Genomic DNA, 57,671 nt, shown 5'->3' on the forward strand with positions numbered 1-57,671 from the left:
CTGGAGCTGTATATTTAGTTCTGGGCATACAAAAAATCCCTCCGTAACTGTCAGATGAATTATATTATTTCATCTGACAACCACAGAGGGATTATCGCACGATTTCAAATCTGGAATCATCAGTACACCTTTTTAATAACAATGATTATGCTGCGTTTGGTTAATTATGACTTACGGTTGTTGTGGACTTCTGGCTTAGTTAACTCCGCCAAATGTTCAGCTTCAACTTTTTCTTCGGTTTTCTCTGCGGCTTGTTTTTGTTGATATTCTTCATAGAGCTTGTGGTTTGGATCCACATAGTGGAAGGACGGATCAATTTCTTTATCCAGAGCATCAAAGGCGGCTTGCATTTGTTGATCAATTTGTTGTTGGCCGGCATCATCTGTTTTGAATTTACGGTCGATATAAATCGGTTCACCGAAACTGATTTTGACACGCTTGCGACTGAATAATCCCATAAATGTCAATGGCCCTTGATAAACAGTGGGAACCAAAGGAACACCAGCAAGTTTAGCGATGACTGTGGCGCCACCTTTCATTTCACTGGAATGACGAGTGCCAGAAGGAAAGATGATTGTCGATAGCTCACCTTGTTTTAGAATCTTGACGGGGGTCTTGATGGCTGAAGGACCTGGGTGATCCCGGTCTACCGGATAGGCATTGGCATGGTTGAGCACAAAGCGGATGATTGGATTTTTGAAGAGTTCCTTTTTGGTCATGAACGAGAATTTTCGAGGTGATGCGGCTAGAGCGTAATAAATCGGATCAAACCAAGTTCGGTGCGGCCCCACAAGAATGTAGGTTCCTTCTGGCAAGCGGTCTTTATGTGTGATTTTTGGTCGTCCGTTAACGATTAGCAGGATAATGCGGGCGACAACACGAATAAATGAATAGAACAAGGCGGTGCCTCCAAGTCTTAAATGTTTTTAAAAATAGGTAATCTAAAAAGCTGATAATTTAATGTGATTGACGTTTCCCGAATGTCGAAACATTGGCCTTAGTTTAAAAAATAAGTTGAAATTCGTCAACCACGTTGATTACTGACATAAACAAAGCTGGTCGCCATGGTATTTGGAAATCTACTTGCATTTGCTAGGCTAGACCATAATAATTCTGATAAGAGTATGACGAAGATGACCTTAGAATGCAAGGTTGAAACAGTCTGTGAAAGAAGTGAACGCATTAATGGAACCTAACTTACTGCCAGATGAACGAATTGACCAGTTATATGGGGCCGATATTAAAATTATTCAAAGCAAAACCGTTTTTTCATTTTCACTAGATGCGGTTCTATTAGCTGATTTTGCCAATCCCGACAGAACCAGACGAGGATTAACCGTCGATTTATGTGCGGGCAACGGGGCGGTTGGTTTGTTTTTCAGTCCTAAAACAAAAGGGCCAATAAAAATGGTTGAGATTCAACCACGTCTAGCCGATATGGCTCGGCGCTCAATTAGTCTTAATGGTTTGACTACACGGGCGGAAGTTCTGACAATGGATCTTAAAGATGTGACGACGGTTATTCGTCCTGATTCGGTTGCGGTTGTGACTTGTAATCCACCTTATTTCGTCGATGCACCAACGTCTCAAAAAAATCCCAATGAACATTACGCCATTGCAAGGCATGAGCTGACGACAACGTTAGCGGATGTGATTAACGCGGCCTCAGGATTGCTGAAAATGACCGGTCACGCGTATTTTGTGTTCCGACCAGATCGTTTTTTGGAAATGATGACGTTGTTACAGGCGGCTCGTTTGGCACCCAAACGGTTGCAGTTTGTGTACCCAAAACCAGGGCGTGAAGCCAATATGTTCCTAGTGGACGCTATCAAAGACGGCAAAACAAATGGTTTAAAAGTGTTACCACCATTGACTGTTGCAGACAACGAAGGTAAGTATGTTGGTCATGTTCGTGAATTGCTTTACGGAAACGAGGCGCAATAACAGTGTCGAAGCCTTATTATTTTTATGTGTTACTTTGTGCCGATAACACCCTTTACGGTGGCTTTACAGACGATGTTGGCCGACGCTTTGCAACTCATCAGGCTGGCAAGGGAGCCAAGTACACACGACCAGCATTTCGTCATCCGTTAAAAATGATTTATGCACAAGCGTTCGAAGATAAATCTAGCGCGCTAAAGGCTGAGTATGCATTTAAACATCAATCACGATCCAAAAAAATTGCTTTCCTTCAGGATCATCATGCCAACCCATTTGAAAATAATGATTAGTAATTAGCGAGACTGGGCCAGTTGTGTCATTAAACGGCGGTGATCGTGTGCCATTCTTTTAGAGAAGACGGGGCTAGTTTTGTGCTAAGCTAAATTGGTATTCAAAAATTGAAATAGTTGTCAACTTTACTTGGAGGAATAAACGTTATGAAAATTCTAGCTTATGGCGTGCGAGACGACGAAAAGCCTTACTTTAAAACTTGGCAGGCAGCACATCCAGAAGTAACTGTTTCGTTGACACCGGCTATTTTAGATGAACATTCCGTTGATGAGGCAGCTGGTTGTGATGGGATTAGCATTTTACAAACGGATCCAGTAGGGCCAGCGGTATTTGAACGACTGGTCAAAGAAAATGTGCGAGCAGTGTCGTCGCGAATCGTGGGTACGGACGCCATGGCGCTCGATACTGCAAAAAAATTAGGTATTAAGGTGACTAATGTGCCTGCCTATTCCCCAGCGGCAATTGCGGAATTCACAGTTAGCCAGTTATTGCAGTTGTTGCGCAACACGCGTCGTTTTGAAGCTAAAATTCACGCTCAGGATTTTCGCTGGGCACCAGATGTCTCACAGGAGTTGAATCAGCAAACGGTCGGTGTGATCGGCACTGGCAGAATTGGGCGTGCGGCAATTAAAATATACCGTGGCTTTGGCGCGAAAGTTGTTGCCTACGATGTTTACCATAATGCCGAATTGGAAAAAGAGGGTCTCTATGTCGACACATTGGCCGATTTATATCAGGCCAGCACTGTGATTACATTACATGCGCCAGCAACCAAAGATGATTTTCATATGCTGGATCAGGATGCTTTTGCCCAGATGAATGACGGTGTTTGGATCGTTAACGCAGGACGCGGCACGTTGATTGACAGTCAGGCGCTGATTACGGCGTTGGATAGTGGAAAGGTTGCAGGCGCCGCCTTAGATACTTATGAAAAGGAACTGCCCATTTTTAACCACGATTTAAGAGGTCAACAAATTGATGATCCAACCTTTAACAATTTGTTTGCTCGCGAGAACGTTTTAATGACGCCTCACATTGCTTTTTATACAAATGTGGCCGTAAAAAACATGGTGACCGTTTCTCTCGATCACAACTTGAGTTTGATTCAAACCGGTGCCTCTGAAGATCAGGTGATTTAATGCTTGTCACAGCACTTGGCGTTTGGTATACTAATTGTCGGTTCAAAACCAATTCACACCTAGCGTGATGCGCAAATCGGTGCTCAGGGATGAGTGATCTGTGTAAATGAGCGTTGGGGAGGAAAAACATTATATTTTGGAGGATTTAACACATGGCTGTTATTTCTATGAAGCAATTGCTTGAAGCTGGTGTCCACTTCGGTCACCAAACACGTCGTTGGAACCCAAAGATGAAGCGTTACATCTTTACTGAACGTAACGGTATCTACATCATTGACTTGCAAAAGACGGTTAAGATGGCTGACGTTGCCTACAACTTTGTTAAGGATGAAGCTGCTAAGGGTTCAAACATTTTATTTGTTGGAACTAAGAAGCAAGCTCAAGACTCAATCAAAGAAGAAGCAACTCGTGCCGGTATGTACTACGTTAACCACCGTTGGCTTGGTGGTACGTTGACTAACTGGAACACCATTCAAACACGGATCAAGCGTTTGAAGGACTTAAAGAAGATGGACGAAGACGGTACTTTTGATCGTCTGCCAAAGAAGGAAGTTGCTTTGTTGACTAAGCAACGTGAAAAGCTTGAAAAGTTCCTTGGCGGTATCGAAGATATGCCTGGTATTCCTGATGTTATGTTCATCGTTGACCCTCGTAAGGAACAAATCGCTGTTCAAGAAGCACACAAATTGAACATTCCGATTGTTGCCATGGTTGACACGAACACTGACCCAGACGACATTGACTACATCATTCCTTCAAACGATGATGCTATTCGTGCCATCCGTTTGATCTCTTCGAAGATGGCTGATGCTGTTATCGAAGGCCGCCAAGGTGAAGACCAAGGCGCTGACGATCAACAACAAGCCGCTGCTAAGGGCGATTCGATGGAAGATATCGTTGATGCTGTTGAAGGCGACAACAAGCAAAAAAACAACTAAGCGATAAAACCTTAGGCTGTCTATCAGTTGAGACCGTTGTGGCCTGAGATTGATAGGCAGTCTTTTTCTCAAATTACTATGTTTATTAAAAATTATGAGGAGGCCATACTAAGATGGCAGTTACAGCAGCTCAAGTTAAAGCATTACGTGAAAAAACCGGTGTTGGTATCATGGACGCTAAGAAGGCATTAGTTGCCACTGATGGTGATGAAGCCAAGGCCTTAGACTTCCTACGTGAAAAGGGTATCGCCAAGGCAGAAAAGAAGAGTGACCGCATTGCTGCTGAAGGATTAACCGAAGTTGCTATCCACGGTAACAAGGCAGCAATTGTTGAATTAAACTCAGAAACGGACTTTGTTGCTTCAAACGACACGTTCAAAGATTTGTTACAAACAGTTAGCGACCAAATTGCTTTGGAAGAACCTGCTACTGTTGAAGACGCTTTGAAGTTGAAAGCTAATGACAGCGAAACGTTAAGCGATGCAATCATCTCTGCTACACAAGTAACAGGTGAAAAGATTAGTTTGCGTCGGTTCCAGGTCGTTGATAAGACTGATGACCAAGTATTTGGTTCATACCTCCACATGGGTGGTTCAATTGCTTCTTTGGTTGTTCTTGAAGGTGGCGACGCCGAAACGGCTAAGGATGTTGCGATGCACGTCGCTGCAATCAACCCAGAGTATGTTGACCGGACTGATGTACCGGCTGACCGTTTGAACCATGAAAAGGATGTTCTTTCTAAAGAAGACGACCTTGCTGGTAAGCCAGACAACATCAAAGAAAAAATGATCGATGGTCGTTTGAACAAGTGGTTGGCTGAAATTTCATTGAATGATCAACCATTCGTTAAGGATGGAGATCAAACTGTTGACCAGTACGTTTCCTCGAAGAACGCCAAGGTTGTTTCATTCGTTCGTTACCAAGTCGGTGAAGGCATGGAAAAGAAGAGCGATGACTTCGTTGACGAAGTTATGGGTCAAATCAAGTAATTAAACCAGGGCGTACGTTATGTGCGCCTTTTTTGTAGAATGAGACGCCCACACGGGATCTGACAAGGAGGATGTTGGTCTAATGGCTGATGTAAAATACAAACGTGTAATGTTAAAGTTGAGCGGTGAAGCACTGGCCGGTGAACAAGGATTCGGAATCTATCCGCCAAAGATTAAAACCGTTGCTGAAGAACTAAGAGAGGTTTATGCCCTTGGTGTGCAGATTGCAATTGTTGTCGGTGGCGGTAACATTTGGCGAGGTGAAGCGGGATCTGAAATGGGCATGGAACGTGCCCAAGCTGATTACGTCGGTATGCTGGCAACTATTATGAACGCCTTGGCTTTACAAGACAGTTTGGAAAGCTTAGATGTACCAACACGTGTCCAGACTTCTATTGAAATGCGCCAGATTGCAGAACCTTACATTCGTCGGAAGGCTGTTCGTCATTTAGAAAAGGATCGGGTCGTGATTTTTGCCGGTGGGACTGGTTCACCATACTTCTCAACGGATACGACTGCTGCTTTACGAGCAGCTGAAATCAATGCGGATGCTATTCTCATGGCTAAAAATGGTACGGATGGTATTTATTCGGCCGATCCGAATGTAGATCCTGATGCCGTTAAGTATGATTCTTTGACTCACTTGGACATTATTAACAAGGGTCTCCATGTCATGGATACAACAGCAACGTCGTTGTCAATGGATAATAATATTCCACTGGTCGTCTTTAACTTTAACGAACCTGGCAATGTTTTAAAGGTTGTTAAGGGTGAAAATATTGGGACAACTGTTAGGGGGAAATAAAATGGCTGTTAATGAACCAATTTTAAAAGATGCACAAGAACGGATGAGTAAGGCTGGTGATGCGCTGTCACGTGAGCTTGGCAATATTCGTGCAGGCCGTGCAAACGCAGGCTTACTGGCTGATATTAAGGCGGATTATTATGGCGCGCCAACACCGATTAATCAAATGGCTTCCATCACGATTCCGGAAGCACGTGTCTTATTAATAACACCATTTGATAAAAGTAGTTTGGATGCCATTGAACACGCAATTTTGACTTCTGATTTAGGAATTAATCCAGCTAACGATGGTAACGCTATTCGGCTGGTTATTCCGCAATTGACGGAAGAAAGCCGGAAAGACTTGGTTAAACAAGTTCATGGTAAGGCTGAAGAAGCTAAAGTTGCCGTCCGTAATGTTCGTCGAGATGCAATGGATTCATTAAAAAAAGGTCACAAAAATGGTGACTTTACTGATGACCAGTTGCACGATCTTGAAGAACAGGCTCAAAAAATTACGGATGCTGGCATTAAGAATGTTGAAAATATCGCCAGTGACAAAGAGAAAGAATTAATGACTATCTAGTTACGGCTCTGTATATTTTTTATCATATGGTAGATTGCAAATTTGATCCGAATTTTTTGACAAATTAGTCAGCATCACTTGGTAAGGTGTTTGCCAGTTAAGTACTTTAAGGGGGCGTTGGTTAGATATCCTTTTTTTCGTGTCAACATACATAGATTACAGAAAGAAAAATCTGTTGTCGATCATGTCTTGTGACATGACCAACAACAGATATGATAGAACCTTTTAAAGGAAGCTGATCTTTTTTGTCCGAACAGCGTTCGGATTAATTTTACAATCTACCATATAAGCGATTGTGGTTGGAAAATTGTTTTTCCAGTCACAGTCGTTTTTTTTATTTAAGGTGATAATTTACCAATGAGTGATGGCTGTGGCCAGTTTTACCAGTTACGTTAAAGTGATACAATGCCGAGGTAGATATTTAAGACAACGATTATTGTTTGGCGACCATACATAATGGTTGTCTGTTCCTTCAACCGGGCACGTTTCGTCATTTTTTAAAGGGTCACTGCGTTTATTTCGCTGTGTTTTAATGTAATGACTGGGTGTTTTTGTTAAACTAGAAAGACGTAGAATTGAAAGGTGGACGTTGTTTTGTTTGGACGAAAAAAGACTGTGGCACCTGAAACTTCGCCAAGTGATCTCGATGAGACACGCATTCCTAAGCACGTTGCCATCATCATGGATGGTAACGGACGATGGGCTCAGAAGCGGCATTTGCCACGTGTGGCAGGCCACAAGGAAGGCATGAATACTGTTAAAAAGGTGACCATTGCGGCTAGTCATTTAGGTATTAAGGTGCTAACACTGTATGCTTTTTCAACAGAAAATTGGAAACGTTCAGAGAACGAAGTTAACTATCTTATGCAACTGCCAGTCGATTTTTTTGACACTTTTGTACCCGACTTGGTTAAAGAAAATGTGCGGGTTAATGTTATGGGATATACGGATCAGCTTCCGAAAAAAACCCAAACAGCTGTTAACAATGCGATTGCGGATACCGAGCACTGTACCGGCATGATTTTAAATTTTGCACTTAACTACGGCGGACAAGCGGAAATCGTGACGGCTATCCAAAAAATTGCGCAAAGAGTTGCTGATGGCGACCAACAGGTTGCGGACATTACTACGGAAACTGTTGATCGGGCCTTAATGACGGCTCCACTTGCGCCATACAATAACCCTGATTTGTTAATTCGAACTAGTGGAGAGGAACGAATTTCGAATTTTTTGCTTTGGCAAATTGCTTATAGCGAATTGGTATTTACAGAAGGGTATTGGCCTGATTTTGACGACACAGAATTGCGTCGCTGTATTGGGCAATTTCAACAACGTGACCGTCGCTTCGGTGGCGTCAAACAACCAAAAAATAAATAAGAGTTTGTGACGGGCTAATGCTTGTCCAGAAGTGAGGAGTTTCATATGCGTACTCGTGTCATTACCGCCGTTGTGGCGTTATTGATTTTTATTCCAGTGATTGTCTATGGTGGTTGGCTAATTCAATTGGCAGCCATTGTCCTTGGCGCCGTGGCGTTAGGCGAAGTGCTGGTCATGAAAAAGAAGTTGGTCGTGTCTGCGGAAGCGATTATTAGTTTTCTGGGGCTACTCGTGCTACTGGCCCCACAGAGTTGGTTGGCGTTTTTGCCTGCTAACGTCAATCGTGAATTTTTATTCTTTATTTTCGTGATGCTGTTGCTGTTACATACTGTATTCACTCGCAACCATTTTTCGTTTGATGACGCTGGTGTATTGACGCTTGCAATGTTGTACATTGGCATGGGCTTTTACTACTTTGTTGCTGCTAGAAATACAGGTCTGTCCACACTGTTTTACATTTTGTTTGTTATCTGGACAACAGATTCTGGTGCTTATATGATTGGGCGTAAATTAGGCCGGCACAAATTGGCTCCCCAAATATCGCCCAACAAAACATGGGAAGGTTCCATTGGTGGCACGATTGTGGCCGTTATTGTTGGTAGCGTTTGGGTTGTCTTTTTCCCACAACACTTTAGTTTGCCGATAATGGTTGTTTTGACACTGATTTACAGTGTTTGTGGTCAATTAGGTGATTTAGTTGAATCGTCTCTTAAACGTTTTTATGGTGTGAAGGATTCTGGCAAAATCTTACCAGGTCATGGTGGTATTTTAGACCGCTTTGACAGTTTGTTGTTTGTGTTACCTATTCTACATTTAACGGGGTTGATTTAGGCACAGGCATTTGATCCAGAAAAATAGATGTTCAAACTTCTGGCTGTTCATTTTTTAGAAACGCTAGTCAGGTCAAGTGAAAGGATCCTATGTGAATGGTAAAAACAATTGTTGCCTTTATTATTGTTTTTGGAATTTTAGTGGTCGTACATGAGTTTGGCCACTTTTATTTTGCCAAACGGTCAGGTATTCTTGTACGTGAATTTTCAATTGGAATGGGGCCCAAAATTTTTTGGACGCGCAAAAATGGCACATTGTATACCATTCGAATTTTGCCCTTAGGGGGTTACGTTCGAATGGCCGGTGCCGCCGAGGATGAGGATGACCAACTTCAACCGGGAACGCCAATCAGCATCATGATGGGCGATTCAGGTAAAGTCACCAGAATTAATGCTAGTGATCAAACGACACTGTTTAATGGCATTCCTGTCATTGTGACAGAGTCTGATTTAGTGGATCAACTTGTCATTAAAGGTTATGAAAATGGTGACGAAAGTGTCGTTAAAACGTATGCAGTAGACCATGATGCGACCATTATTGAAAAAGATGGCACAGAGGTGTTGATTGCACCCCGTGACGTCCAATTTCAGTCTGCTACGTTGTGGCATCGCATTTTAACTAACTTTGCGGGGCCACTGAATAATTTTATTTTGGCGTGGCTGGTCTTTGCCATTATGGGATTCGCCATGGGCGGTGTTGCTAGTAATAGCAATGCAATTTCAGGGGTGTTAGCAAACACGCCGGCTCAATCGGCTGGCCTAAAATCGGGTGACCGAATCGTTAGCGTTAACGATAAAGACACTAATAGCTGGACGGCTGTGACAAGCGCTATTACTAGTGATACCCACGGTGACATCACACTTGGGATTAAGCGTGGTCAAAAGACGGTTAAGCATGTCAAAATAACGCCGCAGGTAAAAAATGTGTCCGGCAGTAAAACGCGGACTGTTGGTATTAAACGTGGAATCGATACTGGCTTTTTTGCCAAGTTATTTGGTGGGTTTTGGAACACGACTGTGCTGTTATTTGCGGCGCTCGGTCATTTGTTCACGCATTTCAGTCTCAACGACCTTGGCGGACCAGTGGCGATTTATGCGAATACGGCTACAGCTACACAGGCTGGTTGGAGTGGCATTCTCTACTGGCTCGGTTTCTTATCGTTAAATTTGGGAATCGTCAACTTGTTGCCAATTCCCGCGCTAGACGGTGGTAAACTGGTTTTAAACGTAATTGAAGCAATTCGACGTAAACCATTGTCACAACAAACTGAAGGTGTCGTCACAATCATCGGATTTGGTTTTGTTTTGTTCCTGATGATTCTAGTCACATGGAATGACATCATGCGCTATTTTGTTCACTAAAACGACTGACAATGGTCGTTAACTTTTGGAAGATTGAGGAGAATTAATCGATGAAACAAAGTAAAATGCTAATTCCGACGTTGAAAGAAACGCCGAGTGATGCGGAGGCCTTGAGCCATCAAATGATGTTACGGGCGGGGTATATTCGACCAGTTGTTGCTGGTGTTTATGCTTACCTGCCACTGGCTTTCCAAGTGTTAACAAACGTGGAAACAATCGTTCGTGAAGAAATGGCTAAGATTGATGCCGTTGAAATGCTAGCGCCAGCGTTACTACCGGCGGATCTCTGGAAACAGTCGGGCCGTTATGACACGTACGGTCAGACGATGTATAAGTTGAAGGATCGTCATGAACGTGATTTGATCCTTGGTCCAACCCATGAAGAAACTTTTACAAGCTTTATTCGGGATGAAGTGAAGTCGTACAAGCGGCTACCATTGGTTATGTACCAAATTCAGCAAAAGTATCGTGATGAGGATCGTCCTCGTTATGGACTGCTACGGGGTCGTGAATTCCTGATGTTGGATGTTTATTCATTCCATAGCGATGCTGAAAGCTTGGACCGTGTTTTCAAACAGATGGAAGTTGCCTTTCGAAATGTCTTTAACCGTTGCGGTCTGAACTACCGTGAAATTCTGGCGGATTCTGGTGCGATGGGTGGTAAGGAGTCGCGCGAATTTAACGCCATCGCGCCAGTTGGTGAAGATACGATTGCTTATTCCGACAGTAGTGATTACGCTGCTAACTTGGAAACGGCAACGAGTCTTTATGTGCCGAAAAAGTCACATGAAGAGCCCCGCGAGTTAGAAAAAATCGCCACTCCCGGTGAAAAAACCATCGATGCGATTGCTAAACGTCTTGATATCGACACAACTAAGACATTGAAAACCATGTTGTACATGGCTGATGGCGAGCCATTAGTTGCCTTGATTCGTGGTGATCATGAAGTTAATGACACTAAGCTAAAAAATGTTGCCGATGCAACTGACTTAGAAATGGCAACTACGGAACAAGCTGAGCAGTACTTGGGGGCAGATTTTGGTTCCCTAGGTCCCGTTGGTGTCAGTGAAGACATTAAAATTATTGCTGACCAGGATGTTGCTGATCTTATGAACATGCCGGTTGGTGCCAATGAAAATGGCTTCCACTATCTGAATGCAAACTTGAACCGTGACTTCCGTGTTGATCAGTTTGCAGACATTCGCTTGGTTCAGGAAGGCGATGTTTCTCCTGATGGCGAGGGTGTCTTGAAGTTTAACCGTGGTATTGAAATTGGTCACGTGTTTAAATTAGGAACCCGTTATTCTGAGTCACTTGGTGCTCAGGTTCTTGACGAAAACGGTCGTCAAAAAGATGTGATCATGGGTTCCTACGGGATTGGTGTAAGTCGGTTACTGTCTGCAATTGCTGAACAGACGGCTGATGAAAATGGTCTTGCATGGCCTAAAGCCATTGCGCCATTTGACATTCACTTGATTCCCGTTAACATCAAAAATGATGAACAACGTGAATTGACTGATGAACTTGAAACCTCCTTAACCGATGCCGGTTACAAAGTATTGGTGGATGATCGAACTGAACGTGCCGGTGTTAAATTCGCTGATTCCGATTTAATCGGTTTGCCATTGCGAGTTACTGTTGGGAAAAAGGCGGCGGACGGTATTGTAGAAATCAAACTGCGTAAGACTGGTGAAACGGTTGAAGTCCGCAAAGAAGAGTTAACCGAAACTGTAGCCATTCTTTTCAAGGGCATTGACTAACGCTGTTCTTTTGAAATTAAAACGTTACTGATAACAAGTCGAACCTTTAGGGTATTTTCCCATCAGGGTTCGACTTGTGTGTATTGTACTGAAAAACGATTATTTTATAATTGGCTACTTAAGAACATTCATGTGGGGAGGCCGCATTTTCGTGGCGTTAAATCAACACGAGCTTTTTATTAAATTACTAGACCAACTGAATCTCGAGTCCCAGGCGAACGACGCAGCATTTGCGAACGCGCAGATTACAGATATGGTTGTTCATGAACAGAGTCGGACTTGGAGTTTTGGCTTTCATTTTGATCACATTCTGCCGTTTGAAACATTTATGAACTTTTCACAGCGCCTTACCCAAGCGTTTGATGAGATTGCGACGGTAAACTTTCATATCGCCTCAAATGACACACAGGCTGAAATTGAAACGATTGCACGGTACTGGACATGGGCTGTTAGTCACAGCGGATTGAATGAGCAGTTTGCACGACAATTGTGTGAAGGAACTGCGCCAACTATGGACGGCGAACGGGTGATTATTACGGCGCCCAATCAAGTTGTTTCAGATTTTCTTAGCGGTGATACATTGACTGCTTTAGTCGCAACGTATCAGCGCTTAGGTTTTCCTGAATTGTCGTTTGCAACGACAGTTGATGAAGCTGCATCAGCACAACAGCTTGCTGATTTTCAAGCGGCTAAGGAAAAACGAGATGAAGAAATGGTCACCAAGGCGGCCGCTGTCATCGCCAAAAACAAGGCTGAACATTCATCTGCGCCAACGGTAAACGGCCCGGTTAGTATGGGTCGAAAAATTAAAGATGATGAACCAGTTCGCCGAATGGATGAAATTACTGAAGAAGAACGTAGTGTGACCGTTGAAGGGTACGTGTTCGCAAAAGAGATTCGAGTGCTTCGGTCGGGCCGGCAATTATTGACAATAAAGATCACGGATTATACTTCTTCTTTCATCGTGAAGAAGTTTTCACGAAATGAAGATGACGAAGCTAATTTTGCGGCCATTCCTGAAAAGGCGTGGGTTAAAGTTCGCGGTTCTGTTCAGGAAGATAACTTCTCACGAGACTTAGCCATTATTGCCAACGATTTGCAGGTGGTTTCTCATACCGAACGAGAAGACACCGCGCCTGAAGATGGTAAACGGGTAGAGTTGCACCTCCATACTCAAATGAGCACGATGGATGCTACGAATAACATTGCTGATTTTGTCAGCCGAGCCGCAAAATGGGGGCACAAGGCGATTGCAATCACGGATCACGCTGGTGTTCAAGGCTTCCCTGCAGCTTTTAAGGCCGCTGAAAAGGCAGGCATTAAGATGCTGTATGGCGTGGAGGTTAACCTGGTTGACGATGGTGAACCAATTGGCATCAATGACGCGCATGAGGTGCTAAAAGGTCACGAATACGTGGTGTTTGACGTTGAAACGACTGGTCTTTCAGCCATTTACGATAAAGTTATCGAACTTTCTGCCGTTAAGATGCAGGATGGCAACGTCATTGATCAGTTCGAGGAATTCATTGACCCTGGTTTTCACTTGTCTGATACGACCACTAACTTAACGAGTATTACGGATGATATGGTGGCTGGATCAAAGAGCGAAGAAGAAGTCTTCAAAATGTTCCGCGATTGGTATGGCGACGATATTTTGGTCGGTCATAACGTGACATTTGATGTCGGTTTTATGAATACCGGTTATGTGCGCCATAATATGCCAGAAATTGATAACCCGATTATTGATACCTTGACGCTGGCACGGTTTTTATACCCGACGTTAAAAGGTTATCGTCTGAATACACTGGCAAAAAAATTTAATGTTTCATTGGAACATCATCACCGTGCCATCTTTGATGCTGAGTCAACTGGTCATTTAGCAATGATTTTCTTGAAAGACGCAGAAGAACGCTACGACATTGTTTATCATGATCAGTTGAATGAACACATGAGTGACAATGACGCCTACAAACATGCGCGACCGTTTCACGCAACTGTGATAGCAAAAACGCAGGCTGGTCTGAAGAACTTATTTGAACTTGTTTCGCTGTCGAATGTGAAATATTTCTACCGGGTACCCCGTGTTCCGCGGAGTGAACTAAACCGTTTACGCGAAGGGCTTATTGTTGGCTCAGCGTGTTCCTCTGGTGAAGTATTCGAAGCGGCCATGCAAAAAGGGAAAGCTGAAGCACTCAAACGAGCAAAATATTACGATTATTTGGAAGTTCAACCCAAACCGGTTTACAAACCCTTAATCGAGGGTGAGTTAATTCACGACAATGCAAAACTTGAGGCGATCATTAAGTCATTGGTTGAGATCGCTCATGAATTGGATAAACCGATTGCCGCGACTGGCGATGTTCATTACTTGGATCCTCACGATGCCATTTATCGGAAAATCCTCATTAGTTCGCAGGGTGGCGCTAATCCGCTTAATCGTCATTCATTACCAGATGTTCATTTTCGTTCTACTGACGAAATGTTGTCAGAATTTAGTTTCTTGGGGGACGATTTGGCACAGGAATTGGTTGTTACCAATCCGAATAAAATCGTTGATATGGTCGAAGACGTACACCCGCTGAAAGATAAGTTATACACGCCAAGAATGGCCGGTGCGGAGGATGAAATCCGTGAACGGACAATGGACACAGCTCATGAACTATACGGGGATCCATTGCCAGATATCGTGCAAAAACGTGTCGACCGAGAGCTAAAGTCGATTATTGGAAACGGGTTCTCTGTTATTTATCTAATTGCACAACGGTTAGTGCATAAATCTAACAAAGACGGGTACTTGGTTGGTTCCCGTGGGTCGGTTGGCTCTTCCGTTGTAGCGACGTTTGCCGGTATTACCGAAGTCAATCCACTGGCACCTCATTATCTGTGTCCCAACCCAGAATGTAAGTACAGTGAGTTCTTTACGCATGGTGAATACAGTTCTGGCTATGATTTACCCGATAAGAACTGTCCTAAATGTGGCACGCTGCTTAAGAAAAACGGCCAGAACATTCCGTTTGAAACATTCCTTGGCTTTAAAGGAAACAAGGTTCCAGATATTGATTTGAACTTCTCCGGAGACTACCAACCCATTGCGCATAACTATACTAAAGTCATGTTCGGTGAGGACAATGTATATCGCGCGGGGACGATTGGAACGGTTGCTGATAAGACAGCGTACGGTTACGTTAAAGCTTATGAACGTGATCACGACGTTACTTTCCGTCAGGCTGAAATTGACCGTTTGTCGAGCGGCGCCACGGGTGTCAAACGAACGACGGGTCAGCATCCGGCCGGGATTATCATCGTGCCGGACTACATGGATATTTACGATTTCACGCCGATCCAATACCCTGCCGATGATCAAGATGCTGCTTGGCAGACAACTCACTTCGATTTCCATTCGATTCATGACAATATTTTGAAAATGGATATTCTGGGGCATGATGATCCAACGATGATCCGGACATTACAAGATTTGTCAGGTATCGATCCAAAAACGATTCCTACAGACGATCCTGGTGTGATGGGGTTATTCTCTGGCACAGAGGTGCTAGGTGTTACAGAAGAACAAATCTTCAGTAAAACGGGGACACTGGGCATTCCTGAATTCGGAACTCGCTTTGTTCGTGGAATGCTTGAGGAAACACATCCGAAGAACTATTCTGAATTGCTGCAAATTTCAGGCCTGTCACATGGGACTGACGTTTGGTTGGGTAATGCGGAAGAGTTGATTAAAGATGGCACGGCTACAATTGCTAACGTGATTGGTTGTCGTGATAACATCATGACCGACTTGATCAACTACGGGTTGGATTCAGAAATGTCATTTCAAATCATGGAATCTGTGCGTCACGGTCGCGGGATTCCTGATGAATGGCAAGCAGCTATGCGAGAGTCGAATGTGCCACAGTGGTATATTGATTCCTGTCTAAAAATCAAGTACATGTTCCCAAGGGCGCATGCTTCTGCCTATATTTTGATGGCGTTACGGGTGGCTTACTTTAAGGTTTACTTCCCGATGTTGTATTACGCTGCTTACTTCTCTGTTCGTGCTGATGATTTTGATTTAGTTGCCATGTCACGTGGTAAAAATGCGGTTAAGGCATCGATGAAAACTATTATGGACAAAGGCAACGATGCATCGACTAAGGAAAAGAGTCTGTTAACGGTGCTTGAATTGGCTAACGAAATGATGGAGCGTGGCTTTAAGTTCAAGATGATCGATGTTGAACGTTCGGATGCACAGAGCTGGTTGATTGACGGAGACTCATTGATTGCTCCGTTCAATGCAGTTCCCGGTTTGGGCGATAACGTTGCTAAACAGATTGTGGCGGCCCGTGAAGAAAAGCCATTCCTGTCCAAGGAAGATCTAAGCAAACGTGGTAAAGTTTCTGCCACGATTATTGACTTTCTGACTGAGAATCACGTGTTAGATGATTTGCCAGACGAAAATCAGCTGAGCCTATTTTAATGTCTGAACGGACTAGTCAGTGTTTCATCTGTCAAAATGAACTGAGTGTGACTGTGACAGTTGCTTATTTAGAGTAAATGATGCAGATGTCATCTTGTTCCTAAAATTTTGAAAAGCTTCATGCTTAATCCAAATATGCCCTATTCCTGAACTTGAGGAATAGGGCATATTTACGACTAGACGTGTTCAAAGTGAACGCATATCGGATCTTGTTTCATGTTTTTGATTTTCAGTTCAGTAATGATTATCGTAGATTGCTCGTCAGCAGTTTGCTTTGGTTAAGGGTGGCCTTATTTTCAAAACGTTCTGCTTCGTCGAACTTTACATTGTGTTTATCATACCAACGCCTGACAGTGTCTGTTTGGTCAGCAAAAAGAGGCGGTAGCGAGAGTTGTTGACCCATAGTCGAGGCTGGTTCTTCCAATGCAAAACCAGGTGCAGTAGTTGCTAATTCGATGCGGTTATCGGAGGGGTCACGAACATAAATACTTTGAAACCAGCCCCGATCACGATAAAGTTCAATATCCAAACCGAGTGATTGTGCCCGCCTGTAATAATGGAACAGTGTTGATTGATCTGGAACTTGTAATGCGATGTGATCAACGCTACCGCGGCCCATTCGTGACCGATGATTTGAATCAGGCGCTGATGTTAGGGTGATGGCTGCGCCGCTCGATGGAAGGGGGATTTGATGATTAAAGTTGTTGAGCCCCAGCCAATCCTGATAGAAGGTGACTGTTTCTGAATAATTAACATAGTCAATATTGGTTCCAAGCAGACCTACTATTTGATTCTTCACGGGAACGTCATTTGGCACATGTTGGCGATCCGTTAGTTGGCGATCCACTTCGACGAAGGTTAACAAAACACCATCCGGATCTGTAATTATTAACCCGCTAGCGATGAGCTGTGGATGATAGCCGGCCGCCTCAAGCCGCTTTTGCCAGTAGGATGTCGTGTTTCGAGGGATGCCGATCCGAATGCCTGTTAGTCCGTGGTTTGCTTCCTGACGTTGGCCTAAGCGATCTAAAACAAAAAAAGTGATAACGCTGCCAGGCTCGCCCAAATTATTACCGTAATACAGGTGTCTAATGTGAACGGCTTCTTGATTGACGGAATTTTTAACGAGTCTAAGACCGAGTACTTGAATGTAAAATTGTGCATTAACGGAAGCGTTACCGGTCAGCAATGAAATATGATGTGGCGAAAAAAGCATGATACCCCTCCTCAATATCAGTTGAACTTGATCATATTTTATACCGAACACGCTCAAAATGCTTGGATTGGTGCCGTTGGTTGTGTTTTTGGCGCTGGGATGCTATACTATGACATGTAATTTAAGACTCTTAATCTAAGAGTGAGCCATTCGTGGCTCGCTCTTTTTTCAGGGCTAAATGAGGAGGTGGAAAACTTGAGCAGTGTGACAGAAACGGTTACCCAGATGGTTCAACCCATCGTTGACGAACATCATTTTCAGCTTGTGGATGTTGAATTTGTCAAGGAGGGTAAAAGCTGGTATTTGCGCGTCTACGTGGACAAACAAGGCGGTATTACCATTGATGACTGTGTCATCGTGAATGATGCTCTGAGTGCAGAGCTTGATGCCGCTGACCCAGATCCCATTCCCCAAGCTTACTATTTAGAAGTTTCCTCGCCAGGCGCGGAACGGCCACTTAAAAAAGAGGCCGATTTTGAAAGTGCAGTTAACCAGTACATTCACATTTCGCTGTATCAACCGATTAACAAAGTGAAGGTGTTTGAAGGTACTTTGGCTGAACTTACGCCGGAAACATTAACGTTGAATTATAAAGTCAAAGGGGTTGCTAAAACAGTGACGATTGAACGTAAAGCCATTGCAAGTGCCCGTTTGGCGATTGATTTTAGTGGTATTTAAAACACAACTGACACAGCGATCGTGGCTAAAGTCGCGAATCGTTATCCTGACGGTTCATGTAAGGAGTACTAGGAAATGAGTAAAGAATTGGTTGGGGCGCTAGACGCTCTTGAACAAGAAAAAGGGATCAAAAAGCAAGTCGTTATCGAAGCGTTGGAAGCCGCGTTAGTTTCTGCTTACAAACGGAATTATAATCAGGCTGCTAACGTTGACGTTGAATTTAATGAACGTAAAGGCGACATCAAGGTCTACGCAGTTAAAACTGTGGTTGAAGATGTCGAAAACGACCAGTTGCAGGTAAGTCTACAAGATGCCGTTGCCATTAACCGTGCCTATGAAATTGGTGATGAAATCAAGTTTGAAGTCACACCGAAGAACTTTGGTCGGATTGCCGCTCAGACTGCTAAGCAAGTCATTATGCAACGAGTTCGTGAAGCTGAACGTGGTTTGGTTTACGATGAATATAGTCAGTACATGGATGAAGTCGTTACTGGTGAAGTTGAACGCCAGGACACGCGTTACTTGTACGTCACGTTAGGCAGTGGTTCTAATACGGTAGAGGCCGTTATGGCTAGTTCAGACCAGATGCCAAACGAGACTTACAAAATGCACGATAAGATCAAGGTTTATGTTTCACGGGTTGAAAATAACCCTAAGGGACCACAAGTGTTCGTTAGCCGGACACACCCTGAGTTACTAAAACGGTTATTTGAAGAAGAAGTGCCAGAAATTTATGATGGGACTGTTGAAATCGTTTCGATCGCCCGTGAGGCTGGTGATCGTGCTAAGATTGCCGTAAAGTCTAACGATCCTAACTTGGATCCTGTTGGTACCTGTGTTGGTCCTCGTGGTCAGCGTGTCCAATCTATTGTTAACGAATTATCCGGTGAAAACATGGATATCGTTGAATGGGTGGACGACGAAGCACAATACGTTGCAAACTCATTAAACCCGGCTGAAGTCGTTGATGTTGTGTTTGATTCTGAAAATGAGCGGGCCTGCACAGTCGTTGTTCCAGATTATCAATTATCATTAGCCATTGGTAAACGTGGACAAAATGCCCGTTTAGCTGCTAAGCTGACCGGTTTCAAGATTGACATTAAGTCAGAAACTGAAGCTGCCAACTTGTTTGAAGATGCAGATGATCAGGAGTATGTTGAAGCTGGATCAGACGTTGAGGTCGACAAGCCCGATTTTGAAAAGGGCGAAGACGACGATCAGTCCGAAAAGTAGACTGGCACTAGTTTTTAACCTTAAGGGGGAATTGTGATGCATCAGCGTAAAGTACCCATGCGTAAAGACATCGTCAGTGGCGACATGTTTCCGAAAAAAGACTTGATTCGTGTGGTCAAGAATAAGGAAAATGAAGTCACAATCGATCCAACGGGTAAGCAAAATGGTCGTGGCGCCTATGTGACCATTGATACAGCGACGGCTAAAAAGGCACAACATGAGCATAGCTTGGACAAGGCGTTTGGGATGAAAGTTGACGACGCCTTCTATGAAGAGTTAATTGCTTACGTCGATCACCAGCAAGCCCGGCGCGAGTTGTTCGGGGACGATCACAAATGACCCCAGAACAGCAGCTATTAAACCTTCTTGGCCTGGCACAACGGGCGGGCCAGTTGGTTACAGGCGAACCCATGGTATTAGCAGCGATTAAAGCAGGAAATATTCGTTTTCTGTGGGTTGCAAATGACATGGGTGCAAGCTCAAAAAAGAAGTTAACTGATAAAGCAAGTTTTTACCATGTACCGGTCAGCACCGCATTTAGTGTTGCGGAACTGAGTCAGGCTACAGGACGACAACGTTCAGCATTAGGCGTCAGCAACGCTGGCTTCGCAAAAAAAATGCAAACGTTATTGGATAAAATGAAATGAGGAGAGTGAAAGGATGGCCAATAAGCGAATCTATGAACTCGCGAAGGAACTTAATGTTTCCAGCAAGGAGCTCCTAACGAAAGCAAGCGCCAAGGGGATGAGTTTTAATAATCACATGGCGACCATTAGTGATGCTCAAGAAAAGACGTTACGTGGGATTATTAAACCGACTGTTCAAGCGAAGGCTGCCAATGCCGCGGCAAATGAAAAGTCTGGTGATACCGCACCTAAACGCAAAGTCGTTCACCATTTGATCAACAATAATAAGAAATCGGACCGTCGCCATACTAATTTTGGCCGAAACGGGGCCAACTTACACGGCGAAGGGCGGATCATGAATTTGAGTAATCCACGGACGAATAATCGTCAAACAAAGCGTCAACAAGAACAGCAGTCAACTGCGCCACGTTCTCAAGCATCTGCTTCACAAACTGCAACGAGTACTGCGGCTAAAGCGACATCACAAGCTGTTCAGTCCACTGCAACTTCAGTGACTGCTTCGTCAGCTGTTAAGTCAACGACGCCACGTTCGCAGGCGGCTGCTAAGACAACTGCTACAAGTCATGCACCGCGTTCTGCTGCTGCTCATACGACGAGTCGACCAACTCAGTCTCGACCGGCTGCTAGAAACACTGATCAACGTAATGGCGGTAATAATAGTTCACGCAATAACAATAACAATCACACAACGGCTAACCGAAATGGTAGTACCAACAGTTCGCATTCAAACGGACGTAGTGGTGGTTATAACAGTAACAACAACCGTAATGGTAGCAACACTAACAACGGTAGCCGTGACAATAACCGTAGTTATGGATCACGTAACAACAACGGTTCCAACAATTCTGGTAACTCAAACAACCGGAACAGCACCAACTCGCGCAACACGAGTTCGCACACTTCGAGCCGATCAACTGCTAACGCTGGTGCATCATCATCCAACACCAACAGCAATGGTAGTGGTCGTAATAACCGTTTCAGTAACAGTAGTAACGGTAATCGTTTTGGCAATAACAACCGTCGTGGTGGTCGTGGCCAACAGCAATATGGACAAAAACACCAGAAGCGTAATAAACGTAACCAACGGATCAAGCAGACTGCTCAAGCACAGCCAGCACCAACCCGTAAGGAACGTCCATTACCAGATGTATTGATGTATGACGTTGGCATGAACGCCCAGGACTTGAGTAAAATCTTGCACCGTGAGACCGCGGAAATCGTTAAGAAATTGTTCATGCTGGGTGTCATGGTTAACCAAAACCAAAGTTTGGATAAGGACACCATTGAAATTTTGGCAGCGGATTACGGTATTGAGGCTCAAGAAAAGCCTAAGGAAGATATTGCCGATATCGACAAATTCTTCGAAGAGCAATCGACAACTGATCCAACTAAGCTAGTACCACGTCCACCAGTTGTAACAATCATGGGCCACGTTGACCATGGTAAAACAACACTGTTGGATCAACTGCGTAATTCTCACATTACGGCTGGTGAAGCCGGTGGGATCACTCAGAAGATTGGTGCTTATCAAGTTGAATTAAAGGGTCGTAAGATTACCTTTATCGATACACCAGGACACGCGGCCTTTACCGCTATGCGTGCACGTGGTGCTGACATTACTGATATTACGATCTTGGTCGTTGCTGCTGATGATGGTGTTATGCCTCAAACAATTGAAGCTATCCACCATGCGCAGGCTGCTAAGACGCCAATTATCGTGGCCGTTAACAAGATTGATAAGCCAGGTGCCAACCCGAACCATGTTATTGAACAGTTGTCTGCTTACAATTTGATTCCTGAAGACTGGGGTGGCGATACCATCTTTGTCGAAATTTCAGCCAAGTACGATAAGAACCTGGATGAATTGTTGGACATGATTCTTTTGCAAGCTGACTTGATGGAACTCAAGGCAGATCCAGAACAGCGTGCTCTCGGTTCAGTTATTGAAGCACGTTTGGACAAGGGTCGTGGCCCTGTTGCCACTGTCTTGGTTCAAGAAGGTACGCTTGAAGTCGGTGATCCAATTGTTATTGGGAACACTTACGGACGGATCCGAACCATGAACAATGATCGTGGTCGGACTGTTAAAGAAGCTACACCTGCAACACCAGTGGAAATCACTGGGATGAACGATGTACCAGAAGCCGGCGACAAGTTTGTTGTCTTTGAAGATGAAAAATCCGCTCGGGCAGCTGGTGAGGAACGTGCTAAACGTGCCTTAGTTGAAGAACGCTCTCATGCTAACCACGTGACGTTGGACAATCTGTTCGACACCATGAAGGAAGGCGAAATGAAGGAAGTTGACGTTATCATCAAGGCCGATGTTCAAGGTTCTGTTGAAGCGTTAGCAACTTCATTCCAGAAGATTCAGGTTGATGGTGTTCGGGTTAACATTATTCATCAGGCCGTTGGTGCCATCAATGAAAGTGATGTTACTCTGGCCGAGGCTTCAAATGCGATCATTGTTGGCTTTAACGTTCGTCCGACCGCTCAGGCCAAGTCGCAAGCTGATAGCGATGGTGTGGACATTCGCTTGCACAACGTTATCTACAACGCTATTGATGAAATTGAATCAGCGATGAAGGGCATGCTTGAACCTGTCTACAAAGAAGAAGTTACTGGTCAGGTTGAGGTTCGTGAACTTTACAAAGTTTCTAAAGTCGGCACTGTTGTCGGTGGTATGGTTACGGAAGGCTACATCAGTAGCGATGCCGGTGTTCGTTTGATTCGTGATGGTGTCGTCGTTTACGAAGGTAAGCTGGGCTCTCTACAACGGTTCAAGGATCAGGTTAAGCAGGTTAAAGCCGGGTTTGATCTTGGTCTAACCATTGCTGGTTATAATGACATCAAGGTTGGCGACGTTATCGAAGCCTTCGTGATGAAGGAAGTTCCCGTCGAATAATCTCGATAGTCTAGTAAATTCAAGTAACGTTAGGAGTGAAAGACGATGCCAAATAAGCATTATCGTGTGGGTCGCCTGGAACAGGAGATTCAACGTGAAGTTGCTGATATTTTGCTTAAGCGGGTCCGTGATCCTCGTGTAGCCGGTGTCACTATTACCGGTGTTGAGGTAACGGGCGACTTGCAAGAGGCAACATTGTATTACAGTATCTTGTCCGATAAGGCGAGTGATAACGAAAAGGCTGCAGCTGGATTGAGTAAGGCCAGTGGTTTGATTCGTAGTGAACTTGGCAGTCGGTTAAGTATTTACAAGACACCAGAAATTACGTTTGAACAAGATAAATCCGTTCAGTATGGTAATCATATTGATGAATTAATTAATAAATTACATCAACAAGAACGTGACTAATCCTAAAAAGCGACTGCCAAGACTGGCAGTCGCTTTTTAGTTTTTGCTAGGTTATAATTGTGACCGTTATTAATTCAAATTGATGGACCGCTGTACGTTGGCCCATTTTTAAAAGATGAAGTGAGGTTACTGCTGCCATGGAAGGAATTTTGCCGATTAATAAGCCGCGTGGAATGACGAGTCATGACGTGGTCTTTAAACTGAGAAAAATATTGCACACAAAAAAGATTGGCCATTCTGGAACATTAGATCCAAATGTTGATGGTGTGTTGCCTATCTGTGTGGGACCGGCTACGAAGGTTGTGCCATATTTAATGGCTTCAGGAAAGGTTTACCGTGGCACAGTAACGTTGGGGTTTGCCACGGAAACTGAAGATTTAGATGGGGCGGAGATTGCACGAAAACCCTTAACGCAGCCATTTACCGACGCTCAAATTTTGCATGCCATGATGGGGTTAATTGGTGACATCGATCAAATTCCGCCGATGTATTCAGCAGTCAAAGTTAATGGGCGGAAGCTATACGAGTACGCTCGGGCTGGGGAAACAGTTGAACGTCCAGTACGTCATATTCATGTCGATCGTTTTGAACAAACGGGACCAACTAGTTTCGACAAAGAAAACGGAACTCAAGTGATCCCGTTTGAGATTGGCTGTGGTAAAGGGACTTATGTTCGAACTCTTTCCGTTCAATTGGGTGAAGCGTTGGGCGTCCCCGCTGTTATGAGTGATTTGACACGTTTGAAAAGTGGCGGTTTTGATCTGTCACAAACAGTCACTTTAGAACAGGTTGCCGACGCAATGACCGAGGGCAATATTAATCAGTATTTATTGCCAATCGATGTCGCGTTGGCCCACTATCCTGTGACAGAACTAACGTTAGCAGAGTGGCAGATTGTGACAAATGGCGGTTTTTTGTCACCTTCTGTATTAGTTGACCAAGGAGTCACTGCCCTTAAGTTTCAGAATCACATTAAGGCGCTTTACCAATTATCAACTGACGGTAAAGTAGCCAAACCACTGAAAATGTTTTCGAATCATCTGTAATGGGTGTAAATTAAAATTTTTGATATTGAAGGTGCGAAACATTGCAAGTTATTTATTTACGACATCCATACCGACCAGAACAAATTCCTGATGGACCGGTTGTTTTAGCAATGGGATTTTTCGATGGTGTGCATATTGGTCACCAGACGGTAATTGAGCGGGCACGCAAATTGGCCAATGAGCGGGGTGTCAAACTTGCGGTGTTGACTTACACACATCATCCTTCAATTGTTTACAAAACATCTGTTGACTCTTTTCGCTACTTATCAACGTTTGACCGTAAACTAGAATTATTAGATCAGCTAGGTGTTGATATTGTGTATGGAATTAGTTTTACCTCCCAGTTGTCGGCAGTTGTCCCACAGGAATTTGTTGACGATTACATGGTTGGCTTACATGCAGTAGCCGTGGTTGCCGGATTTGATCATACGTATGGCAAGAAAGCCATCGCCGGGATGGCACAATTACCCGCTTATGCTAAGGGGCGTTTTGATGTGGTTGAGGTCAAACAAGTGGCCATTGACCAAGCAAAGGATAGTTCGACTCGAATTCGTCAGTTAATTGATGACGGTCAACTGGCACAAGCCAACGAGTTGTTGGGATACACGTACCAAACTACCGGAATTATTGTTCACGGTGAGGCGCGTGGGCGGACATTAGGGTATCCAACGGCTAATGTTGATCCGACAGCGAGTGAACGGGTTCCAGGCATTGGGATTTACGCGGTGTGGCTCCAAATCGGTCAGCGATGGTATCCGGGCATGGCGTCAATAGGCCGCAACGAAACTTTTGGGGAGCATCGGCCTGTCACTATCGAGATTAATCTGCTTGATTTTAATCAGGAGGTTTACGGTGAAGAGGTTAAGGTCGCTTGGGGCGCATATCTGCGCGGTCAAGTTAAGTTTGACGGTGCTGATGCTTTGGTACGTCAACTAGATCAGGATGCTGCCGATACACGGGTGTTCATGGCGAAACACCTCGAAGGACCCGTTGAACAGTTATCGATGAAACAGTAACTTTTAACGAAAGAACGGTTTTTTCCACATTGGGAAAGAAGCCGTTCTTTTATTGTTTTTAGACGGAAGATACTGTTCAATTCCATCTATCATTTGACGGTTAAGTGCGTTGAAAAAAATAATTAACAAAAGATGTTTGAACTCGCCAAAATTGTTTGACTTTGTTTGACCAAGTTGTTATATTAGTAACTGTTCTTAGCACTCAAATAGCGTAAGTGCTAAAAGGGGTGATTAAGACGCTAACAGAACGACAAAAAGTGATTTTGCAAGCTATTGTGCGTGAGTATACGGAAACCGGTGCGGCAGTTGGGTCTAAGGCCCTCGCAGCCCGTTTGCCAATTCACGTTAGCTCTGCAACAATCCGCAATGAAATGGCATCGTTGGAAGAACAAGGTTATGTTCAAAAAGAGCATACGTCTTCGGGACGGATTCCGTCACTGGCAGGTTACCGTTATTATGTTGACCATCTGGTTAATAATGATGCAGTGGCACATGCCGATATTCAGTTAATTCAAAATGAATTGAGCGGTTCTTTCAATAAGATTGATGAAATCATTGAAGAGTCAGCCAATTTGTTATCTGAATTGACTTCATATACTGCGTTTACGCTCAAGCCTGAACAGGCGGATGCGAGACTAAGTGGATTTCGGTTGGTGCCTTTAGGTAATCGACAGGTGATGGCCATTTTGGTGATGGACAGCGGTGAAGTTGCTAACCAAACGTTCACGATTCCACGCTCAATGTCCAGCGATCAGCTGGAAACAGTAGTTCGTTTGATTAATGATCAGTTGGTTGGTTTGCCAATCACTGAGATTGTGGACAAACTACGTGTGGAAATCCCCGCGAAAGTTGGTCAGTACATGCAGACACCGGAAGGTTTTTTACAAATTTTCGGTCGTGTGCTGGATCAAGCAGCTACGGAACGTTTCTTCGTTGGTGGTCGCTTAAACTTGCTGAACTTTTCTGTTAACCACAATCCGCAGGACTTAAAATCGCTGTATCAATTGTTTGACACGTCAGATGATATTGCCAGCGTTTTAAGCCCACCGGATAATAAGGTGCAGGTGAAAATTGGTAATGAAATTACCAATGATTTGCTTAAGCACTATAGTTTGGTTACAGGAACTTACGATGTGGGTTCCCACGGAAGAGGTATGATTGCCGTGTTAGGTCCAACGCGGATGCCATATTCACGGATGATTGGTTTAGTTGGTGCATTCCGACAAGAACTGGCCGCTAAGCTTTTGGATTATTATCGAAACCTGGATGACTAATTTTTTTACCAGTCACCAGTGGTTTGACTATAAAATTAAATGGAGGTGGCAGTTTGTCAAATAAAAAAGAAGCCCAATCATCAGCAGCAAAAGATGATCAACAAGCTAAGGCAAACGCAGCTAAAGCGAAGGATCCAACGGCTAAGGACATTAAGAAAAAGGTTCAACAGCCAACGGAGAATGATACTGTTGATCAATCTGCTGAAATTGATAAGCTGAATGATAAGTTGGCAGAGAAGGATGATCAACTACTTCGAGCACAGGCAGAAATTGCCAACATTCAACAGCGGCAAAAGAAGGAAACTGCGCAGTTGATGAAGTACGATGGTCAACAGTTGGCGCACGACGTCGTTCCCGAGTTGGATAACCTTGAACGCGCATTGAATACAGACGTTCAGGATGAGGCTGCAAAGCAGTTGAAGCACGGTGTTGAAATGGTGTATAACCACCTTCAAAATGCTTTGAAGGAAAACAACGTGACGGAGATTGAAGCGCTCAACAAACCGTTTGATCCAACGTTGCACCAAGCAGTCCAGACCACACCGGTTGGTCCTGATCAGAAACCGGATACCGTTGTGGCAGTGCTTCAAAAGGGCTACATGCTTAAAGATCGCGTTTTACGTCCAGCAATGGTCGTTGTCGCGCAGTAAGCGATTAGATTAAATAATAAGGAAGTTTATAAAAATGGCTAAAATTATTGGAATTGACTTAGGTACTACGAACTCAGCGGTTGCTGTTCTTGAAGGCAGTCAACCAAAGATTATCGCTAATCCAGAAGGTAACCGGACAACGCCATCTGTTGTCTCATTCAAGAATGGTGAAACACAGGTCGGTGAAGTTGCCAAACGGCAAGCAATCACTAACCCTAACACCGTTCGTTCAATCAAGCGTCACATGGGTGAAGCAGGCTACACGGTTGATATTGAAGGTAAGAAATATACGCCTCAAGAAATTTCAGCAATGATCTTACAGTATATCAAGAGTTTTGCTGAAGATTACCTTGGTGAAAAGGTTGAACAAGCAGTTATTACTGTTCCTGCTTACTTTAACGATGCCCAACGCCAAGCAACCAAAGATGCTGGTAAAATTGCTGGTTTAAATGTTGAACGAATCATTAACGAACCAACGGCGTCTGCTTTAGCCTATGGTTTGGACAAAAAAGACAAAGATGAAAAAATTTTAGTCTACGACCTTGGTGGTGGGACATTTGATGTTTCTATCCTTGAATTAGGTGACGGTGTCTTTGATGTTCTGTCAACGAATGGTGACACGCATCTTGGTGGTGACGACTTTGACCAAAAGATCATTGACTGGTTAGTTGATGGTTTCAAGAAGACCAATGGTGTGGACTTATCTAAAGACACCATGGCTATGCAACGGTTGAAGGATGCTGCTGAAAAGGCCAAGAAGGATCTGTCAGGTGTTAATGAAGCGCAAATTAGTTTGCCATTTATTTCCAGTGGTGATAACGGCCCATTACATTTGGAAGAAACATTGTCACGTGCTCAATTCAACCAAATGACGGCTGACTTAATCGAACGGACTAAGACACCTGTTCAAAACGCTCTGCGTGATGCTGACTTGTCAATGGACGACATTGACGAAGTTATCTTAAACGGTGGTTCCACTCGGATTCCAGCTGTTCAAGAAGCTGTTAAGGACATGGCCGGCAAGGAACCTAACCACTCCATCAACCCTGATGAAGCCGTTGCTCTTGGTGCCGCTGTTCAAGGTGGTGTTATCACTGGTGATGTGAAGGATGTTGTTTTGCTTGATGTTACGCCATTGTCACTTGGTATCGAAACCATGGGCGGTGTCTTCACGAAGTTGATTGATCGTAACACAACAATTCCAACGTCTAAGAGTCAAACATTCTCAACCGCTGCCGATAATCAACCGGCTGTTGATATTCACGTGCTCCAAGGTGAACGACCAATGGCAGCTGATAACAAGACATTGGGTAACTTCCAATTAAGTGATATTCCTGCTGCACCTCGTGGTGTCCCACAAATTCAAGTTACGTTCGACATTGATAAGAACGGGATCGTTAACGTTTCCGCTAAGGATATGGGAACGAACAAGGAACAAAAGATTACCATTAAGAGTAACTCCGGTTTGTCTGACGATGAAATCGAACGGATGAAGAAGGAAGCCGAAGAAAACGCTGACGCCGACAAGAAGCGTAAGGAAGATGCTGACCTTAAGAACGAAGTCGACCAATTATTGTTCCAAGTTGACAAGACTTTGGAAGAACTTAAGGGCAAGGTCTCTGATGACGAAGTTAAGAAAGCAACCGATGCACGCGATGCATTGAAGAAGGCTCAATCTGACAACAACGTTGAAGAAATGAAGACCAAGAAGGATGAACTGAACAAGATCGTTCAAGACCTTACGGTTAAGTTGTATCAACAAAATGCTAGTTCCGGACAAGCTGCTGATGGTTCTGCTGCTGGTCAGGATGGCAGTCAAGCAGGTTCTGCTGACGGCGATGGCAAGACGGTTGATGGCGACTTTAAAGAGGTTAACCCTGACGACAAGAAGTAGTCTTTCGCATAAGAAATAGCGATACAAGAGTCAAAGGCGCATGCGCATCTTTGACTCTTTGTGTATGTGAAGACCATTTCTGTGGTAAACTTACGCAATACTAAACAAAAGGCAGAAGCTCATGGTATTCGGTACTAGGTTATCGACATGACAAGCTTTAATTGGGGGTTCACACATGTCTCAAGGAAGAGACCCGTATGACGTGCTCGGCGTGGGTCGAGATGCGTCTCAGGATGATATTAAAAAGGCGTTTCGTAAACTTTCCAAAAAGTATCACCCGGACTTGAATAAAGCCCCAGATGCTGAGGAGAAGTTTAAAGAAGTTGCTGACGCTTACGAAAAGATTGGCGATCCGCAAAAGCGCCAACAGTATGACCAATATGGTGATGCTGGGCAGCAGTTCGGCGGTGGCCAAGGTGGTTTCGGCGGTCAGGGCTTTGGTGGCTTTAGTGGTGGTCAAAGCTTTGGCGGTTTTGACGATATCTTTAGTCAAATGTTTGGGGGCGGTGGTGCATCTCGCCGCAATCCAAGCGCACCGCAACCTGGTCAGGACTTACAGTACTCGATGAGCTTAAAGTTCGAAGAAGCCATTTTCGGTAAAAAAACAACAATTAAATATGACCGTGAAGAAGTTTGCCACACTTGTGGCGGTAACGGGGCTAAGCCTGGTACTTCTCCGGTAACGTGTCATAAATGTGGTGGTACTGGCTACGTTGAAACAGTGCGTAACACACCACTGGGTCAGATGCGTTCACAACAAGTTTGTGACGTTTGTGGCGGTACTGGTAAAGAGATTAAAGAAAAGTGCCCAACCTGTCATGGTACAGGTCACAATACTGAAAACCACGAAATTGAAGTCACTGTTCCTGCAGGTGTCGACGATGGTCAGCAAATGCGCTTACAAGGTCAAGGTGAAGCCGGAACGAATGGCGGTCCTTACGGAGATCTGTACATTGTCTTTACGGTTCAACCAAGTAAAGATTTTCAGCGTGATGGCGCCGATATTTACTTCAGTCAACCGTTGACGTTTGCTCAAGCTGCGTTAGGTGACGAAATTGAAGTGAAAACCGTACATGGTAATGTTAACTTGAAGATTCCAGCTGGTACGCAGACCGGTACTAATTTTAGGTTGCGCGGCAAGGGTGCACCTCATTTGCGCGGCAATGGCAATGGTGATGAACGCGTTACAGTAACGGTTCAAACACCTAAAGGTCTTAATAAGGCTCAAAAGGATGCACTTAAAGCTTTTGCCAAGGCTAGCGGTGAAGATGTCCCAACTGGTCATGGCGGTCTATTTGGCCGACGTTAACAAGCAGTTGAATGGAAATGAATGATAAGGCGTATTCTGCGGTAAAATGACTGTAGAGTACGTCTTTATCTTTATACTAGCGAATTGAAGCTTGCCGATTGTTTGAGCACTAGTGGAAACTTTAGGCGACCATTTGTTTGATATAAATTGTCGCAGGCCAAGATCATTGGTATAATAAATGTTTAGAATTCAACGTTATCAAAAGGTAATGTGTGACAATACCGAAGATTAGCTTCGTGAGTTACAGGGAGGAAATGTGCATGGATCTAACGGAAATGCAGGAACGACAGCGACATATTCGGAATTTTTCGATTGTTGCCCATATCGATCACGGTAAATCAACCTTGGCTGATCGTATTCTAGAGCTGACCGATACTGTGTCCAAACGGGAAATGCAGAATCAAGTGCTGGATGACATGCCGCTGGAACGTGAACGTGGGATTACGATCAAATTAAATGCAGTGGAACTACACTATCACGCGAAGGATGGGGAAACCTATATCTTTCACCTAATTGATACACCTGGACACGTGGATTTTTCTTATGAAGTCTCACGCTCATTAGCGGCGTGTGAAGGGGCTTTACTGGTGGTAGATGCTGCTCAGGGTGTAGAAGCCCAGACATTAGCGAATACGTATTTAGCGTTAGATAATGATCTAGAGATTCTGCCGGTTATTAACAAAATTGACCTGCCATCTGCTCAGCCAGAAGTTGTTCGTCAAGAAATTGAAGAAGACATTGGCATTGATGCATCTAACGCCGTTTTAGCTAGTGCCAAAAGCGGGATCGGGATAACTGATATTCTTGAGCAAATTGTGCACCAGGTGCCCGCACCGACAGGTGATTTGGATAAGCCATTAAAAGCGTTGATTTTTGATTCAATCTATGATGATTACCGTGGTGTTGTTTTGAGCCTTCGGATTATGGAGGGAACGGTTAAGCCTGGTGACCACATTCGTTTGATGAATTCAGGAACAGAGTATGAAGTGACTGAAGTTGGTGTTAACTCACCTAAGCCAATCAAACGTGATGTGTTGATGGCCGGAGATGTTGGCTATATCACCGCATCCATTAAGGATATTGCAGATACGCGAGTGGGTGATACGGTCACAGACGCGGTTAATCCCACTGAAAAGGCCTTGCCGGGTTATCGTAAAATGAATCCAATGGTTTACGCAGGGCTATATCCAACCGATAATGGTAAGTACAACGATTTGCGTGACGCTTTGGAGAAGTTACAACTTAACGATGCGGCATTAGTCTTCGAACCGGAAAAATCGCAGGCATTGGGCTCAGGATTTCGTTGTGGATTCCTAGGAATGTTGCATATGGACGTGGTTCAGGAACGGTTGGAACGTGAGTTTGATCTGGATTTAATTACCACAGCACCTTCTGTTACGTACCATGTTGATATGACAGATGGTTCTCAAGTCATTGTGGAAAACCCGTCTGAAATGCCGGATCCATCCAACATTAAAACGATCAATGAGCCTTACGTTAAGGCAACCATCATGGTGCCAAACGATTATGTTGGTGCAGTGATGGAATTATGCCAGCGCAAACGCGGTGACTTTGATACAATGGCATATCTTGATGATCACCGGGTAAACGTGATATACTACATGCCATTATCTGAAATCATCTTTGACTTTTTTGACCGCCTTAAAAGTAGCACCCGTGGTTATGCATCCTTAGATTATGAGTTGGATGAATACCGCCCAGGTGACCTTGTTAAGATTGATATTTTACTGAACGGGGATAAAGTTGATGCGCTGAGTTTTATTGTTGCGCGTGAATTTGCAGCCAATCGTGGTCGTACCATCGTTGGGCGTTTGAAAACGATTATTCCTCGTCAAAACTTCGAAATCCCAGTTCAGGCAGCCATTGGCGCCAAGGTAGTGGCACGATCTGACATCAAGGCTTATCGGAAGGATGTGACGGCTCACTTGTATGGTGGTGACCGCACGCGGCGGATGAAGCTACTTGAAAAGCAAAAGGCCGGTAAGAAACGGATGAAAGCCGTCGGAATCGTCGATGTGCCACAAGAAGCATTTATGGCTGTCCTTCAGACTGACGAAGAAGAAAGCCATAAAACGAAATAATTGTTCATTTGACATTGACTATTGGTGAATTAATGAGCAAAATAAGAAAGACAAATTGGAGGTGAGCGTGTGTTAGCACGGACCAAAACGTTTTTGAAAGCAAGTCAGTTTAAATATGAGAAGACGTACATTCGGCCGATGATGGTGCCACAACACGTGTACGTCCTCCGCTTTGGTAAGAAGAAGCTCAATAACCGTTTGATTGCAAAGTACAGTCATAGTTGGACTGGTCGGTTAAAAATTGACGAGATTGATCTTCGTCTTCACGGACAACATAATCCACGGGTATTTCAAGATGAAAATGACTTATTGAAATACTTGGCCAGCCATATCTTGACAGATGATGGACGGGAACGATATGCAAAAGTTCGGAAAGCGGCTGAACGTGAAGAACACGTTGGTGAATAAACTCACGGTGTGAGCGCTTTCGGTGTTTTAAGCCACTGATAATAACTGATTAATATCTCTTTGTGTCGAGTAGTAGATTAATTCGGCGCAGGGAGATTTTTTGCTTCAAGGGCTGAGAATCGGCGCGCTGTATCCAATAGGTGCGACTGGTGTAATAGGTTGTTAATCTAACGGTTTCAACAGTTGGTTATAGAAATGATAAACTGACGGTACAAGCTCAGTGATGGTATTTTTAGTTAATTTTTGTGACAATAGAGTTCAGAAAAAAGGTTGGAGGTCAAGATCAATGAAGGTAATTGAATCATTTGGCACACAAAGTATTGATGAACGGGCTGCGATGATCGATGGCACTCGGCCAATGCCCAATGTTGGAGAGCATGATGTGCGCGTTAAGATTACGGCAGTATCAGTTAATCCTGTCGATACCAAGTTACGACAAGCACTAACAAGCCAGACAGTAGGCACAATTCTTGGTTATGACGCAGTGGGACAGATTGCTGAAATTGGCAGTGCTGTTGATCATTTTAAGATTGGTGATCGTGTTTTCTATGCAGGTAGTACTGCTCGTGATGGTGCCAATGCTGAAGAACAGGTAGTTGACGCCCGTTTGATCGCGCATGCCCCTGAGCACTTAACGGATGCCGAGGCAGCAGCGTTGCCACTAACGTCATTGACAGCTGGTGAGGTTCTCTTTACTAAAATGGGTTTTAAAATGGCTGCTGATGCCAATATCGGCCAACAATTGTTAATTATTAATGGTGCTGGTGGCGTAGGATCTGTCGCCATTCAACTGGCCAAGTGGGCAGGACTGACCGTTTCAGCAACAGCTTCACGCCCAGAAACTCGTGAATGGGTCAAAAAAATGGGCGCTACTCACATTTTTAATCATCGTGAAGCCTTGGCGCCTCAAGTGGCCGAAGCGGGAATCAATTTCTTTGATGGTATCTTAATTCTGCACTCAACCGATCAGTACTTTGAAACAGCAGCAAAATTAATCAAGCCGTTTGGTCATGTGGCATCCATCGTCGAGAATCGCGAGCCGCTGCCGATGGGACTATTGAAGAATAAGGCTGCTAGTTTTGATTGGGAATATATGTTTGCGAAAAGTGATTATGGTGTCGATCTCAACTCCCAAGGTCAATTGTTAGCAAAAATCGCCGAGTTAGCAGATCAACGAGTTCTGCACACAACGTTAACCACGACGATTGATTCAGGCATCAACGCTGACAATTTGCGGGCTGCGCATCAATTAGTCGAAGCCAACAAAATGGTCGGTAAAGTGGTTGTTACCGGACCGTTTAATGGCAGTGAAAAAGCCTAATTAACTTTTAAAAGTGAAAGGAAGAAAACTAAGGTGCAATGGACAGAAGTAAGCGTGACAACGACTAACGAAGCGGTAGAGGCTGTGAGCAACATTTTAATGGATGCTGGTGCATCCGGTACTAAAATTGACGACGCAGCGGATTTTGCTGCATTGCAACCAGAATTTCCTGGTGAACTACTGGATAAGCGAGATTTACCACATTTGATTCATGGTGCTGTGGTGACCGCATATTATCCTGAGACCATTGAACTCTCAACGATCATTCCGATAATTGAACAACGGATTAACGAGCTGGATAGTTTTGGCTTGGATGCCGGACCGGCAACTGTGTTGCAAAAACCAGTTGCAGAAGCCGACTGGGCTACCGTTTGGAAAAAATATTATCATCCAGTACGTGTTACTCGTTATTTGACGGTTGTTCCTAGTTGGGAGCATTATCAGCCGGCCGATAAAAACGAAAAAACGTTAATTCTAGATCCTGGCATGGCGTTTGGTACTGGTACTCATCCAACGACGGCATTGATGTTACAGGCGTTGGAATTAACCATTCGTGGCGGTGAAACGGTACTGGACGTTGGCACAGGATCTGGTGTGTTGTCTATTGCAGCAAAACAGCTTGGCGCTGGTGAAGTTTTTGCGTATGACGTTGATCAAATTGCTGTAGACTCGGCTAAAAGCAACTTGGATCTCAACCCAGTTGCTAAGGATGTCCATGTGAGTCCCAATGACCTGCTAAAGGGCGTTACACAAACAGCCGACATTATTGTTGCCAATATTTTAGCAGATATTATTGTGCCACTGATTCCGCAAACGTGGCCGTTGTTGCCAAAAGGCGGCCTGTTTTTAACTAGCGGCATTATTGCGGATAAATATCCGTTGGTCGTTGGCAAACTGAGGGAAAATGGTTATCAAGTTGTCGAAACCTTGCGGCGTGGCGACTGGTATGGCATTATCGCTAAAAAGCCGGAGGCAGACGACTGATGCAACACTATTTTTTGCCGCATGACTGGCAACAAACAACAGAATTTCAGTTGGACGCGGCGACATACAAACATTTTGTTCAGGTACTGCGTGCCACAGAGGGCACTGAAGCTGAGTTTGTCACACCGTTACACGAATTATTGATTGCACAACTAGTTAAGTTGGATAGTGATCACCGAAGCGCGACGATGCATGTGGAACGCAAGCAAACTGTTGACGTGGAATTACCAGTACACGCCCGCATTATTTGCGGGGTTCCTAAGGGTGACAAAGCCGAATTAATTACGCAAAAGGCAACCGAATTGGGCGTTCACGAAATTGTTTTTGTACCTACACAATGGTCAGTCGCTTCATGGAAACAAAAGGCTGCTAAAAAGTTGTCACGATTACAGGTGATTGCGACTAATGCTGCTCAGCAATCACACCGTCTTGTGATTCCTCAATTGAAATACGCGAGTTCTTTAAAGGAAGCGGCAGCAATGCCCGCCGATTTTAATCTGGTAGCCTGGGAAGAGTCGGCCAAAAAACAAGAGACTGGTCATTTAGTTCAGACGTTTGAAAAAATACGGATTGGTCAGACAATCAATGTCATTTTCGGACCGGAAGGTGGACTGACGGTTAAAGAAGTTGACGACCTGACCGCAAATGGTTACGTGGCCGCGGGATTGGGACCGCGAATTTTACGAACCGAAACGGCGCCGTTGTACTTTTTGAGTGCGCTATCCTATGCCGTTGAGCTGCGAAAAGATTCAGAAAATGTAAATTAATGAAAATTAATCGTGACGCTGTTCGTTAAATTGGCTATAATGTTCAACATAAATTAAAATTTGATGAAAAGCGTGGCGATTCAATGACAGGTCTGAGGGCACATAGTGGTTGGCAGTATTGGTTACTCGGTTTATTTTTTGGCGGTTTGTTACCATGGCTGGCTAATGCCAGTAGCATGACCGTTTACCATAAAGTAATGTGGGTGTTGCTCGGTATTAATGGTGTATATGCGCTGGTAAGTGGCTGGCAAATTGGTCGGTCACAGCATGACAGTTGGCGTGTTTTGATTTTCCCAGTGTTGTTTGCGCTGTTCACATATTTCTTGAAAGACAATGCTCATGAGTACGCCTATTACCTTGCAATTGGGTATGCGTGTGTTAGCTATTTTGTGAGTGGTTTCCACACGGGTTTTACCACTGACCACCGTTCGCTTTCGGTCCATGCGCATCAAGCGGAGACAGTTGCTGCCGGTAAATTAGCGGTTGGTCGTTAATGACTTAGATGATGTTGCTGCCAGTGTTAGGTGATTACCTAGGACTGGCATTTTTGCTATCAATGGCTTACTGTAAGCGGTAGATTTAAGCGTAGGCATTGTTTAATTTACCTTTTCGGGTAAAATTAGGACAACAATAAATGCATTTGGGGTGAAATAATGTCAAAAGAACATATTTGGACAGCTGATGAAGTTATGGCTCAGGTCAGTTCTTACATGAATACAGAGCACGTGGCCCAAGTGCGGGAAGCATACGAGTTTGCGGCTAGGGTTCACGCTGAACAAAAGCGCCAGTCGGGTGAGCCATATATTATGCATCCAATTCAGGTAGCGGCAATTTTAGCCGATCTGCGAATGGACCCAGAAACGGTCGAAGCCGGTTTTCTTCACGACGTGGTTGAGGACACGGTTGCAACACTCGATGACCTGCGTAATGAATTTGGCAATGATGTTGCTGAAATCGTCGATGGCGTCACCAAAATCGGTAAGATTAAATATCGCTCCAACAAAGAACAATTAGCAGAAAATCACCGTAAATTACTACTCGCGATGTCGCATGATATTCGCGTCATTATTGTGAAGTTGGCGGATCGGTTACACAATATGCGGACCTTACAGCATCTGCGCCCAGATAAACAGCGCAGAATTGCGAATGAAACGCTGGAAATTTATGCACCATTGGCGGATCGGTTAGGGATCAGCACCATTAAGTGGGAACTCGAAGACTTAAGCCTGCGGTACCTTAATCCAGAACAATATTATCGGATTGTTCACTTGATGAATTCCAAAAGGAATCAACGAATTGAGATTATCAATGAAGCGATTGGCGAACTTAAAGATGCCATTAGCGACTTACACATCAAAACGGAAGTTTATGGTCGTCCAAAACACATTTATTCCGTTTACCGCAAGATGGTTGACAAGCATAAGCAGTTTGATCAGATTTATGATTTGTTGGCCATTCGGGTTATTGTTCAATCAATTCGTGATTGTTATGCGGTTTTAGGTGCAATTCACACGCACTGGACGCCAATGCCAGGGCGGTTTAAGGATTACATTGCGATGCCTAAGGCAAATATGTATCAATCCCTTCACACGACCGTTATCGGCCCTGAAGGCAAGCCATTGGAAGTACAGATCCGAACGGAAGAAATGCATCGAGTGGCTGAATTTGGGGTTGCCGCGCATTGGGCTTATAAAGAAGGACAAACGGATGAAGTTCAAGAAACCAGTAACGGCGATCGGCTAAATTGGTTTAAACAAATCATTGAACTACAGAACAATGCCACTAACGCTGATGACTTTATGGAGGGCGTGAAGGGTGACTTGTTCACGGATTCCGTTTACGCGTTCACACCTAAGGGTGATGTACTAGAACTCCCAAAGGGCGCCGGACCGTTAGACATGGCTTACATTATCCATACGCAAGTCGGTAATCATACGACTGGGGCAAAAGTTAACGGTAAGATTGTGCCACTGGATTCTGAAATTAAAACGGGTGACATCGTTGATATCATGACGTCACAGAATTCTAGTGGACCGAGTCGTGACTGGGTCAATTTAGTCCACACACGACGCGCGCGTAATAAGATTAAACAGTATTTCCGCAAAATGGATCGTGAAGAAAATATTGATGCCGGTCGTGACATGATTACGCATGAATTGCGTGAGCTTAATTTTGATCCAAAAGAGATCATGACGGATACCAAACTGGAGAATGTAGCAGAACGGATGCATTATCGTTCAGCGGATGATCTGTTATCTGCCATTGGGTTCGGGGATGCTGCACCGCGCGGCGTTGCTAATCGTTTGACTTCGGACGAGCGGGCTAAAATTGCTGCTGACAAACAAGCTGAGACGGAACGGGAAATTCTCACCGATAGCAGTGAAAAGAGCGAAGAAACGCAGGAAACCACTGCTAAGGCAGATGCCAAACAATCGTCCTCTGATGGGGTCATCATTGAAGGCGTTGACAATCTTCTTGTTCGTTTGAGCCACTGTTGTTCACCAATTCCGGGTGACGCGATTGTCGGTTACATCACGAAGGGGCGTGGCGTTTCTGTCCATAGAGCTGATTGCCCTAACGTTAAATCGGCAGAAGAGCACGGTGAGCGAATTGTGGACGTCGAATGGGATGATCCGGAAAATAACCGGACTAACTACAATGCCGATATTGAAATCCGCGGTTATAACCGGAATGGTCTATTGAACGATGTTCTACGAATGATCAACAACACAACTAAGTTCTTGACCTCTGTGACCGGTAAAGTGGACCATAATAAGATGGTCGTTATTTCCGCAACGGTTGGTGTCCGCAATCTAGATGTTCTTAACCATATTATGGATAACGTGAAGAACGTCCCAGATGTGTACGAAGTGCTTCGGGCAACACACTAATCGGATTTTGGTTATTTCGTAGTCTGATTTTTGGAGGATATGGATTATGCGCGTACTATTTCAACGAGTAAGTCAGGCTAGGGTAGATATTAATCAGGTGACTGTTGGGCAAATAAAGCGTGGATTGCTACTACTGGTTGGCATTGCACCAACGGATACACAGGCTGAAGCGGATTACCTTGCTCACAAAATTTTAAATTGCCGTATTTTCAGTGACGAGAATGACAAGATGAATTTAAACATTCAGGATGTTGCCGGGCAGATTTTGTCCGTTTCTCAGTTCACGTTGTACGCTGATTTAGCAAAGGGTAATCGACCAGGATTCTCTAATGCTGGTCAACCGTCTATGGCAGAGCCATTATGGCAGTACTTTAACGAACAGCTTGCGGTGCAAGTACCGGTTGAAACGGGTAAATTTGGTGCTGATATGCAGGTGAGTTTGGTCAACGACGGCCCCGTAACCTTGCTGTATGAAAGAAATCATCAATAATAGTTTGAGACGATTAGCGGATTTATTGCGCTAATCGCCTTTTTAGTTCAACCTGAGTACTTCAGGGCAAATAAAAACCGTGATGACATTTCTGCTCACGGCTAAATTGATTTTATATAAATTTATTTATTTTACGGTGATTAATAATTATCGAGTATCTGATCGACCGCACCTGCATAGGTGAGGCCAAATAAGTTTAGATGCACTAAAAGATAGTAAAGACGGTAGAATGGCAACCGTTGATCAAACCCCTTAGCAAAGGGAAAGACACTTTGATAGCCATTGTAGAAATCTTCGTTGAACCCGCCAAAGACAGTAGTGACACCAATATCAAATTCGCGGTCACCGTAGTAAACATCTGGATCAATTAAGACGGCACCACCGTTGTCGTCAAACATGAAGTTGCCTGACCAAAAATCTCCGTGTAATAAAGACGGTAATGGTTGATAGTCAGCATATAAGTCTAGAAAGACTTGGCGTGCTTTTTGATAATGGGCTTCCCGACTTGGATTCCAATAATGATTGACCTTGGCTAAATCTACGACAGCGTCCAAACGTTGTGTCGTGAAAAAGGTGCCCCAGTCTGCTTGCCATTGATTATGCTTAGGAATTTTGCCGATGAGAAAATCATGATCAAAACCATATTGCTGATTAGGGCTCACTAGCTGGTGAACTTTGGCCAATGCTTCGCCAACCGCTCGTTGATTGCCTGCCGAACCTTCGTTGATCCAACTAAGCAGAAGAAAAGCGTCGCCGTCGATTTCTCCAGTCGCCAATACTTGTGGGACAGTCGCAGCTTGCCCTAATAGAGTCAACCCATCAATTTCATGCTGGAAAAAGGCTTGGGGATGGTTAGGCTGAACCTTCAAAAATTGAATGCCATCACTCGTGTCAAGACGATAGGCCTCGTTCACATCACCACCGTGAACGGCGGTCACCTGATTGATCTGATGAACTGGTAGTTGCTCAAACCATGTCTTTTTTCTCATCGTACTCATCCTTTCTTAAATAGTGAAATGTGTCATTCATTCAAAAAGATTAATTAGCATCGCTGAAATAATCGGTAAGACCCTTGGTAATAGAGTGGGCAACCCGATAAGGATACGTGACACCGGAAATGGTCTTAAAGTCGTCACGGTCATTGATGTAACCCATTTCTAGCAAAACGGCTGGTCGTTGATTGTCACGAATTACTTCAAAGTTGCCGAATTCAATGCCCTTATTTGACATTGGGTAATGATTCATCTGGCTATTCAACGCCTTCGCCAGTTTCATTGAAATGTTTTTGTGATAATAATAGGTTGTTAATCCTGATGATTGGTTTTCTTCTGGTGATGAATCGAAGTGAATGCTGATGAAGGCGTCAGCTTTTACCTCGTTAGCAATGGCCGGCCGTGGCGCCAACCCGACATACTTATCGCTGTCACGCGTCATAATGACGTGAGCGCCGTGACGGCGTAAATCAGCTGCCACTTCTTGAGCGACCTTTAGCGTGTACGTTTTTTCCATATACTTTGACGACGTCGCATCTAATGTATGAAGTGCGCCAGAATCGTTACCCCCGTGGCCAGGATCAATCACGATGGTAGCTTCAGACAGGTTAGTGGCCTCTTTCAAATTCGTTCTGCGGTTAACGAGCCAACTTGCCACCCAACCTGTATGACGGTCATCGTAGCGAACGTGGTACCACAGATTCTTTTCGCCAATCTTAACCAACCGCGAGTTTAGTTTGGCCTTATGAACCGTTTTATAATTGACGTTTGGTCCAGAGCGCACATTCAATTGATTAATGCTCACCGTCACCGTTTCTTCACGCGTCAGCAATACGAGTAAGACACCGAGCGTGACTGTTACGGCAATTGTTAGCAGTAATTGGAACCATCGTTGTTTCAAAAATTTCATTATCTCAATCCTTGTACAATAAAGTACATCAATTATAGCAAACTCACGCCAGAAAGGCGGGAAAAAACGTGATTCGACTTGACAGGAGGGCAAAACTAAACTAAGTTTTAAACACGTAGAAATAATATTAAAACCGTTAATGAAAGATTACTAGCAGTGGCGACCCACTCAGAGAGCAAGTGGTTGGTGGAAACTTGTCCGGTCAATGTTGCGAAGACACTTTTTAGGTGGATGAAAATCCCGTCGCAGCAGACGTTACCATGAGAACTTATAAAGGTGGTACCGTGCGTAAAGCGCCCTTGATGATGAACATTCAGGGGCGTTTTTTTATGCTCTGATAAATGGTTTATATTAAATTGCACTGGAGGCAAACACATGAAATATCAACGACCAAAAGGCACGGCCGATATTTTACCGGGAATGTCGGAAAAATGGAGTTATGTAGAAGATACAGCACGACTATTATTTAACGATTATCAATTTCATGAAATTCGCACGCCAATGTTTGAAAACTTTGAGGTATTTTCACGATCAGCTGGCGATACCAGTGACGTTGTCACAAAGGAAATGTATGATTTCCATGATAAGGGTGATCGTCACATTGCGTTGCGGCCAGAGGGAACGGCCGGCGTCGTTCGGGCCTACGTTGAAAATAAACTTTACGCACCCGAGCAAGAAAAGCCATACAAAGTTTTCTACATGGGGCCAATGTTCCGTTATGAACGTCCCCAAACGGGCCGTAGCCGTGAGTTCCATCAAATTGGGGTTGAATCATTTGGTAGCGATTCACCAGCAGTTGATGTTGAAATCATGGCAATGGCAATGGATTTCTTTAATCATCTTGGTTTGACGAATCTAAAACTGGCCGTGAACTCCTTGGGCGATAAAGAAACCCGCGAAGCGTACCATCAGGCATTAGTTGATTACCTTGAGCCCCATTTCAACGACCTCAGTGAAGATTCTCAGTCGCGTTTGCACAAGAATCCGTTGCGGGTGCTTGATAGTAAAGATAAAAAGGATCAGGAAATCGTTGCTAATGCACCGTCGATTCTCGATTTCATGACACCGGATGCACAAAAGCATTTGGATACAGTTAAGGAAATGCTTGAAGCATTAAAAATTCCGTTTGAAATTGACCCAACGATGGTTCGCGGACTTGATTATTACAACCACACCATCTTTGAAATTGAAACGAATTCGCCTGCGCTCGGTCATGGTTGGATGACCATTTGTGGTGGTGGTCGTTATAACGGGTTAGTCGAGGAACTCGGCGGACCGGAAACACCCGGATTTGGTTTCGGCATCGGGATGGAACGGTTGTTGCTCTTATTGGACAATTTAGACGTTACGGCGCCAATCAGCAATCCGCTAAATGCTTACGTTGTTGGCATTGGTGAAGAAACTAATGTTGAAACGTTAAAGCTGGTTCAAGCAATTCGGCAGGCAGGATTCAGCGCGGATCGTGATTACTTGAATCGCAAGCCAAAGGCGCAGTTTAAAACCGCCGATCGCCGTCAAGCAGAATTCACCATTACGGTTGGTGCCCAGGAATTGGAAAGCCAAACGGTTCATTTCAAGAGCATGCGAACAGGTGAAGAAACAACATTACCAATGGATGCCATTTATCAAGACTTCGCCAGCGTGTACGATAAGTATTCGGAAGAATAGAGTGGTGCCGAAGCTCGAGAGAAGTCGAGCAATCAGAAGGAGAGCGAGAGAATATGGAACGAACACAATACGCAGGTTTAATTGACGAAAGTTATGAAGGCCAGCAGGTTACCCTGTTTGGCTGGGTTCAAAAACGACGTGATTTAGGTAAGCTGATTTTTATCGACTTACGTGACCGTGAAGGACTAGTTCAGTTAGTATTCAGTGCCGCAAACAGCGAATCCGCTTTGAATTTAGCGGAACAGATGCGTAGTGAATATGTCATTAAGGTCAGCGGGGTTGTTAAGGCTCGCAGTGCCAAAGAAGTTAACCCAGACATGAAGACTGGGAAAGTTGAAATCGAAGTTAGCGATGCAACTATCTTGAATAAATCTAAGGTGCCTCCATTTGATATTGCGGATGGTGTTGAAGCTTCCGAAGATTTAAAGCTGAAGTATCGTTACCTAGATTTGCGTCGGCCAGAAATGCAACGTGGTTTAATTTTGCGAAGTAAGATCACGCAAGCAGTTCACAGTTACTTTGATGAAAATGGCTTCATTGACATTGAAACACCTGATTTAACAAAGTCAACGCCAGAAGGTGCACGTGACTATCTTGTGCCAAGCCGGATTTACCCTGGCCACTTTTACGCATTGCCACAGTCACCACAGTTGTTCAAACAGTTGTTGATGGGTGCCGGTTTTGATCGTTATTATCAATTGGCTCGTTGTTTCCGGGATGAAGATTTACGTGGTGACCGTCAACCTGAATTTACTCAGATTGATATGGAAACAAGTTTCATGAGCCAGCATGACATCATGGATATGACTGAAGGCTTAATTGCCCGCGTTATGAAGAATACGTTGAATTTAGACGTTAAGTTGCCATTTGATCGGATTACTTGGCAAGAATCCATGGACCGGTTTGGCACGGATCAGCCTGATTTACGGTTTGGTATGGAGTTAAAGGACATTTCTGACATCGTGAAGGACAGTTCTTTCAAGGTCTTCAGTGGTGCTGTTGAAAATGGCGGTCAGGTTAAGGGGATTGCGGTACCTGGTGGTGCAGATCATTATTCACGTAAGCAAATTGATGCCTTTACTGATTACATCAAACGTTTTGGTGCCAAAGGTTTGGCTTGGGCCAAGGTTGGCGCTGATGAATTTAGTGGTCCGGTGGCAAAGTTTGTTAATGACCAGTACAGTGAAATCACGACTGCGATGGACGCTCACGAAGGTGACTTATTGCTGTTTGTCGCTGATCGTAGCAAGGTCGTCGCTGATAGTTTGTCATATTTGCGAGTAACGATTGCTAAAGAATTAGACATGATCGATCCTAAAAAGTTCGCTTTCCTTTGGATCATCGACTGGCCGTTATTTGAATATGACGAAGGGGATCAACGTTGGGTACCAGCGCATCACCCATTCACCATGCCAAACGAAGGTGACGAGCACTTCTTAAATGAAGGTGAGAACCCATATGAAGCTCATGCTCAAAGTTACGATATCATTTTGAATGGTTTGGAACTTGGTGGCGGTTCAATCCGTATCCACACACGTGAATTACAAGAAAAGATGTTGAAGGCACTAGGATTTACGCCTGAACGTGCCAACGCTCAGTTTGGCTTCTTACTAACCGCGTTGGATTACGGTTTTCCACCGCATGGTGGTCTGGCTATCGGTCTTGACCGGTTTGCACGACTTTTGGCAGGTTCAGACAACATTCGTGAAGTGATTGCCTTCCCGAAGAACTCGAAGGCAACCGAACCAATGACCGAAGCCCCAAGTCCAGTTGCTGACAAACAATTGGAAGAATTGTACCTGAATGTTACAAAGAAGGACAAAGAGTAAACAATTTTGTGACTGCCAGATATTTGATGTCGCTTACGGTTGTCAACAGTGACACGCTCACCGTGGGACCGGTTCAAACCTCCTGAAAACCGGAGTTTCTCACCTCGTCGCACAGCCCCGTGGGACCCCGAGTCTGCGCGACCGTCCGTGTTGTAAATTCGACAGAACCATTCGAATTAACAACACTTTCACGGCTCGGTATCACTGTTGACGCCCTTCAGCTAGTTTGATTTATCGCAACTGGCAATAGTAGGTTGCTCAATATTTGACTACGACGGGCAGCATAAAGCTGTTTGTATTTCGACATTTTGTTCATATTTCAAGAAAACTTAGTGATGGCAATTTACTGCTTTCACTAAGTTTTTTTATATCCAGTACCACACATGACAAAAGATTAAAGACAACTGAATTTCATTATTTTGATTAATAAGCATTTGGTTTCACAATGCTAAATCTTGTTTCAGTAGGCTACAGCTGCGTGATTTTCATTTCGAAAGAAGTGGAGCTAGTGAGAGACATAGTTTCGTGTCGACAACACTTATGGCCTGAATTTTGGCCATGTAGTGTTGTGGGACGACTTCTGAGATGCGAACTTCAGCTCAGAATCGAGGATGAAAACCGCGGGTTGAGCGGGTTGAATCCGGTCCTCATGAAACGGCGTCTCTCACTGGCGGAACGGCAGTTGTTTTAAATTTAATTATTTAAACATCAACGTATTCAGCGAATTACAGGCATATCAACAAAATTCGCGGATTTATTAACACCGGATTATGTTGCTTGATTGTGTGAAATTATTTACAATAGTGGTGGCAGTCGTCATGAACGATATTGCACAATGACCATTAAGTTTACCGAAATAGAAGGGATCTTCAACATGAATAAATATATTGCTTTAGTTGGAACCAATTCGGATAAATCAACAAACCGTGAATTGCTCCAATTTATGAAGCGACACTATGCTGATCAGGCCGACATTGAAGTGGTAGAAATTAAAGGCTTACCCGTCTTTAATAAACCAGACAACATGAAAGTGCCTGATGCAGCCTTAGCCATCGCTGATAAGATTGATCAGTCAGATGGTGTCATTATCAGTACACCTGAATACGATCATTCTGTTCCAGCAGCTTTAATGAATGCACTTGAATGGTTATCTTACGGAATTCATCCGTTTGTAGACAAACCGGTGATGATTACCGGGTCCTCGTATGGGTCACTTGGTTCTTCACGGGCTCAAGGACACTTGCGCATCATTTTGGACTCACCGGAATTGCGGGCACGCATTATGCCAAGTTCAGAATTCTTGTTGGATCATTCCTTGCAAGCGTTCGATGACGATGGAAATTTGTTAGACCAAGAAAAGTTGAGCAAACTTGATGGGTTGTTTGCCGATTTCCAAACATTTGTTGGTTTGGCCAAACAGCTTAACCACGCAACAAGCATCAATCGCCAAGAAGCAAGCGACTATTCTTGGGACAAACAGTAACGTGACTCAAGCGAGTGATTAGGAGACGACAAATAATGAAACTTGTAGGAATTGCCGGTTCGGTAGCGGACCATTCTTATAACCGGATGTTGCTGAAGTTTATCGCAAACCACTTCAGTGACACGGTTGATTTAGAAATTTTAGATATTAATGATGTGCCAATGTTTAATCAAAGTGATGATCAAACGGACAGTGAACCAATTGCCTACCTAACCCGAAAAATTAGTCAGGCGGACGGGGTTATTATTGCGACACCAGAGCATAATCACACACTTACGGCTAGTTTGAAGAGTGTTATTGAATGGTTATCATTCAATGTTCACCCATTTTCAGACAAACCTGTGATGATTGTTGGTGCTTCATACTATGACCAAGGTTCTTCGCGGGCCCAGTTGATGCTTCGCCAGATTTTGGAATCACCTGGTGTTAACGCTATTGTTATGCCCGGTAATGAATTTCTGCTGGCAGATGTTAAACAGGCCTTTGATGAAAACGACAACTTGAAAGATGCCAACACCGTTAAGTTTCTTGGCAGTACATTAGATAAGTTTGTTAAGTTTGTAAGGGTGATTAATATGTTAAATGAACCACAACCAACTAGTGCTGAGGATGAAGACTTGACTGCTTCAAGCAAGATTGACACGACTATCGAAGGCGTTGATATGGGTGCTGATGACTGGGTCGAACAGGCTGCTAAAAAGGTCAATGCCGTTGACGGTGATACGTACGTTAAACTCGACCGCGGTCTTTTAACAGTTGATCAGCTGAACGCGTTCTTAAACTCAATGCCAATTGAATTGACGTATGCAGACAGTAACAATCAGTTCATTTACTACAACCACATGCTGCCTGCCGATAAAATGTTGGCACCGCGGACACCGGCCCAGGCAGGCGACCCAATGTCAATGGTTCACCCGGCTCGTGCCGTTAAACATGTTAAGGAAGTTATCCACATGTTACGGACTGGTCAAACGGATGAGGTGAAGATGCCTGTGCCGGGTAATGGTCCAGACAAGTACATTTTGCATTCCTATCGCGCAATGCGTGACAGCGAGAATAAATACTTGGGTATTAATGAATACGTTGAAGATCTAATGCCAATGATCAAATGGTACTTGGCTAAGACCGGTCAGAAGTTAGTTGACGATCCAGACGCTGTGACTGGCGCTTCTGTAAAGGGGGCTGATGCGTCGACTGGGGCTTCGTCAGCAGACGAACAAACTGTTGCTCCTGCAGCTGCCCCCGCAACGCCTGAAACTGATGCCAGCACTGGTGCATCCGAAGATGAGGAAGGACCAACGTCAGTAGCAAGTGCTGAACCAACATCAGCATCGACTGAAACAGCGGCTGATTCCGAACCTGATGATGTCACTGGCGCTTCAGAAGACGAATAGTTTGGTTTCATTTAAGCTATTCCAATCCGTTACACATCGCTAAACAATTTTATTAAGCACAAATAAATACCGTTCATTCGTTGCTACAGATCAAAGATGATGTGTAGGCGAATGAGCGGTATTTTTGACGAGACATATTAATTAAGGTTGATAACTGACTGTTTTAAGGATGTCAACGGAACGTTGCTTGTCAGTTTTGGTCACTTCATGGCCACGTAATTGTTGCCCTTGCGAGCCGACTTTTACGGTTTTGGGTTGTGTTGACCAGCCTTTTGAGGTGATATGAACTTTGTAGGTAGCTGGGGTAAGCGGTTGATTATTATGAGTCAAAGCATTTGTTGACCACGCTTGGGATTTGACCGTTACATCATCGCCGACAATTGTATCGCCGCGGCTAATAGTGACGTGTAGCTTTGTTTGATCCGGCAAATTAGTTGATCCTTTTAGCTGTACGCGACCCTTGTTATCCACATTAAAGTGAAGTTTGGTACTAACATTAATAGCCGATTTGTCTTTGCTTGTACTTAACCAAGTTTCGCCCACACCGGGATTTGAAGATGCAGGTGCCATGCCAGCAATCGTCCAAACAACGATGCAAACAAGGCTTAAGACAATCGCCAGAATGGTTTTAGTTCGTTTTTGCCAAGGACCGAAACGAAACATCACGTAAATTCCGGCCGGAAAGAAAATAATGGTTAGCACAATCCCAAACCACGGTTCTTTATAAAATTGATTTGCTTGCGTATTCATGAATACCTCCGGGTTAGTCAATCGTTTAAGTATACCATCAAACACCTGTGGAAACGGTTTCTGCTAAAAAAAGCGGCGATAAAAAAAGCGCCAGCGTGATGGGTTTGTTATAATTGGGGCACATTAAGACAAAGGACATTATTTTATGAATGATTTGCAGCAATTAATTGAACGGCACCAGTATACGGGTCGGGTTGGCACGGCATTTATTTATTCGATCTGTGTCTCAATCGCCCTAAATTTCTTTTGGAATCCTGGTCATATCTATTCTTCAGGAATTACAGGAGCGGCCCAGCTGGTTCACACGTTATCGACACGATATCTTGGCGTGAACCTTGGTATTGGCGAGCTACTGTTTTTGCTTAATATTCCACTATTCATTTTGGCATGGATCAAGATTAGTCATCGATTTACGATTTTTACAATCATTGCCGTCGGGATGTCAACAGTGATGATTCGGGTGCTGCACCCCGTGACCTTAACAACAGATCCGATTATTTGTGCGATTTTTGGTGGTGCCGTTAATGGCTTCGGTACCGGCTTAGCCTTGCGTTACGGAATCTCTACCGGTGGATTGGATATTTTAGGCATTGTGATTCGTCGGGCAACAGGTCGTAAAATGGGGACCATTAACATGACCTTTAATGCCTTCATCATTGTTGCTGCCGGGTTTGTGTTTGGTTGGCCATACGCTTTTTATTCAGCAATTGGTATTTTCGTGAACGCGCGTGTTATGGATATGGTGTATACCCGTCAACAGCGGATGCAGGTGATGATTATTACGGACCGGCCCAAAACGGTCGTGGATTCGGTCCAACATCACATTCGTCGTGGCATTACCATTGTGCATGGCGCCGAGGGAGCCTACAAACACAATAAGAAATCGATTTTATTTACAGTTATCTCTGGCTATGAAGTCGGCGAGCTGCAGGAGGCCATCAACGAATCAGACCCCAATTCATTTGTGTCACTGAGTAATATTGTCAGGATTCTGGGGAATTTTTATGAGCCAAGGCTGTAAAAATTAGATGTTCAAGTTTGGAGGGAGAAAATGATGTTAGTCGGATCACACGTAAGCATGAGCGGTAAAAAAATGCTGTTGGGTTCTGCTGAAGAAGCAGCAGGATATGGTGCCAATACATTTATGATTTATACAGGGGCACCACAAAACACGCGTCGCAAGCCAATTGAAGAATTAAATATTGAAGCTGGCCACACGTTTATGGCGGCACACGATTTGGATCACATTGTTGTCCATGCTCCCTATATTGTTAATCTTGGAAATACGTTTAAGCCAGAAAGCTTTGCGTTTGCCGTGGATTTTCTCAGGGAAGAGGTCAAACGTGCGGACGCACTAGGAGCGGAACAGATTGTCTTGCATCCAGGTGCTCACGTAGGTGCAGGTCCGCAAGCTGCCATTCAATCAATCATTAAAGGCTTAAATGAGATTCTGACGCCTGATCAGCATGCGCAGATTGCCATTGAAACCATGGCTGGCAAGGGTACCGAAGTTGGCATTACGTTTGATCAAATTGCTGAGATGATTGATGGCGTCACGCTAAATGATAAGCTGTCTGTCTGCTTTGACACTTGTCATACCAGCGATGCGGGCTATGATATTAAAGGTGATTTTGATGGTGTAATGAACGACTTTGATCAGATTATTGGTTTAGATCGATTAAAAGTTATTCACTTAAATGACTCGAAAAATCCTCAAGGGGCGCACAAGGATCGCCATACTAACTTAGGATATGGTACGATTGGTTTTGATCGGTTGAATCAGATTGCCCACGATGAACGATTTGTTAACGTGCCAAAAATTATGGAGACGCCATACGTTGCTGTAGATCCTGAGAACAAGCCAAAGGATAAACGGGCACCATATGGCTACGAAATTGCCGAATTACAGGCTGGCAAGTTTAATGATCATCTTGTTAGTGACATCGCACATGACCGTCCTTACGATGAATTTTTAAATTAATCGCATTTTTCTGAAATAAATCGGCTCGAATAATTGACGAAGGTCAAAGGTTTCTGTATACTTCTTTAAGGACAGTTAAGTGCAGAACGTACAAAACCGTTACTAAACGCTCGAAGGGAGGGGATTTCAAATGGCAAAGACAGTTGTTCGCAAGAACGAATCCTTAGATGATGCTCTCCGGCGTTTCAAACGGACCGTTTCGAAGAACGGGACCCTTCAAGAATACCGCAAACGGGAATTCTATGAAAAGCCAAGTGTTAAGCGTAAGCTTAAGTCAGAGGCTGCGCGTAAGCGTAAGAACAAGAAGAGTCGTTTCTAATTGTGAAAGTGAACGTCAGCTTAGGCTGGCGTTTTTTTCTGTCCAAGAAGCGGTATACTACACTCAGTGACTGAATAATTTGGAGGTATGAGGAATTATGGATTTGTTATCTCAATTGAATGAAGATTTGAAGACGGCCATGAAGGCGCGCAACAAATTAGAATTAAACGTTATCCGTTCATTGAAGACGGGTGTTATGAACGAAAAGATTGAACTGGGTCACGATTTAACGCCAGACGAAGAGGTTGCAGTGGTTTCTCGTGGGTTAAAGCAACGTAAGGAATCATTGACTGAATTTGAAAAGGCAGATCGTCAAGACTTGGCAGACGATACCAAAGCAGAGATTGCGATTGTTGAAAAATACATGCCCGCTCAAATGAGTGAAGATGAAATCAACAATGTTGTTAAAGAAACGGCGCAACAAGTTGGTGCAACAAGCAAGGCTGACTTTGGTAAGCTGATGGGTGCTGTGATGCCTAAAGTTAAGGGTAAGGCAGACGGTAAGTTGGTTAACCAGGCAGTTAAAAACCTGTTAAGTTAATTTCGTTTGTGCCGAGGTTATTGAACAAAGTTTATTGAAATGAACAATTAATGGAATCCTTATTCTCATATTTGGGAATGAGGATTTTTTGGTTGCTTGGCCAAAAAGCGTGTTGTAATAACACTAGTTTCAAGCATTACAGAATGTTTGTGCTGATGGTCGATTATGATAAAATAGACACTGTACAGTGTTATCTAATTATGATTTAAAGATTTCAATATGGTCATCTGCGATTTAACAATTAAACGATGATTACGGCTGATAATATAGTGTAGTGAGCCAGTCTTTAGACATAAATCAAAAATAAAGTAAGGAACAGCAAAGGAGCGAAACATCTTTGGCAGAAAACCAGTTTGCATTTGAACGACAGTTCCGTTTGTCCACACCGGATTTGGAAGCCGGCCTAGTTGGCGCTAATGACGCCAATTTACGCTTGCTGGAGGAAGGCCTGAATGTTAATATTCACGCCTTTGGCGATACAATTACTGTATCCGGGGATGAAGAACAGTCCGTGGATCGCACAATTAAAATTATTGATAACCTGGTTCAGTTAATTAAAAGTGGCATTACGTTAAACAGTACCGATGTTGTGTCAGCCATGAAAATGGCAGAACGTGGTACATTGGAGTATTTTCAGGACTTGTACAAACAAACCTTGATTAAGGATGATCATGGACGGGCAATTCGGGTCAAAAACTATGGTCAACGGCAGTACGTTCAATCGATTAGCCATAACGACATTACGTTTGGTATTGGCCCAGCTGGGACGGGAAAAACTTTCTTGGCAGTGGTAATGGCCGTCGCCGCTCTGAAACGGGGGGATGTTGAAAAAATCATCCTAACGCGGCCCGCTGTTGAAGCCGGTGAAAGCCTGGGCTTTTTGCCTGGCGATTTAAAGGAAAAAGTTGATCCATATTTGCGCCCAATTTATGACGCACTTTATCAAATTCTCGGTTCAGAACATACACAACGTTTGTTAGACCGAGAAGTAATTGAAATTGCGCCGCTTGCTTATATGCGTGGTCGTACTTTGGATGCAGCGTTTGTCATTTTGGATGAGGCTCAAAATACGACTAATGCGCAGATGAAGATGTTCTTGACTCGTCTAGGGTTTGGCTCAAAGATGATTGTGAACGGGGACATTTCCCAAATTGACCTACCACGGGGGAAACATTCTGGACTGGTTGACGCTCAGAATTTGTTACAAAACATTAACCACATTGGTTTTGTTTCGTTTAATGCGGATGATGTGGTTCGTCATCCAGTCGTTGCCAGCATCATTAACGCCTATGAAAACCAACCCACACAGGACTAAACTAATCATGTGTTAATCTACAGATACGTTCAGATAATCAAATTAACGGAGTGAAGAATAAACATGGATCTTGAGATAGTTGATCAAACGGAACAGGGCGTGCCTGAAGAACGCGTCACGATGGTTCGTGAAATCCTTGAATTTGCCGGAAAGACAATTAAATTACCAGAGAATACGGAAATGTCCTTAACATTCATGAACAATGAAGGAATTCGGAAGTTAAATCGCGAATATCGTGGTGTTGATAAAGCAACGGACGTGATCAGTTTTGCCATTGAAGAGGATCCAGACGACGAAGATGAGATTGTCATGGACGATGAGTTACGTCAGGAAATTCCGATGAATATTGGAGACATTATGATCTCCGTTGACAAAGTTGCGGACCAGGCGGAATACCTCGGGCACTCTTATGATCGCGAATTAGGTTTCTTAGCGGTTCATGGCTTTCTGCATTTAAACGGATACGATCACATGGAACCAGCTGATGAAAAAGTGATGTTTGATTTACAACGAAAGATCTTGGACGATTATGGCCTCACCAGATAAGCAACAAACAGAGAAGAATCATCATTTTATTCAGGCGTTTCATCACGCCATGGATGGTATTATTGGCACTATCCATAATGAGCCTAATATGCGTTATCACCTTATTTTCGCATTGGCGGCGTTATTGTGTGGTTTGATTTTGCAGATCACTCGAATGGACTGGCTATGGATTACATTGGCCATTTTCACCGTTATTCTGGCAGAATTTGCGAACACCATCGCTGAGTCTCTGAGTGATTTAATCACGCATGGTCAGTTTGATCCGTTAGCTAAACAGGTTAAGGACGTTGCTGCTGGTGCGGTGGTGGTTGCCGCCTTGTTTGCAGTGATCACGGGCTTGCTCGTTTTTGGTCCGCGAATCTGGAGTTTGATTTTGAATTAAAAAACATGATGACGATACTAAAGTGATCATCATGGTTAAGGAGAGCACTAAATGACGCAAGAACAACAAGCATTCCATTCCGGTTTTGTGGCGATTGTTGGACGACCAAATGTCGGCAAATCCACTTTTTTGAATCGTGTAATTGGTCAAAAAGTTGCGATTATGAGTAACGTAGCTCAGACCACCCGAAACAAGATACAGGGCATATACACGACGAATAGTGAACAGATTGTCTTTATTGATACGCCGGGCATTTTCAAACCATCGAGTAAGCTAGATGAATTTATGGTCAATTCGGCCATATCGACATTGAACGAGGTTGACGCTGTTTTGTTCATGGTTAATGCACAAGAAACACGTGGTGCGGGCGATAATTACATTATTGACCGATTAAAGGATATCCATAAACCTGTTTACTTAGTGATTAACAAAATCGATCAGATTCACCCAGATAAATTGCTGAGTGTTTTAGAGCAGTATAAGGACGCCCTTTCATGGAAAGAAGTCTACCCAATTTCTGCTTTGCAAGGCAATAACGTGGATGAATTCTTGGGTCAGCTGTCCAAAGATTTACCAGAAGGACCGCAATACTATCCTGAGGACCAAATAACGGACCATCCAGAACGATTTGTTGTAGCAGAACTTGTTCGTGAGAAAGTTCTGCAATTGACTCGTGATGAAGTGCCTCACTCTGTGGCGGTAGAAGTTGAATCGATGAAACGTGAATCACGTCCGGGAAAACGGGCCGATGGTCAACCTAATGAACTGGTTCATATTGCAGCAACGATTATTGTGGATCGAACCTCACAAAAGGGCATTATTATTGGTAAAGGCGGCAAGATGTTGAAAGAAATCGGTTCACGTGCGCGGGCTGATATCGAACCACTGCTTGGCGATCGCGTTTATTTGGAATTATGGGTCAAGGTGGTTCAACACTGGCGGGACAAACCTTCCGCGCTAAGGGAATACGGTTACAAATCACAAGACTATTAGTGCATGTTTGAGTAGTAAGGCTGTATTCGAAAGGCTAATGACAACAAGGCACCTCATTCCCAGATTCGGGAATAGGGTGTTTTTGCATTATTGCTCAAACGAGTCTTTGTCACCGGTCCATTCTGGGTTATTTTTCACTTTTACTTTCGCGTCGGTTGTGCCACTAACATTGGCGACAACTATATCTATTTTATGAGTTAGGAGGCGCAATGTGGCAACTTATCAGAACACACAATTTCAAGGGATTGTGATGTATGCAAACGATTATCGAGAACGCGATCAATTGATTAAGATTTTTACCGGTGAGTATGGTAAGAAAATGTTCTTTATTAAAAATGGTAAACGCCGTGGCATGCGTCTCCATAGTGCTCTTTTGCCCTTTACGGTTGGGACGTATGTCGGCAATGTAAATGATCAAGGGCTTAGTTTCATTAATGCGGCTAAAGAAACTGCGCAATTACAGCAGATTCGCGCTGACATCAATAAAAATGCGTATGCAACATATATTTTGGGACTGGTTGATGCAGCCTTTCGGGATGGTCAAATAGTGCCGGATTGGTTTATGAAGACTAAGAACGCATTGACCCTTATTGATGACGGACTTGATGAACAAATCATTACCAACATTATTGAAATTCAATTGTTGCGGGCCTTCGGGGTCGCGCCTGAATTACAACGATGTGCTGTTTGTGGTCGGACAGACTTGCCGTTTGACTACTCTGAAAAGTTTGGTGGGCTAATTTGTGCCAATCATTTTGACCAAGATAGTCATCGTCTACATTTGGATGCACGGACAATCTTTTATCTACGCCAATTTTCTGTTATCGATTTGGCCAAAATCACCACGATTAATGTGTCACCAAGAACGAAGCGTGGATTGCGGCGAGTACTGGATTTAATTTACGAGAACAGCGTTGGGATTCATTTGCGTTCCAAACGGTTTATTGACCAAATGGCGACGTGGGAAGATCAGTTAGCAGCTCGTGGTCAGCAGTTGAAACAGCGTCATCAGGCGTCGTTAAAGAATGAGGACAAAAAGTCTGGTGCGAGTGAGAGTCAGGGTGTAAATGACGACATGTTAACGAGCTCTGATGAACCAGAGCAACATACAGATTCTGAACAGCATTGACAATTTCTGGCACAATGCCTATGATTATGAGGTTGAACAAGTAAATAAACGTTAACAGCGATCGAAAAGGGTCACCGTGGTCATGGTCAGCGAACTGAGGATAGTGAAAGCTCAGTCATGGTTGCGATAGATTGGCATTTCGGGAGTTAACACCAACTAAGCTGCCTGATTTAATTCAGGAAGTAGGGTGGAACCGCGTAATTAATTCACGTCCCTACATCGACACATTTTGTGCTGATGGAGGGACGTTTTATTTTGAAGGGAGATCGTCATGGAAATTAAAAAAGATGAAAAACTTTCCGTGCAACAAATTATTTTGACCCTGCAGCAATATTGGGCTGCGCAAGGCTGCATGTTGATGCAAGCCTATGATACTGAAAAAGGGGCTGGTACGATGAGCCCTTACACATTTTTGCGGGCGATTGGACCAGAACCATGGAACGCCGCTTATGTGGAACCAAGTCGCCGACCAGCAGATGGTCGGTATGGTGAAAACCCTAACCGTCTGTACCAACATCATCAATTTCAAGTATTGATGAAACCAGCTCCCGAGAACATGCAGGAACTATATTTGAACAGTTTGCGTGAACTTGGTATTGATCCCCTTGAACATGATATTCGCTTTGTTGAAGATAACTGGGAGAACCCGTCCATGGGTTGTGCCGGTGTTGGTTGGGAAGTTTGGCTCGATGGAATGGAAATCACCCAATTTACGTATTTCCAAATCGTCGGTGGTCAGGAAATGAATCCGGTTGCCGCCGAAGTAACGTATGGTTTGGAACGACTTTCCTCGTATATTCAAGATGTCAACTCCGTGTTCGATTTGGAGTGGAGCGATGGCGTACTGTACGGTGACATTTTTAAAGAACCAGAGTACGAGCACAGTAAGTATTCCTTTGAAGAAAGCAACCAAGACATGCTTTTGCACATGTTTGATGATTTCGAACGTGAAGCGAAAGCTAACCTGAGCAAGGGCCTTGTTCACCCAGCGTACGATTATATTTTGAAATGTTCACACACCTTCAATCTACTAGATGCCCGCGGCGCAGTTTCCGTAACTGAACGGGCCGGCTATCTAAGTCGCATTCGGAAGATGGCTCACAGCGTTGCCGTAGCCTTTATCAATGCACGTGCCAAACGTGGTTTTCCATTGATTAAAGACGACAAAGAGCGCGAGGCGGTCCTTGCCGATTGGCAGAAAAAGGAAGAAAAGAAAGCTGCTCGGGCGGCTAAGAAGAACGCAAAGGAGGCCAAATAATGGCACATCAATTTTTACTTGAAATTGGGTTGGAGGAAATTCCTGCTCACGTGGTGACACCAAGTATTGATCAATTGGTTGAACGCACAAAAAACTATTTGGCCGAACAACGAATTACGTTTGACAGCATCAAACCATTTTCCACACCACGGCGGTTAGCGTTACTGATTTCTGGTCTGGCTGATAAGCAAACAGATGTCGAAGAAGAAGTTAAGGGCCCGGCTAAACGGATTGCACAGGATAAAGACGGCAACTGGACAAAAGCGGCTCAAGGTTTTGCTCGTGGGCAAGGTGCCAGTGTTGATGACATTATCTTTAAAAAATTAAAGGGTGAACAGTACGTTTATGTGCAAAAGCACGAAACTGGACAACCCGTGAGTGAGGTTTTGACTGGCATGAAGGATGTCATCATGGCGATGACGTTCCCAACCATGATGAAGTGGGGAAGCTACAAGTTTCAATACATTCGCCCAATTC

51 protein-coding genes and 1 pseudogene (1 of these 52 running past the window's edge) are annotated in these 57,671 nt (G+C 44.1%); 47 read left to right on the forward strand and 5 right to left on the reverse strand.

Annotation, left to right across the window (positions count from 1 at the left end):
* Window positions 1-164: 164 nt before the first annotated feature.
* Entirely contained in the window at window positions 165-899 is a 735-nt protein-coding gene (locus tag GB993_RS03390) for a lysophospholipid acyltransferase family protein (protein ID WP_161003100.1), read from the reverse strand.
* 286 nt (window positions 900-1,185) lie between these two features.
* Here GB993_RS03390 and GB993_RS03395 point away from each other — a divergent pair, with 286 nt between their 5' ends.
* From GB993_RS03395 to GB993_RS03450, 12 genes are all read left to right on the forward strand, one after another.
* Complete coding sequence (locus GB993_RS03395; protein ID WP_161003381.1) at window positions 1,186-1,944, forward strand: tRNA1(Val) (adenine(37)-N6)-methyltransferase; 759 nt, start codon at window positions 1,186-1,188, stop codon at window positions 1,942-1,944.
* Window positions 1,945-1,946: 2 nt separating this feature from the next.
* On the forward strand, window positions 1,947-2,231 hold the full coding sequence (locus tag GB993_RS03400) for a GIY-YIG nuclease family protein (RefSeq protein ID WP_161003101.1): 285 nt from the start codon (window positions 1,947-1,949) through the stop codon (window positions 2,229-2,231).
* Between the two features lie 147 nt (window positions 2,232-2,378).
* Complete coding sequence (locus GB993_RS03405) at window positions 2,379-3,371, forward strand: D-2-hydroxyacid dehydrogenase (protein ID WP_161003102.1); 993 nt, start codon at window positions 2,379-2,381, stop codon at window positions 3,369-3,371.
* Between the two features lie 152 nt (window positions 3,372-3,523).
* On the forward strand, window positions 3,524-4,309 hold the full coding sequence (gene rpsB / locus GB993_RS03410; protein WP_161003103.1) for a 30S ribosomal protein S2: 786 nt from the start codon (window positions 3,524-3,526) through the stop codon (window positions 4,307-4,309).
* A gap of 113 nt (window positions 4,310-4,422) precedes the next feature.
* Window positions 4,423-5,298, forward strand: a complete 876-nt coding sequence (tsf, locus tag GB993_RS03415; protein WP_161003104.1) for a translation elongation factor Ts — start codon at window positions 4,423-4,425, stop codon at window positions 5,296-5,298.
* 82 nt (window positions 5,299-5,380) lie between these two features.
* The gene (gene pyrH, locus GB993_RS03420) at window positions 5,381-6,103 is read left to right on the forward strand and encodes a UMP kinase (protein ID WP_017261989.1); all 723 of its coding nucleotides are present in this window, start codon (window positions 5,381-5,383) and stop codon (window positions 6,101-6,103) included.
* A gap of 1 nt (window position 6,104) precedes the next feature.
* Window positions 6,105-6,668, forward strand: a complete 564-nt coding sequence (gene frr, locus GB993_RS03425; protein ID WP_017261988.1) for a ribosome recycling factor — start codon at window positions 6,105-6,107, stop codon at window positions 6,666-6,668.
* Window positions 6,669-7,349: 681 nt separating this feature from the next.
* Window positions 7,350-8,045: an undecaprenyl pyrophosphate synthase gene (gene uppS, locus GB993_RS03430; protein WP_238331591.1), complete on the forward strand. Its 696-nt coding sequence runs from the start codon at window positions 7,350-7,352 to the stop codon at window positions 8,043-8,045.
* A 45-nt stretch (window positions 8,046-8,090) separates the two neighbouring features.
* On the forward strand, window positions 8,091-8,876 hold the full coding sequence (locus GB993_RS03435) for a phosphatidate cytidylyltransferase (protein WP_161003106.1): 786 nt from the start codon (window positions 8,091-8,093) through the stop codon (window positions 8,874-8,876).
* A gap of 95 nt (window positions 8,877-8,971) precedes the next feature.
* Entirely contained in the window at window positions 8,972-10,237 is a 1,266-nt protein-coding gene (rseP, locus tag GB993_RS03440) for an RIP metalloprotease RseP (RefSeq protein ID WP_161003107.1), read from the forward strand.
* A 50-nt stretch (window positions 10,238-10,287) separates the two neighbouring features.
* On the forward strand, window positions 10,288-11,997 hold the full coding sequence (locus GB993_RS03445) for a proline--tRNA ligase (RefSeq protein WP_161003108.1): 1,710 nt from the start codon (window positions 10,288-10,290) through the stop codon (window positions 11,995-11,997).
* Window positions 11,998-12,148: 151 nt separating this feature from the next.
* Entirely contained in the window at window positions 12,149-16,468 is a 4,320-nt protein-coding gene (locus GB993_RS03450; RefSeq protein ID WP_161003109.1) for a PolC-type DNA polymerase III, read from the forward strand.
* Between the two features lie 244 nt (window positions 16,469-16,712).
* Here GB993_RS03450 and GB993_RS03455 read toward each other — a convergent pair whose 3' ends face one another.
* The gene (locus GB993_RS03455) at window positions 16,713-17,684 is read right to left on the reverse strand and encodes a VOC family protein (protein ID WP_161003110.1); all 972 of its coding nucleotides are present in this window, start codon (window positions 17,682-17,684) and stop codon (window positions 16,713-16,715) included.
* A 195-nt stretch (window positions 17,685-17,879) separates the two neighbouring features.
* Here GB993_RS03455 and rimP point away from each other — a divergent pair, with 195 nt between their 5' ends.
* The 20 genes from rimP to dtd all read left to right on the forward strand — a co-directional run bounded on the left by rimP (window position 17,880) and on the right by dtd (window position 39,704).
* Window positions 17,880-18,362, forward strand: coding sequence for a ribosome maturation factor RimP (rimP, locus tag GB993_RS03460; protein ID WP_161003111.1), 483 nt, complete (start codon window positions 17,880-17,882; stop codon window positions 18,360-18,362).
* 75 nt (window positions 18,363-18,437) lie between these two features.
* Complete coding sequence (gene nusA / locus GB993_RS03465; RefSeq protein ID WP_017261980.1) at window positions 18,438-19,595, forward strand: transcription termination factor NusA; 1,158 nt, start codon at window positions 18,438-18,440, stop codon at window positions 19,593-19,595.
* A 36-nt stretch (window positions 19,596-19,631) separates the two neighbouring features.
* Entirely contained in the window at window positions 19,632-19,934 is a 303-nt protein-coding gene (gene rnpM / locus GB993_RS03470; protein WP_161001219.1) for an RNase P modulator RnpM, read from the forward strand.
* The gene (locus GB993_RS03475; RefSeq protein WP_161001220.1) at window positions 19,931-20,242 is read left to right on the forward strand and encodes a YlxQ-related RNA-binding protein; all 312 of its coding nucleotides are present in this window, start codon (window positions 19,931-19,933) and stop codon (window positions 20,240-20,242) included. The genes rnpM and GB993_RS03475 overlap by 4 nt, the downstream gene beginning before the upstream one ends.
* A 13-nt stretch (window positions 20,243-20,255) precedes the next feature.
* Complete coding sequence (gene infB, locus GB993_RS03480; protein ID WP_161003112.1) at window positions 20,256-23,144, forward strand: translation initiation factor IF-2; 2,889 nt, start codon at window positions 20,256-20,258, stop codon at window positions 23,142-23,144.
* A gap of 45 nt (window positions 23,145-23,189) precedes the next feature.
* On the forward strand, window positions 23,190-23,552 hold the full coding sequence (rbfA, locus tag GB993_RS03485) for a 30S ribosome-binding factor RbfA (protein ID WP_017261976.1): 363 nt from the start codon (window positions 23,190-23,192) through the stop codon (window positions 23,550-23,552).
* A gap of 137 nt (window positions 23,553-23,689) precedes the next feature.
* Window positions 23,690-24,598, forward strand: coding sequence for a tRNA pseudouridine(55) synthase TruB (gene truB / locus GB993_RS03490; RefSeq protein WP_161003113.1), 909 nt, complete (start codon window positions 23,690-23,692; stop codon window positions 24,596-24,598).
* A gap of 41 nt (window positions 24,599-24,639) precedes the next feature.
* Complete coding sequence (gene ribF / locus GB993_RS03495) at window positions 24,640-25,614, forward strand: riboflavin biosynthesis protein RibF (protein WP_161003114.1); 975 nt, start codon at window positions 24,640-24,642, stop codon at window positions 25,612-25,614.
* A 230-nt stretch (window positions 25,615-25,844) separates the two neighbouring features.
* Window positions 25,845-26,888, forward strand: coding sequence for a heat-inducible transcriptional repressor HrcA (gene hrcA / locus GB993_RS03500; RefSeq protein ID WP_026017153.1), 1,044 nt, complete (start codon window positions 25,845-25,847; stop codon window positions 26,886-26,888).
* 53 nt (window positions 26,889-26,941) lie between these two features.
* Window positions 26,942-27,538, forward strand: a complete 597-nt coding sequence (grpE, locus tag GB993_RS03505) for a nucleotide exchange factor GrpE (RefSeq protein WP_017261972.1) — start codon at window positions 26,942-26,944, stop codon at window positions 27,536-27,538.
* A gap of 28 nt (window positions 27,539-27,566) precedes the next feature.
* A complete protein-coding gene (gene dnaK / locus GB993_RS03510; RefSeq protein WP_161003382.1) occupies window positions 27,567-29,432 on the forward strand; it encodes a molecular chaperone DnaK in 1,866 nt (621 codons plus the stop codon).
* Window positions 29,433-29,607: 175 nt separating this feature from the next.
* A complete protein-coding gene (gene dnaJ, locus GB993_RS03515; protein ID WP_161003115.1) occupies window positions 29,608-30,741 on the forward strand; it encodes a molecular chaperone DnaJ in 1,134 nt (377 codons plus the stop codon).
* A 260-nt stretch (window positions 30,742-31,001) separates the two neighbouring features.
* Window positions 31,002-32,843 (forward strand): translation elongation factor 4, encoded by a 1,842-nt coding sequence (gene lepA, locus GB993_RS03520; RefSeq protein ID WP_161001225.1) that lies wholly within the window; start codon window positions 31,002-31,004, stop codon window positions 32,841-32,843.
* Window positions 32,844-32,912: 69 nt separating this feature from the next.
* Entirely contained in the window at window positions 32,913-33,251 is a 339-nt protein-coding gene (locus GB993_RS03525) for a hypothetical protein (protein WP_161003116.1), read from the forward strand.
* Between the two features lie 286 nt (window positions 33,252-33,537).
* Entirely contained in the window at window positions 33,538-34,572 is a 1,035-nt protein-coding gene (locus GB993_RS03530) for a zinc-binding alcohol dehydrogenase family protein (protein ID WP_161003117.1), read from the forward strand.
* 33 nt (window positions 34,573-34,605) lie between these two features.
* Complete coding sequence (gene prmA / locus GB993_RS03535) at window positions 34,606-35,556, forward strand: 50S ribosomal protein L11 methyltransferase (RefSeq protein ID WP_161003118.1); 951 nt, start codon at window positions 34,606-34,608, stop codon at window positions 35,554-35,556.
* The gene (locus GB993_RS03540) at window positions 35,556-36,323 is read left to right on the forward strand and encodes an RsmE family RNA methyltransferase (RefSeq protein ID WP_161003119.1); all 768 of its coding nucleotides are present in this window, start codon (window positions 35,556-35,558) and stop codon (window positions 36,321-36,323) included. The genes prmA and GB993_RS03540 overlap by 1 nt, the downstream gene beginning before the upstream one ends.
* Before the next feature lie 83 nt (window positions 36,324-36,406).
* Window positions 36,407-36,817 carry a hypothetical protein gene (locus GB993_RS03545; protein ID WP_161003120.1) on the forward strand — a complete coding sequence of 137 codons (411 nt, stop codon included), beginning with the start codon at window positions 36,407-36,409 and terminating at the stop codon, window positions 36,815-36,817.
* A 159-nt stretch (window positions 36,818-36,976) separates the two neighbouring features.
* A complete protein-coding gene (locus tag GB993_RS03550) occupies window positions 36,977-39,214 on the forward strand; it encodes a RelA/SpoT family protein (RefSeq protein WP_161003121.1) in 2,238 nt (745 codons plus the stop codon).
* A 46-nt stretch (window positions 39,215-39,260) separates the two neighbouring features.
* Window positions 39,261-39,704, forward strand: coding sequence for a D-aminoacyl-tRNA deacylase (dtd, locus tag GB993_RS03555; RefSeq protein ID WP_161003122.1), 444 nt, complete (start codon window positions 39,261-39,263; stop codon window positions 39,702-39,704).
* Window positions 39,705-39,844: 140 nt separating this feature from the next.
* Here dtd and GB993_RS03560 read toward each other — a convergent pair whose 3' ends face one another.
* Together GB993_RS03560 and GB993_RS03565 are read right to left on the reverse strand one after the other, a co-directional pair.
* The gene (locus GB993_RS03560; protein ID WP_161003123.1) at window positions 39,845-40,693 is read right to left on the reverse strand and encodes a fructosamine kinase family protein; all 849 of its coding nucleotides are present in this window, start codon (window positions 40,691-40,693) and stop codon (window positions 39,845-39,847) included.
* Window positions 40,694-40,742: 49 nt separating this feature from the next.
* The gene (locus GB993_RS03565; RefSeq protein WP_161003124.1) at window positions 40,743-41,606 is read right to left on the reverse strand and encodes an N-acetylmuramoyl-L-alanine amidase family protein; all 864 of its coding nucleotides are present in this window, start codon (window positions 41,604-41,606) and stop codon (window positions 40,743-40,745) included.
* Between the two features lie 375 nt (window positions 41,607-41,981).
* On the opposite strand from GB993_RS03565, the gene hisS reads away from it, so the two are divergent.
* The 4 genes from hisS (at window position 41,982) to GB993_RS03585 (ending at window position 47,980) form a co-directional block, all read left to right on the forward strand.
* Window positions 41,982-43,274, forward strand: a complete 1,293-nt coding sequence (gene hisS, locus GB993_RS03570) for a histidine--tRNA ligase (RefSeq protein WP_161003125.1) — start codon at window positions 41,982-41,984, stop codon at window positions 43,272-43,274.
* 53 nt (window positions 43,275-43,327) lie between these two features.
* Entirely contained in the window at window positions 43,328-45,103 is a 1,776-nt protein-coding gene (aspS, locus tag GB993_RS03575; RefSeq protein ID WP_161001236.1) for an aspartate--tRNA ligase, read from the forward strand.
* 874 nt (window positions 45,104-45,977) lie between these two features.
* Window positions 45,978-46,586: an NADPH-dependent FMN reductase gene (locus tag GB993_RS03580; protein ID WP_026017152.1), complete on the forward strand. Its 609-nt coding sequence runs from the start codon at window positions 45,978-45,980 to the stop codon at window positions 46,584-46,586.
* A 35-nt stretch (window positions 46,587-46,621) separates the two neighbouring features.
* Window positions 46,622-47,980 carry an NAD(P)H-dependent oxidoreductase gene (locus GB993_RS03585; RefSeq protein WP_161003126.1) on the forward strand — a complete coding sequence of 453 codons (1,359 nt, stop codon included), beginning with the start codon at window positions 46,622-46,624 and terminating at the stop codon, window positions 47,978-47,980.
* A gap of 141 nt (window positions 47,981-48,121) precedes the next feature.
* Here the strand turns inward: GB993_RS03585 and GB993_RS03590 are convergent, their stop codons facing one another.
* Window positions 48,122-48,730, reverse strand: coding sequence for a hypothetical protein (locus tag GB993_RS03590; RefSeq protein WP_161003127.1), 609 nt, complete (start codon window positions 48,728-48,730; stop codon window positions 48,122-48,124).
* Between the two features lie 145 nt (window positions 48,731-48,875).
* Here GB993_RS03590 and GB993_RS03595 point away from each other — a divergent pair, with 145 nt between their 5' ends.
* The 11 genes and pseudogenes from GB993_RS03595 to glyS all read left to right on the forward strand — a co-directional run.
* Window positions 48,876-49,751 (forward strand): YitT family protein, encoded by an 876-nt coding sequence (locus GB993_RS03595; RefSeq protein ID WP_161003128.1) that lies wholly within the window; start codon window positions 48,876-48,878, stop codon window positions 49,749-49,751.
* 33 nt (window positions 49,752-49,784) lie between these two features.
* Window positions 49,785-50,711, forward strand: coding sequence for a deoxyribonuclease IV (locus tag GB993_RS03600; RefSeq protein WP_161003383.1), 927 nt, complete (start codon window positions 49,785-49,787; stop codon window positions 50,709-50,711).
* Between the two features lie 130 nt (window positions 50,712-50,841).
* On the forward strand, window positions 50,842-51,030 hold the full coding sequence (gene rpsU / locus GB993_RS03605; protein WP_017261952.1) for a 30S ribosomal protein S21: 189 nt from the start codon (window positions 50,842-50,844) through the stop codon (window positions 51,028-51,030).
* A 97-nt stretch (window positions 51,031-51,127) separates the two neighbouring features.
* Window positions 51,128-51,571, forward strand: coding sequence for a GatB/YqeY domain-containing protein (locus GB993_RS03610; RefSeq protein WP_161003129.1), 444 nt, complete (start codon window positions 51,128-51,130; stop codon window positions 51,569-51,571).
* Between the two features lie 337 nt (window positions 51,572-51,908).
* Window positions 51,909-52,886: a PhoH family protein gene (locus tag GB993_RS03615; RefSeq protein ID WP_161001241.1), complete on the forward strand. Its 978-nt coding sequence runs from the start codon at window positions 51,909-51,911 to the stop codon at window positions 52,884-52,886.
* A 63-nt stretch (window positions 52,887-52,949) separates the two neighbouring features.
* Entirely contained in the window at window positions 52,950-53,432 is a 483-nt protein-coding gene (gene ybeY, locus GB993_RS03620; protein ID WP_017261949.1) for an rRNA maturation RNase YbeY, read from the forward strand.
* Entirely contained in the window at window positions 53,416-53,814 is a 399-nt protein-coding gene (locus GB993_RS03625) for a diacylglycerol kinase family protein (RefSeq protein ID WP_161001243.1), read from the forward strand. Before ybeY ends, GB993_RS03625 begins: the two co-directional genes overlap by 17 nt.
* Window positions 53,815-53,865: 51 nt before the next feature.
* The gene (gene era / locus GB993_RS03630; protein WP_161003130.1) at window positions 53,866-54,807 is read left to right on the forward strand and encodes a GTPase Era; all 942 of its coding nucleotides are present in this window, start codon (window positions 53,866-53,868) and stop codon (window positions 54,805-54,807) included.
* 211 nt (window positions 54,808-55,018) lie between these two features.
* Window positions 55,019-55,783, forward strand: a pseudogene (recO, locus tag GB993_RS03635) (DNA repair protein RecO); the annotation flags it as partial.
* A gap of 424 nt (window positions 55,784-56,207) precedes the next feature.
* Window positions 56,208-57,194 carry a glycine--tRNA ligase subunit alpha gene (gene glyQ, locus GB993_RS03640; RefSeq protein ID WP_161003132.1) on the forward strand — a complete coding sequence of 329 codons (987 nt, stop codon included), beginning with the start codon at window positions 56,208-56,210 and terminating at the stop codon, window positions 57,192-57,194.
* Window positions 57,194-57,671 carry the 5' end (the start) of a glycine--tRNA ligase subunit beta gene (gene glyS, locus GB993_RS03645; protein WP_161003133.1) on the forward strand. 1,613 nt of this gene lie beyond the right edge of the window, so only the first 478 of its 2,091 coding nucleotides appear in the window; it begins with the start codon at window positions 57,194-57,196; its stop codon lies off the right edge, out of view. Before glyQ ends, glyS begins: the two co-directional genes overlap by 1 nt.

Origin of the sequence: Furfurilactobacillus milii, assembly GCF_009864005.1 — a bacterium.
Classification (GTDB): Bacteria; Bacillota; Bacilli; order Lactobacillales; family Lactobacillaceae; genus Furfurilactobacillus; species Furfurilactobacillus rossiae_B.

Excerpts from the sequence above, each read along its gene's own strand:
- GB993_RS03395 (WP_161003381.1), top strand. The coding sequence starts at position 1,186 with ATGGAACCTAACTTACTGCCAGATGAACGAATTGACCAGTTATATGGG.
- GB993_RS03405 (WP_161003102.1), top strand. The coding sequence starts at position 2,379 with ATGAAAATTCTAGCTTATGGCGTGCGAGACGACGAAAAGCCTTACTTT.
- rpsB (WP_161003103.1), top strand. The coding sequence starts at position 3,524 with ATGGCTGTTATTTCTATGAAGCAATTGCTTGAAGCTGGTGTCCACTTC.
- tsf (WP_161003104.1), top strand. The coding sequence starts at position 4,423 with ATGGCAGTTACAGCAGCTCAAGTTAAAGCATTACGTGAAAAAACCGGT.
- pyrH (WP_017261989.1), top strand. The coding sequence starts at position 5,381 with ATGGCTGATGTAAAATACAAACGTGTAATGTTAAAGTTGAGCGGTGAA.
- frr (WP_017261988.1), top strand. The coding sequence starts at position 6,105 with ATGGCTGTTAATGAACCAATTTTAAAAGATGCACAAGAACGGATGAGT.
- uppS (WP_238331591.1), top strand. The coding sequence starts at position 7,350 with ATGGATGGTAACGGACGATGGGCTCAGAAGCGGCATTTGCCACGTGTG.
- GB993_RS03435 (WP_161003106.1), top strand. The coding sequence starts at position 8,091 with ATGCGTACTCGTGTCATTACCGCCGTTGTGGCGTTATTGATTTTTATT.
- rseP (WP_161003107.1), top strand. The coding sequence starts at position 8,972 with ATGGTAAAAACAATTGTTGCCTTTATTATTGTTTTTGGAATTTTAGTG.
- GB993_RS03445 (WP_161003108.1), top strand. The coding sequence starts at position 10,288 with ATGAAACAAAGTAAAATGCTAATTCCGACGTTGAAAGAAACGCCGAGT.
- GB993_RS03455 (WP_161003110.1), bottom strand. The coding sequence starts at position 17,684 with ATGCTTTTTTCGCCACATCATATTTCATTGCTGACCGGTAACGCTTCC.
- nusA (WP_017261980.1), top strand. The coding sequence starts at position 18,438 with ATGAGTAAAGAATTGGTTGGGGCGCTAGACGCTCTTGAACAAGAAAAA.
- rnpM (WP_161001219.1), top strand. The coding sequence starts at position 19,632 with ATGCATCAGCGTAAAGTACCCATGCGTAAAGACATCGTCAGTGGCGAC.
- GB993_RS03475 (WP_161001220.1), top strand. The coding sequence starts at position 19,931 with ATGACCCCAGAACAGCAGCTATTAAACCTTCTTGGCCTGGCACAACGG.
- infB (WP_161003112.1), top strand. The coding sequence starts at position 20,256 with ATGGCCAATAAGCGAATCTATGAACTCGCGAAGGAACTTAATGTTTCC.
- rbfA (WP_017261976.1), top strand. The coding sequence starts at position 23,190 with ATGCCAAATAAGCATTATCGTGTGGGTCGCCTGGAACAGGAGATTCAA.
- truB (WP_161003113.1), top strand. The coding sequence starts at position 23,690 with ATGGAAGGAATTTTGCCGATTAATAAGCCGCGTGGAATGACGAGTCAT.
- dnaJ (WP_161003115.1), top strand. The coding sequence starts at position 29,608 with ATGTCTCAAGGAAGAGACCCGTATGACGTGCTCGGCGTGGGTCGAGAT.
- lepA (WP_161001225.1), top strand. The coding sequence starts at position 31,002 with ATGGATCTAACGGAAATGCAGGAACGACAGCGACATATTCGGAATTTT.
- GB993_RS03530 (WP_161003117.1), top strand. The coding sequence starts at position 33,538 with ATGAAGGTAATTGAATCATTTGGCACACAAAGTATTGATGAACGGGCT.
- GB993_RS03540 (WP_161003119.1), top strand. The coding sequence starts at position 35,556 with ATGCAACACTATTTTTTGCCGCATGACTGGCAACAAACAACAGAATTT.
- GB993_RS03545 (WP_161003120.1), top strand. The coding sequence starts at position 36,407 with ATGACAGGTCTGAGGGCACATAGTGGTTGGCAGTATTGGTTACTCGGT.
- GB993_RS03550 (WP_161003121.1), top strand. The coding sequence starts at position 36,977 with ATGTCAAAAGAACATATTTGGACAGCTGATGAAGTTATGGCTCAGGTC.
- dtd (WP_161003122.1), top strand. The coding sequence starts at position 39,261 with ATGCGCGTACTATTTCAACGAGTAAGTCAGGCTAGGGTAGATATTAAT.
- GB993_RS03560 (WP_161003123.1), bottom strand. The coding sequence starts at position 40,693 with ATGAGAAAAAAGACATGGTTTGAGCAACTACCAGTTCATCAGATCAAT.
- GB993_RS03565 (WP_161003124.1), bottom strand. The coding sequence starts at position 41,606 with ATGAAATTTTTGAAACAACGATGGTTCCAATTACTGCTAACAATTGCC.
- hisS (WP_161003125.1), top strand. The coding sequence starts at position 41,982 with ATGAAATATCAACGACCAAAAGGCACGGCCGATATTTTACCGGGAATG.
- aspS (WP_161001236.1), top strand. The coding sequence starts at position 43,328 with ATGGAACGAACACAATACGCAGGTTTAATTGACGAAAGTTATGAAGGC.
- GB993_RS03580 (WP_026017152.1), top strand. The coding sequence starts at position 45,978 with ATGAATAAATATATTGCTTTAGTTGGAACCAATTCGGATAAATCAACA.
- GB993_RS03585 (WP_161003126.1), top strand. The coding sequence starts at position 46,622 with ATGAAACTTGTAGGAATTGCCGGTTCGGTAGCGGACCATTCTTATAAC.
- GB993_RS03590 (WP_161003127.1), bottom strand. The coding sequence starts at position 48,730 with ATGAATACGCAAGCAAATCAATTTTATAAAGAACCGTGGTTTGGGATT.
- GB993_RS03595 (WP_161003128.1), top strand. The coding sequence starts at position 48,876 with ATGAATGATTTGCAGCAATTAATTGAACGGCACCAGTATACGGGTCGG.
- GB993_RS03600 (WP_161003383.1), top strand. The coding sequence starts at position 49,785 with ATGTTAGTCGGATCACACGTAAGCATGAGCGGTAAAAAAATGCTGTTG.
- rpsU (WP_017261952.1), top strand. The coding sequence starts at position 50,842 with ATGGCAAAGACAGTTGTTCGCAAGAACGAATCCTTAGATGATGCTCTC.
- GB993_RS03610 (WP_161003129.1), top strand. The coding sequence starts at position 51,128 with ATGGATTTGTTATCTCAATTGAATGAAGATTTGAAGACGGCCATGAAG.
- ybeY (WP_017261949.1), top strand. The coding sequence starts at position 52,950 with ATGGATCTTGAGATAGTTGATCAAACGGAACAGGGCGTGCCTGAAGAA.
- GB993_RS03625 (WP_161001243.1), top strand. The coding sequence starts at position 53,416 with ATGGCCTCACCAGATAAGCAACAAACAGAGAAGAATCATCATTTTATT.
- era (WP_161003130.1), top strand. The coding sequence starts at position 53,866 with ATGACGCAAGAACAACAAGCATTCCATTCCGGTTTTGTGGCGATTGTT.
- glyQ (WP_161003132.1), top strand. The coding sequence starts at position 56,208 with ATGGAAATTAAAAAAGATGAAAAACTTTCCGTGCAACAAATTATTTTG.